At 42.8% G+C, this 54,498-nt stretch carries 71 protein-coding genes, 1 tRNA gene, 1 other RNA gene, 1 pseudogene and 1 riboswitch (1 of these 75 only partly in view); of the genes and pseudogenes, 56 read left to right on the top strand and 18 right to left on the bottom strand.

What is annotated here, in order from left to right:
• The first annotated feature begins 49 nt into the window (after positions 1-49).
• Complete coding sequence (locus VQ00_RS09155) at positions 50-1,213, top strand: MFS transporter (RefSeq protein ID WP_046179835.1); 1,164 nt, start codon at positions 50-52, stop codon at positions 1,211-1,213.
• 60 nt (positions 1,214-1,273) lie between these two features.
• Here the strand turns inward: VQ00_RS09155 and VQ00_RS09150 are convergent, their stop codons facing one another.
• Positions 1,274-1,606 carry an energy-coupled thiamine transporter ThiT gene (locus VQ00_RS09150; RefSeq protein WP_156154031.1) on the bottom strand — a complete coding sequence of 111 codons (333 nt, stop codon included), beginning with the start codon at positions 1,604-1,606 and terminating at the stop codon, positions 1,274-1,276.
• Positions 1,589-1,687, bottom strand: a riboswitch (TPP riboswitch). It overlaps the preceding gene by 18 nt.
• Positions 1,688-1,843: 156 nt before the next feature.
• On the opposite strand from VQ00_RS09150, the gene VQ00_RS09145 reads away from it, so the two are divergent.
• Both VQ00_RS09145 and VQ00_RS18100 read left to right on the top strand, forming a co-directional pair.
• Positions 1,844-2,137 (top strand): HNH endonuclease, encoded by a 294-nt coding sequence (locus tag VQ00_RS09145; RefSeq protein ID WP_046179834.1) that lies wholly within the window; start codon positions 1,844-1,846, stop codon positions 2,135-2,137.
• Between the two features lie 57 nt (positions 2,138-2,194).
• The gene (locus VQ00_RS18100; RefSeq protein ID WP_082091519.1) at positions 2,195-2,347 is read left to right on the top strand and encodes a GyrI-like domain-containing protein; all 153 of its coding nucleotides are present in this window, start codon (positions 2,195-2,197) and stop codon (positions 2,345-2,347) included.
• Here the strand turns inward: VQ00_RS18100 and VQ00_RS18820 are convergent.
• On the bottom strand, positions 2,305-2,505 hold the full coding sequence (locus VQ00_RS18820; RefSeq protein WP_046179833.1) for a hypothetical protein: 201 nt from the start codon (positions 2,503-2,505) through the stop codon (positions 2,305-2,307). The genes VQ00_RS18100 and VQ00_RS18820 overlap by 43 nt on opposite strands.
• A 259-nt stretch (positions 2,506-2,764) precedes the next feature.
• Here VQ00_RS18820 and ltaS point away from each other — a divergent pair, with 259 nt between their 5' ends.
• A complete protein-coding gene (gene ltaS, locus VQ00_RS09135) occupies positions 2,765-4,675 on the top strand; it encodes a lipoteichoic acid synthase (RefSeq protein WP_046179832.1) in 1,911 nt (636 codons plus the stop codon).
• A 145-nt stretch (positions 4,676-4,820) separates the two neighbouring features.
• Here ltaS and VQ00_RS19370 read toward each other — a convergent pair whose 3' ends face one another.
• Positions 4,821-4,952: a hypothetical protein gene (locus tag VQ00_RS19370; RefSeq protein ID WP_281175919.1), complete on the bottom strand. Its 132-nt coding sequence runs from the start codon at positions 4,950-4,952 to the stop codon at positions 4,821-4,823.
• A 235-nt stretch (positions 4,953-5,187) separates the two neighbouring features.
• Between VQ00_RS19370 and VQ00_RS09130 the strand changes: the two genes are divergently transcribed.
• Complete coding sequence (locus VQ00_RS09130) at positions 5,188-6,732, top strand: histidine kinase N-terminal 7TM domain-containing diguanylate cyclase (protein WP_046179831.1); 1,545 nt, start codon at positions 5,188-5,190, stop codon at positions 6,730-6,732.
• 27 nt (positions 6,733-6,759) lie between these two features.
• The gene (locus VQ00_RS09125) at positions 6,760-7,296 is read left to right on the top strand and encodes a hypothetical protein (protein ID WP_046179830.1); all 537 of its coding nucleotides are present in this window, start codon (positions 6,760-6,762) and stop codon (positions 7,294-7,296) included.
• 112 nt (positions 7,297-7,408) lie between these two features.
• On the opposite strand, the gene VQ00_RS09120 is transcribed toward VQ00_RS09125, so the two are convergent.
• On the bottom strand, positions 7,409-8,677 hold the full coding sequence (locus tag VQ00_RS09120) for a M48 family metallopeptidase (RefSeq protein ID WP_046179829.1): 1,269 nt from the start codon (positions 8,675-8,677) through the stop codon (positions 7,409-7,411).
• A 329-nt stretch (positions 8,678-9,006) separates the two neighbouring features.
• Between VQ00_RS09120 and VQ00_RS09115 the strand changes: the two genes are divergently transcribed.
• The 13 genes and pseudogenes from VQ00_RS09115 (at position 9,007) to VQ00_RS18590 (ending at position 16,972) form a co-directional block, all read left to right on the top strand.
• Positions 9,007-9,192 carry a hypothetical protein gene (locus tag VQ00_RS09115; protein ID WP_046179828.1) on the top strand — a complete coding sequence of 62 codons (186 nt, stop codon included), beginning with the start codon at positions 9,007-9,009 and terminating at the stop codon, positions 9,190-9,192.
• Positions 9,193-9,216: 24 nt separating this feature from the next.
• A complete protein-coding gene (locus VQ00_RS09110; RefSeq protein ID WP_082091518.1) occupies positions 9,217-9,801 on the top strand; it encodes a PD-(D/E)XK nuclease family protein in 585 nt (194 codons plus the stop codon).
• Between the two features lie 94 nt (positions 9,802-9,895).
• A complete protein-coding gene (locus VQ00_RS17720) occupies positions 9,896-10,873 on the top strand; it encodes a lysozyme inhibitor LprI family protein (RefSeq protein ID WP_052728439.1) in 978 nt (325 codons plus the stop codon).
• A gap of 6 nt (positions 10,874-10,879) precedes the next feature.
• Positions 10,880-11,404 carry a PD-(D/E)XK nuclease family protein gene (locus tag VQ00_RS17715; protein ID WP_082091516.1) on the top strand — a complete coding sequence of 175 codons (525 nt, stop codon included), beginning with the start codon at positions 10,880-10,882 and terminating at the stop codon, positions 11,402-11,404.
• Positions 11,405-11,440: 36 nt separating this feature from the next.
• Positions 11,441-11,713, top strand: a complete 273-nt coding sequence (locus tag VQ00_RS17710; protein ID WP_052728435.1) for a hypothetical protein — start codon at positions 11,441-11,443, stop codon at positions 11,711-11,713.
• A 255-nt stretch (positions 11,714-11,968) separates the two neighbouring features.
• Entirely contained in the window at positions 11,969-12,631 is a 663-nt protein-coding gene (locus VQ00_RS09095; protein WP_046179826.1) for a hypothetical protein, read from the top strand.
• A 79-nt stretch (positions 12,632-12,710) separates the two neighbouring features.
• On the top strand, positions 12,711-13,685 hold the full coding sequence (locus VQ00_RS09090; protein WP_046179825.1) for a glycine-rich domain-containing protein: 975 nt from the start codon (positions 12,711-12,713) through the stop codon (positions 13,683-13,685).
• 99 nt (positions 13,686-13,784) lie between these two features.
• Positions 13,785-13,991, top strand: a complete 207-nt coding sequence (locus VQ00_RS09085) for a tautomerase family protein (RefSeq protein WP_046179824.1) — start codon at positions 13,785-13,787, stop codon at positions 13,989-13,991.
• A 168-nt stretch (positions 13,992-14,159) separates the two neighbouring features.
• Positions 14,160-14,345, top strand: coding sequence for a hypothetical protein (locus VQ00_RS09080; RefSeq protein ID WP_046179823.1), 186 nt, complete (start codon positions 14,160-14,162; stop codon positions 14,343-14,345).
• A gap of 169 nt (positions 14,346-14,514) precedes the next feature.
• Positions 14,515-14,919 (top strand): hypothetical protein, encoded by a 405-nt coding sequence (locus VQ00_RS09075; protein ID WP_046179822.1) that lies wholly within the window; start codon positions 14,515-14,517, stop codon positions 14,917-14,919.
• A 771-nt stretch (positions 14,920-15,690) separates the two neighbouring features.
• Positions 15,691-15,813, top strand: a pseudogene (locus VQ00_RS18595) (NAD-dependent epimerase/dehydratase family protein); the annotation flags it as partial.
• A 180-nt stretch (positions 15,814-15,993) separates the two neighbouring features.
• Positions 15,994-16,620, top strand: coding sequence for a TVP38/TMEM64 family protein (locus VQ00_RS09065; protein ID WP_046179820.1), 627 nt, complete (start codon positions 15,994-15,996; stop codon positions 16,618-16,620).
• 202 nt (positions 16,621-16,822) lie between these two features.
• Complete coding sequence (locus VQ00_RS18590) at positions 16,823-16,972, top strand: hypothetical protein (protein WP_156154029.1); 150 nt, start codon at positions 16,823-16,825, stop codon at positions 16,970-16,972.
• Between the two features lie 202 nt (positions 16,973-17,174).
• On the opposite strand, the gene VQ00_RS09060 is transcribed toward VQ00_RS18590, so the two are convergent.
• Positions 17,175-17,540, bottom strand: a complete 366-nt coding sequence (locus VQ00_RS09060; protein WP_046179819.1) for a hypothetical protein — start codon at positions 17,538-17,540, stop codon at positions 17,175-17,177.
• 306 nt (positions 17,541-17,846) lie between these two features.
• On the opposite strand from VQ00_RS09060, the gene VQ00_RS09055 reads away from it, so the two are divergent.
• The 3 genes from VQ00_RS09055 to VQ00_RS18585 all read left to right on the top strand — a co-directional run bounded on the left by VQ00_RS09055 (position 17,847) and on the right by VQ00_RS18585 (position 19,404).
• On the top strand, positions 17,847-18,539 hold the full coding sequence (locus VQ00_RS09055; protein WP_052728433.1) for a hypothetical protein: 693 nt from the start codon (positions 17,847-17,849) through the stop codon (positions 18,537-18,539).
• Positions 18,540-18,629: 90 nt separating this feature from the next.
• On the top strand, positions 18,630-19,136 hold the full coding sequence (locus tag VQ00_RS09050; protein ID WP_046179818.1) for a GNAT family N-acetyltransferase: 507 nt from the start codon (positions 18,630-18,632) through the stop codon (positions 19,134-19,136).
• A 130-nt stretch (positions 19,137-19,266) separates the two neighbouring features.
• Entirely contained in the window at positions 19,267-19,404 is a 138-nt protein-coding gene (locus VQ00_RS18585) for a hypothetical protein (protein WP_156154028.1), read from the top strand.
• Positions 19,405-19,579: 175 nt separating this feature from the next.
• Here VQ00_RS18585 and VQ00_RS09045 read toward each other — a convergent pair.
• A tRNA-Cys gene (locus VQ00_RS09045) sits at positions 19,580-19,650 on the bottom strand.
• Positions 19,651-20,014: 364 nt separating this feature from the next.
• Between VQ00_RS09045 and trhO the strand changes: the two genes are divergently transcribed.
• From trhO to VQ00_RS09015, 4 genes are all read left to right on the top strand, one after another.
• The gene (gene trhO / locus VQ00_RS09035; RefSeq protein WP_046179816.1) at positions 20,015-20,968 is read left to right on the top strand and encodes an oxygen-dependent tRNA uridine(34) hydroxylase TrhO; all 954 of its coding nucleotides are present in this window, start codon (positions 20,015-20,017) and stop codon (positions 20,966-20,968) included.
• 127 nt (positions 20,969-21,095) lie between these two features.
• Complete coding sequence (locus VQ00_RS09030; RefSeq protein WP_046179815.1) at positions 21,096-21,521, top strand: SRPBCC family protein; 426 nt, start codon at positions 21,096-21,098, stop codon at positions 21,519-21,521.
• Positions 21,518-21,844 (top strand): ArsR/SmtB family transcription factor, encoded by a 327-nt coding sequence (locus VQ00_RS09025; RefSeq protein ID WP_046179814.1) that lies wholly within the window; start codon positions 21,518-21,520, stop codon positions 21,842-21,844. Before VQ00_RS09030 ends, VQ00_RS09025 begins: the two co-directional genes overlap by 4 nt.
• A 300-nt stretch (positions 21,845-22,144) precedes the next feature.
• On the top strand, positions 22,145-23,704 hold the full coding sequence (locus VQ00_RS09015; RefSeq protein WP_046179812.1) for a Vga family ABC-F type ribosomal protection protein: 1,560 nt from the start codon (positions 22,145-22,147) through the stop codon (positions 23,702-23,704).
• 60 nt (positions 23,705-23,764) lie between these two features.
• On the opposite strand, the gene VQ00_RS09010 is transcribed toward VQ00_RS09015, so the two are convergent.
• From VQ00_RS09010 to sspK, 3 genes are read right to left on the bottom strand one after another with little or no spacing between them, the layout of a single operon-like run.
• Positions 23,765-23,953, bottom strand: a complete 189-nt coding sequence (locus VQ00_RS09010) for an H-type small acid-soluble spore protein (RefSeq protein WP_046179811.1) — start codon at positions 23,951-23,953, stop codon at positions 23,765-23,767.
• Positions 23,954-23,978: 25 nt separating this feature from the next.
• Positions 23,979-24,155, bottom strand: coding sequence for a hypothetical protein (locus VQ00_RS18580; RefSeq protein WP_156154027.1), 177 nt, complete (start codon positions 24,153-24,155; stop codon positions 23,979-23,981).
• Between the two features lie 18 nt (positions 24,156-24,173).
• The gene (gene sspK, locus VQ00_RS09005; RefSeq protein ID WP_046179810.1) at positions 24,174-24,329 is read right to left on the bottom strand and encodes a small, acid-soluble spore protein K; all 156 of its coding nucleotides are present in this window, start codon (positions 24,327-24,329) and stop codon (positions 24,174-24,176) included.
• Between the two features lie 221 nt (positions 24,330-24,550).
• Between sspK and VQ00_RS09000 the strand changes: the two genes are divergently transcribed.
• Complete coding sequence (locus tag VQ00_RS09000) at positions 24,551-24,991, top strand: hypothetical protein (protein WP_046179809.1); 441 nt, start codon at positions 24,551-24,553, stop codon at positions 24,989-24,991.
• A gap of 310 nt (positions 24,992-25,301) precedes the next feature.
• Here VQ00_RS09000 and VQ00_RS08995 read toward each other — a convergent pair whose 3' ends face one another.
• Positions 25,302-26,021, bottom strand: a complete 720-nt coding sequence (locus tag VQ00_RS08995) for a gamma-glutamyl-gamma-aminobutyrate hydrolase family protein (RefSeq protein WP_046179808.1) — start codon at positions 26,019-26,021, stop codon at positions 25,302-25,304.
• 405 nt (positions 26,022-26,426) lie between these two features.
• Here VQ00_RS08995 and VQ00_RS08990 point away from each other — a divergent pair, with 405 nt between their 5' ends.
• From VQ00_RS08990 to VQ00_RS08980, 3 genes are all read left to right on the top strand, one after another.
• A complete protein-coding gene (locus VQ00_RS08990) occupies positions 26,427-26,648 on the top strand; it encodes a hypothetical protein (protein WP_046179807.1) in 222 nt (73 codons plus the stop codon).
• A gap of 19 nt (positions 26,649-26,667) precedes the next feature.
• Positions 26,668-27,003 (top strand): YflT domain-containing protein, encoded by a 336-nt coding sequence (locus tag VQ00_RS08985; protein ID WP_046179806.1) that lies wholly within the window; start codon positions 26,668-26,670, stop codon positions 27,001-27,003.
• A 174-nt stretch (positions 27,004-27,177) separates the two neighbouring features.
• Entirely contained in the window at positions 27,178-27,480 is a 303-nt protein-coding gene (locus VQ00_RS08980; protein ID WP_046179805.1) for a hypothetical protein, read from the top strand.
• A gap of 37 nt (positions 27,481-27,517) precedes the next feature.
• Here the strand turns inward: VQ00_RS08980 and VQ00_RS18955 are convergent, their stop codons facing one another.
• Complete coding sequence (locus tag VQ00_RS18955; protein ID WP_216595827.1) at positions 27,518-27,919, bottom strand: hypothetical protein; 402 nt, start codon at positions 27,917-27,919, stop codon at positions 27,518-27,520.
• A gap of 99 nt (positions 27,920-28,018) precedes the next feature.
• Positions 28,019-28,897 (bottom strand): exonuclease domain-containing protein, encoded by an 879-nt coding sequence (locus tag VQ00_RS18575; RefSeq protein WP_156154026.1) that lies wholly within the window; start codon positions 28,895-28,897, stop codon positions 28,019-28,021.
• 208 nt (positions 28,898-29,105) lie between these two features.
• Here VQ00_RS18575 and VQ00_RS18570 point away from each other — a divergent pair, with 208 nt between their 5' ends.
• From VQ00_RS18570 to VQ00_RS08965, 4 genes are all read left to right on the top strand, one after another.
• A complete protein-coding gene (locus tag VQ00_RS18570; protein WP_156154025.1) occupies positions 29,106-29,312 on the top strand; it encodes a hypothetical protein in 207 nt (68 codons plus the stop codon).
• Positions 29,313-29,358: 46 nt separating this feature from the next.
• Complete coding sequence (locus VQ00_RS18815; RefSeq protein ID WP_172645559.1) at positions 29,359-29,535, top strand: hypothetical protein; 177 nt, start codon at positions 29,359-29,361, stop codon at positions 29,533-29,535.
• Positions 29,536-29,666: 131 nt separating this feature from the next.
• Positions 29,667-29,807 carry a 3-methyladenine DNA glycosylase gene (locus VQ00_RS18565; protein ID WP_156154024.1) on the top strand — a complete coding sequence of 47 codons (141 nt, stop codon included), beginning with the start codon at positions 29,667-29,669 and terminating at the stop codon, positions 29,805-29,807.
• Between the two features lie 171 nt (positions 29,808-29,978).
• Positions 29,979-30,857 carry a TRM11 family SAM-dependent methyltransferase gene (locus tag VQ00_RS08965; protein WP_082091528.1) on the top strand — a complete coding sequence of 293 codons (879 nt, stop codon included), beginning with the start codon at positions 29,979-29,981 and terminating at the stop codon, positions 30,855-30,857.
• Between the two features lie 133 nt (positions 30,858-30,990).
• Here the strand turns inward: VQ00_RS08965 and VQ00_RS18560 are convergent, their stop codons facing one another.
• Positions 30,991-31,257, bottom strand: coding sequence for a hypothetical protein (locus VQ00_RS18560; RefSeq protein WP_156154023.1), 267 nt, complete (start codon positions 31,255-31,257; stop codon positions 30,991-30,993).
• A 229-nt stretch (positions 31,258-31,486) separates the two neighbouring features.
• On the opposite strand from VQ00_RS18560, the gene VQ00_RS08955 reads away from it, so the two are divergent.
• From VQ00_RS08955 to VQ00_RS08885, 16 genes are all read left to right on the top strand, one after another.
• Positions 31,487-33,967 carry a bifunctional 2',3'-cyclic-nucleotide 2'-phosphodiesterase/3'-nucleotidase gene (locus VQ00_RS08955; protein WP_046179802.1) on the top strand — a complete coding sequence of 827 codons (2,481 nt, stop codon included), beginning with the start codon at positions 31,487-31,489 and terminating at the stop codon, positions 33,965-33,967.
• 99 nt (positions 33,968-34,066) lie between these two features.
• Positions 34,067-35,092 (top strand): Delta(5) desaturase DesA, encoded by a 1,026-nt coding sequence (gene desA, locus VQ00_RS08950; protein ID WP_046179801.1) that lies wholly within the window; start codon positions 34,067-34,069, stop codon positions 35,090-35,092.
• Positions 35,093-35,160: 68 nt separating this feature from the next.
• Positions 35,161-36,294 carry a sensor histidine kinase gene (locus tag VQ00_RS08945; protein WP_046179800.1) on the top strand — a complete coding sequence of 378 codons (1,134 nt, stop codon included), beginning with the start codon at positions 35,161-35,163 and terminating at the stop codon, positions 36,292-36,294.
• Positions 36,291-36,890 (top strand): response regulator transcription factor, encoded by a 600-nt coding sequence (locus tag VQ00_RS08940; RefSeq protein WP_046179799.1) that lies wholly within the window; start codon positions 36,291-36,293, stop codon positions 36,888-36,890. Before VQ00_RS08945 ends, VQ00_RS08940 begins: the two co-directional genes overlap by 4 nt.
• Positions 36,891-37,031: 141 nt before the next feature.
• Positions 37,032-37,328 carry a MerR family transcriptional regulator gene (locus tag VQ00_RS08935; RefSeq protein ID WP_046179798.1) on the top strand — a complete coding sequence of 99 codons (297 nt, stop codon included), beginning with the start codon at positions 37,032-37,034 and terminating at the stop codon, positions 37,326-37,328.
• A 97-nt stretch (positions 37,329-37,425) separates the two neighbouring features.
• Positions 37,426-37,821 carry a hypothetical protein gene (locus tag VQ00_RS08930; RefSeq protein WP_046179797.1) on the top strand — a complete coding sequence of 132 codons (396 nt, stop codon included), beginning with the start codon at positions 37,426-37,428 and terminating at the stop codon, positions 37,819-37,821.
• Between the two features lie 239 nt (positions 37,822-38,060).
• Complete coding sequence (locus VQ00_RS08925) at positions 38,061-38,690, top strand: GTP pyrophosphokinase (protein ID WP_046179796.1); 630 nt, start codon at positions 38,061-38,063, stop codon at positions 38,688-38,690.
• Positions 38,691-38,756: 66 nt separating this feature from the next.
• Positions 38,757-39,641 carry a peptidylprolyl isomerase gene (locus tag VQ00_RS08920; protein ID WP_156154022.1) on the top strand — a complete coding sequence of 295 codons (885 nt, stop codon included), beginning with the start codon at positions 38,757-38,759 and terminating at the stop codon, positions 39,639-39,641.
• Between the two features lie 154 nt (positions 39,642-39,795).
• The gene (locus VQ00_RS19365) at positions 39,796-39,930 is read left to right on the top strand and encodes a hypothetical protein (RefSeq protein ID WP_281175918.1); all 135 of its coding nucleotides are present in this window, start codon (positions 39,796-39,798) and stop codon (positions 39,928-39,930) included.
• A 116-nt stretch (positions 39,931-40,046) separates the two neighbouring features.
• Complete coding sequence (locus VQ00_RS08915) at positions 40,047-40,850, top strand: GDSL-type esterase/lipase family protein (RefSeq protein WP_046179795.1); 804 nt, start codon at positions 40,047-40,049, stop codon at positions 40,848-40,850.
• A 69-nt stretch (positions 40,851-40,919) separates the two neighbouring features.
• Complete coding sequence (locus VQ00_RS08910) at positions 40,920-41,516, top strand: TerD family protein (protein WP_172645558.1); 597 nt, start codon at positions 40,920-40,922, stop codon at positions 41,514-41,516.
• Positions 41,517-41,604: 88 nt separating this feature from the next.
• On the top strand, positions 41,605-42,024 hold the full coding sequence (locus VQ00_RS08905) for an organic hydroperoxide resistance protein (RefSeq protein WP_046179794.1): 420 nt from the start codon (positions 41,605-41,607) through the stop codon (positions 42,022-42,024).
• Between the two features lie 12 nt (positions 42,025-42,036).
• Positions 42,037-42,516, top strand: coding sequence for a glutathione peroxidase (locus VQ00_RS08900; RefSeq protein ID WP_046179793.1), 480 nt, complete (start codon positions 42,037-42,039; stop codon positions 42,514-42,516).
• On the top strand, positions 42,513-42,962 hold the full coding sequence (locus VQ00_RS08895) for a MarR family winged helix-turn-helix transcriptional regulator (protein ID WP_046179792.1): 450 nt from the start codon (positions 42,513-42,515) through the stop codon (positions 42,960-42,962). The genes VQ00_RS08900 and VQ00_RS08895 overlap by 4 nt, the downstream gene beginning before the upstream one ends.
• Before the next feature lie 72 nt (positions 42,963-43,034).
• Positions 43,035-44,852 (top strand): asparagine synthase (glutamine-hydrolyzing), encoded by a 1,818-nt coding sequence (gene asnB, locus VQ00_RS08890; protein ID WP_046179791.1) that lies wholly within the window; start codon positions 43,035-43,037, stop codon positions 44,850-44,852.
• Positions 44,853-44,912: 60 nt separating this feature from the next.
• A complete protein-coding gene (locus tag VQ00_RS08885) occupies positions 44,913-45,212 on the top strand; it encodes a hypothetical protein (RefSeq protein WP_046179790.1) in 300 nt (99 codons plus the stop codon).
• A gap of 83 nt (positions 45,213-45,295) precedes the next feature.
• On the opposite strand, the gene VQ00_RS08880 is transcribed toward VQ00_RS08885, so the two are convergent.
• Complete coding sequence (locus VQ00_RS08880) at positions 45,296-45,682, bottom strand: circularly permuted type 2 ATP-grasp protein (RefSeq protein ID WP_046179789.1); 387 nt, start codon at positions 45,680-45,682, stop codon at positions 45,296-45,298.
• A gap of 278 nt (positions 45,683-45,960) precedes the next feature.
• Between VQ00_RS08880 and ppnP the strand changes: the two genes are divergently transcribed.
• Both ppnP and VQ00_RS08870 read left to right on the top strand, forming a co-directional pair.
• Positions 45,961-46,275, top strand: coding sequence for a pyrimidine/purine nucleoside phosphorylase (gene ppnP, locus VQ00_RS08875; RefSeq protein WP_046179788.1), 315 nt, complete (start codon positions 45,961-45,963; stop codon positions 46,273-46,275).
• Positions 46,276-46,387: 112 nt separating this feature from the next.
• The gene (locus VQ00_RS08870; RefSeq protein ID WP_046179787.1) at positions 46,388-47,992 is read left to right on the top strand and encodes a catalase; all 1,605 of its coding nucleotides are present in this window, start codon (positions 46,388-46,390) and stop codon (positions 47,990-47,992) included.
• Positions 47,993-48,062: 70 nt separating this feature from the next.
• On the opposite strand, the gene VQ00_RS08865 is transcribed toward VQ00_RS08870, so the two are convergent.
• On the bottom strand, positions 48,063-49,040 hold the full coding sequence (locus tag VQ00_RS08865) for an LLM class flavin-dependent oxidoreductase (protein WP_046179786.1): 978 nt from the start codon (positions 49,038-49,040) through the stop codon (positions 48,063-48,065).
• A 115-nt stretch (positions 49,041-49,155) separates the two neighbouring features.
• On the opposite strand from VQ00_RS08865, the gene ssrS reads away from it, so the two are divergent.
• Positions 49,156-49,356, top strand: a non-coding RNA gene (ssrS, locus tag VQ00_RS18090) — 6S RNA.
• Positions 49,357-49,511: 155 nt separating this feature from the next.
• Here the strand turns inward: ssrS and VQ00_RS18085 are convergent.
• Positions 49,512-49,679 carry an aspartyl-phosphate phosphatase Spo0E family protein gene (locus VQ00_RS18085; protein ID WP_082091515.1) on the bottom strand — a complete coding sequence of 56 codons (168 nt, stop codon included), beginning with the start codon at positions 49,677-49,679 and terminating at the stop codon, positions 49,512-49,514.
• Between the two features lie 208 nt (positions 49,680-49,887).
• Here VQ00_RS18085 and VQ00_RS08860 point away from each other — a divergent pair, with 208 nt between their 5' ends.
• Positions 49,888-51,099 carry an ATP-binding protein gene (locus VQ00_RS08860; protein ID WP_046179785.1) on the top strand — a complete coding sequence of 404 codons (1,212 nt, stop codon included), beginning with the start codon at positions 49,888-49,890 and terminating at the stop codon, positions 51,097-51,099.
• Between the two features lie 33 nt (positions 51,100-51,132).
• Here the strand turns inward: VQ00_RS08860 and VQ00_RS08855 are convergent, their stop codons facing one another.
• Positions 51,133-51,510, bottom strand: a complete 378-nt coding sequence (locus VQ00_RS08855) for a nucleotide excision repair endonuclease (RefSeq protein ID WP_046179784.1) — start codon at positions 51,508-51,510, stop codon at positions 51,133-51,135.
• A 68-nt stretch (positions 51,511-51,578) separates the two neighbouring features.
• Here VQ00_RS08855 and VQ00_RS08850 point away from each other — a divergent pair, with 68 nt between their 5' ends.
• Positions 51,579-52,061 (top strand): DUF456 domain-containing protein, encoded by a 483-nt coding sequence (locus tag VQ00_RS08850; RefSeq protein ID WP_046179783.1) that lies wholly within the window; start codon positions 51,579-51,581, stop codon positions 52,059-52,061.
• Between the two features lie 27 nt (positions 52,062-52,088).
• Here VQ00_RS08850 and VQ00_RS08845 read toward each other — a convergent pair whose 3' ends face one another.
• Complete coding sequence (locus VQ00_RS08845; RefSeq protein WP_046179782.1) at positions 52,089-52,319, bottom strand: cold-shock protein; 231 nt, start codon at positions 52,317-52,319, stop codon at positions 52,089-52,091.
• Between the two features lie 413 nt (positions 52,320-52,732).
• Between VQ00_RS08845 and VQ00_RS08840 the strand changes: the two genes are divergently transcribed.
• On the top strand, positions 52,733-54,498 hold the 5' portion of the coding sequence (locus VQ00_RS08840) for a malate synthase G (protein ID WP_046179781.1). The gene runs 391 nt beyond the window's last position; only the first 1,766 of its 2,157 coding nucleotides appear in the window; it begins with the start codon at positions 52,733-52,735; the stop codon falls past the right edge of the window.

The following is a 54,498-nucleotide window of genomic DNA, read 5'->3' as shown; positions in this document are numbered from 1 at the left end:
GTGTTTTAAACATTTTTGTAATATAGCAAATAGAAAGAAGGGAGAATGAATGAAATTCCGATTTTGGATGATTATCGCAGTGGTGGCGGTATCGGGGTTTACGCAAGGGATGCTTATTCCGCTCGTGGCGATTATTTTTGAGCAGGATGGTGTGTCCTCATCGGTGAACGGGCTGCATGCGGCAGCGATGTATGCCGGCATGCTCGTCGCAGCGCCATTTATGGAAGGGCTGCTGAGGAAATTCGGCTATAGGCGGGTGATGATTGCGGGCGGATTCGCAGATGTGGCCTGTCTTGCTCTTTTTGCGGTGTGGAAATCGCTCCTGTTTTGGCTTGTGCTGCGAATTGTAATCGGGATTGGCAACAATATGCTTCATTTCGCTTCCCAAACGTGGCTGACCGCTTTTTCGCCGGAAGACAAGCGTGGGCGCAACATTGCACTTTACGGATTGTCATTTGGGCTCGGCTTTGGCATCGGCCCGGTCATGACGCGCCTGGCTGGTGTGGCTGAACCACTGCCGTTTTTGCTGGCGTCGTTTATGAGCCTGCTTGTTTGGTCCGGATTGTTTTTCCTGAAAAATGATTACCCGGAAGAAGTGGTGGAAAAAACATCATTTATTCATACATTTCATCGGTTCGGCCGCGTTTGGAAATATGGATGGGTGGCGCTTTTGTTCCCATTTGGCTACGGCTTTTTAGAGTCTTCATTGAACGGAAGCTTTCCTGTCTATGCATTGCGGCTCGGTCTGGACGTCAGCGCCTTATCGATTATTTTGCCGGCATTCGCGATCGGCAGCATTGTGTTTCAGCTGCCGCTTGGCATGCTGAGTGACCGGTTTATCCGGAGAAACGTACTGATGACCGTAACGGCTGCCGGTGTCGCCGTCTTTATGCTAGCCGGCTGGCTGGAAGAATCGAAAACCGCTTTATTTGTCTGCTTTTTTATCGCGGGCATGCTCGTCGGATCGATTTTTTCGCTTGGCCTTTCCTACATGGTGGACTTATTGCCGAAAACACTTCTACCAGCGGGAAATATTATGTGCAGCATCTTGTTTAGCATCGGCAGCATTTTTGGACCATTTGTCGGCGGAACGGTTATTCAATACGGGCAGGGATTCAGCTTTTTTTACACAATCAGCATCATGCTGCTTCTGCTTTTTACGGCACTGTTTTTTTCGGGAAAGCAAGCATCAGCTTTTAAACCGTCTTCTTAACAGGAGACGGTTTTTTGAGAACAAAAAAAGACCGGCACAGGACCGGTCTTTCAAAAAACATTATGTTGTTTTAAAAAGCCTTGGGGCTGTTTTCCAAAGCAGAACAAGCACAATGGCACATAAAACAAAGGTTAAAAGTGCCGTTCCGCCGTTGACGATCAATGAATAAAGCGCAGCAGGCATCCCTTCCGGCGCGTATTTGGCAAAATACACCCAACCGGCGATGAAATGCCAGAAGTAGCGGGCGAGACAGCCGAGTAAAACAGCTAATACAATGGAACGCGCCGATAGGGAACGGCTCGCCAATAGTCCCGCTAATCCGACAAATGAAAATGCGATGAAATATTCAATCTTTCTTTGCCGGTACGCTAAGAAAGAGGAAAATATCCACATCCCTGCGCCGGCATGATCCGACAGGTTCCATGGGTCCAGATCGTATCTGTTCTCAGCCTGAAGACTCCCCATGTGGTCTAGTTCATTTTAGCATAAAAGGAACTTAATGGTTGGGGAATTAGCTCTAACAGTCGGCAAAAAGCTAAAATGGTCGAATTTCAGTAGATTCCGACCATCTGCCAAATATTCCGGCGGTCAAAACGATTTTGGTACAATAACAAGAAAAGGAGTGCCTTGATGAAACCATCCACATGTGAATTGTGCGGGCGCTCACCGGTTGAAACTACGGTCCATCATTTGACGCCGCGTGAAGAAGGCGGATCGTACGGCCCAACCGCTAATTTGTGCCGCACGTGCCACAAACAAATTCATGCACTTTATACGAATAAAGAACTGGCTGTGTGCCACGATACGATTGAACGTTTGCGCCATGATGAAAAAATAAGTAAATACATCAAATGGATCCGCAAGCAGCCGGCTGAAACACTGGTGAGGGTGCGAAAGTCGAATGAACGGAAGCGGTCCAAATAAAAAACGAAGACGGTTCCCGCTCAAGGACCGTCTTCGTGTAATGGTTAGTTTGTCGACGTGATCCAAGAGGCATGGAAACAAATTTATGCGGAATGGTTTCCATCGAATGCATATAAACATGCACCAGGTATTCCAGAATTTGAACGGTACCCGGACGAAGACACTTATCAGGAAGAATCATATTCGGAAATTTGGGTTCCGATTGAATAATGAGGAGCAAAAGCGCTCAAACAAGAATGGATTAAAATACCGATCGCGATGGCCAAAAAAAGAAAATGGGCCACCTGCAGCTGTTTTTCATTTTTCGATTTCATAAAAAGAGCGATCCACAAAACCGCCAGCAGATTATTTAATATAAAGGCTGACACTATAAAATCAGCTCCTCTCCTTGTCTTTATTGTGTTAACAAAGAAAAACAATAACAAGCAGCCTGTTAATTTATCTGACAAAAAATAAATTTGGCTGTCCATGATCAGCCTTTTTTTCTTATTTTTCCACGACTGGTCATTTAATACATGGTAAATGAAGGTACTCGACAGATGGAAGCCGCATGATGTATAGTTAATAACTGCGGCTTTTTATAAAAGACGCTGATTTATCATGAACAGTTGGGAGAAGGGATGAAAAATGAATAAATTATTTTCTAAACCGTTGCACTTTTTTGTTTTGGCGGTTATTTTTGTCTGGGTTAAATCATATATCGCCTATCTTACCGAGTTTCAGTTGGGAATTAACAATGTGCTGCAGACGTTTCTCCTGTTCCTTAATCCGCTCAGTTCGGCCATTCTCTTTTTAGGATTCGGTCTGTTTTTAAAAAGGGGAGGCACTTGGATTGTTGCGCTTAGCAGCATCATGACGCTTATTTTATACAGCAATATACTGTACTATCGCTTCTTTAATGATTTTGTTACGCTGCCAACTTTATTTCAAACGAGCAACGCCGGGCATTTGGGTGGGAGCATTGCGGATTTGGCAGAGTGGCATGATGTGATTTATTTTGTGGATCTGATTGTGCTGATGCTGGTCCTTTGGATGAAAAAGCAGAACTTTAAGCAGCACGTACTGCCGAAGAAAAAGGCCGCATCTATTTTAGCGGTCGGAGCCGTTATTTTCGCTGTCAATCTCGGACTGGCCGAAATAGACAGGCCGCAGCTTCTGTCAAGAACATTTGATCGTAGTTATTTGATCAAATATTTGGGCGCTTATAACTATACAGTATATGATGCCGTCCAAACCGTGAACAACGAGAAGCAAAGCGCGTTCGCAAGCAGCGACGACTTAACAAATGTGGAAAACTTCACAAAGTCTCATTACGCAGAACCGAACGAAGAATATTTCGGAAAAGCGGAAGGCATGAATGTCATTAAAATTCACCTTGAGTCATTTCAATCGTTTTTAATTGATTACAAATTAAATGGAGAGGAAGTCACACCGTTTTTAAATTCACTCGCCCATAATGACAATTTTATGTATTTTGATAACTTTTTTCATCAAACCGGGCAAGGGAAGACAGCTGATGCCGAGCTGATGATGGATACCTCCCTGTACGGTCTGCCGCAAGGATCCGCATTTGTGCTGAAAGGGCGCAATACCTATCAGGCGGCGCCAGCGATTTTGAGCCAAAAAGCAGGCTACACGACCGCTGTGTTGCATGGCGATTATAAAACGTTTTGGAACCGAAATGAAATTTACAAACAAATGGGCGTAGATACGTTTTTTGACGCCAGCTACTATAACATGGAAGGAGATCGAAAAGTCAATTACGGCTTAAAAGACAAGCCGTTTTTCGAAGAATCCATGCCGATGCTCGAATCCATGCCGCAGCCGTTTTACACGCATTTGATGACACTGACCAATCATTTTCCTTATGTGATGGATGAAGGAGATGCCTCAATCGCGCCGGCCAATACGGGTGATGGAACCGTGGACCGCTACTTCCAGACAGCGCGTTATATGGATGAAGCACTGGCTTCCTTTTTTGCTGATTTGAAAGAATCGGGTCTTTACGATAATTCTATGATCATGATTTATGGGGATCATTACGGTATTTCTGAAAATCACAATAAAGCAATGGCGCAGATTATGGGAGAAGACATCACAGAGTTTAAAAATGCACAGCTGCAGCGTGTTCCGCTGTTTATCCACGTGCCTGGCGTCAAAGGCGGCGTTCAGCACCAATATGGCGGAGAAATTGATGTACTGCCAACAATGCTGCATTTACTCGGGATCGACAATAAAGAGTTTATCCAATTTGGCACCGACTTATTATCGCCAAAACACGATGAAGTCGTCGCATTCCGCAACGGTGATTATGTATCGCCGAAATACACGTCAATTGACGGAACGTATTACGATACGCAAACCGGCGAAGAAGTAGAGCCGACAGCCGAGATGGAGGCTTTTAAAAAGAAAGTGGCAGCGGAATTATCTTTCTCGGATCAAGTATTGTACGGTGACCTCCTGCGCTTTCATGACGTGAAAGGCATGAAACCGGTCGATCCTTCTCAATATACGTACGGCAAAGAGGAGACCGAGTAAAAAAACCGAAAGACGGACCCGTCAGGCGACCCGTTTTTCGGTTTTTTTCGGTATACATGAAGTCAGAAGAGCAGCTGAATAAGATAGCGAAAAGCCGTTATTCCTTTTTATAAGGGATATGCGGCTTTTTTACTTCTATCATTCGTCAATTGCTAAACACATTTATCTGAATATCATTGGAAAGTTCTTCTTTGACCCACTGAATATCATCCTGTGTGGCTGCTTTTCTTTCTGCTTTTTGCTGTACGTCCAGAAGAGCCTCATCTATTTTATTCAATTTTTCCACCGTCATTTTTTGTGCTTTTCTTAAGAAAAAGGGGACTTTTGTATTTTTAAATTCTTCGATTGCAAGACGGACGCTGGCGATTTCAGTTACAATCTTTTGCTGGTCATTTTCGGATAGCTCCGGGGTACCTGGAAAGAGAACAGAAAAAGATAATCTATAAAAACAAGTATAAGATGATATATTAATAGATACTAATATACTTTTTTTTCTAAGTGAGGAGACGGAAATGCCACATCATATACTGACGTACATACTTGCCTTGATTACAGGTGCCTCAGTAAGTTCTTTTTTAGGAGTCTACGCCTTTATAAAAATTAGAAACGCGCCCGGCGGGAAATATTTTTGCGCGGCTGCTTTCCTGGCCGCTTTTTTCGCCGTGGCTTATGCGTTTGAACTAACGTCTGTATCACTTGAGAGTATTATGTTCTGGGTGGCTGTTGAATATTTGGCCATTCCATTTCTGCCGGTCGCTGTTTTGATGATGTGCATCGATTATGCCGGCCGGAAACTGAAAAAGTGGATGTACGGCGTCCTGTTTGTTCTCCCGGTTACAACCGTTATCGTGCATTATACAAACCCCTACCATCATTTATATTACACAGCCGTCGGTATGCGCAGTGATACTTTACACCCGGTTGTGAAGCTTGAAGGCGGACCGTGGTTTTGGGTTCATTCTTTTTTTCTTTATTTTTGCATGTTGGCCAGCGTGTTTATCCTGCTTTTGCAGCTAAAAAAGGTTTCTTTTCGTTTCCAGATGCAAATTTGCTTGATGGTCATTGGCCTGTTAATCCCGGTCGGTGCGAGCCTTTTTTATCTTAACGGCTGGAGCGGCGGCGTTGACTTAGGACCCGTGTCCATATGTGTATCGTTTTTATTCCAAGGCGTGGCGCTGCTTTGGTTTCAAATGTTTGATGTTGTCCCGATTGCCCGGGAAACGGTATTTGAAAGTTTGGAAGAAGGGGTCATCGTATTGAACAAAAACGACGCGGTCGTCGATTACAACCGAGCAATGAAAATGGTGCTGCCTTTCTTAACAGTTCATACAATTGGTAAGCCGCTAAAAGAAGTGATCGGTCACAATGAGCAGTTGGGAAATATTATCTGCAACGGACAGGAATGCGACTATCAGCTGATCCAAAGTGGAGGCACACTTCATTTTCATATTCGTTTCGCTGTCCTGCAGAGCAAAAAAAGTGAATCGATCGGCAAAATCATTACATTTATTAATGTAACCGAGCGGGTGCAGATGGAGGAAAAACTGCATAAACTCGCGAGCATGGACGGCTTAACTGGTGTGCTTAACCGTACGTTCTTTTTAGAACGCGCGGAAGCAGCCTGCCGGCAAGTAAAAGAAAAAGGCGGCAGCGTATCGATGATTATGTTTGATATCGATCATTTTAAACGGGTGAATGACACGTTTGGCCATGAAGCAGGGGACCTTGTCCTCGAGAATATAGCCTGTACCGTCCAGAAGAAAATGCGGCCCAATGATTTGCTTGCCCGTTATGGCGGGGAGGAATTTATTATTTTTCTCCCGCATGCTTCTTTATTTGAAGCACATGAGCGGGCGGAGGAGATCCGTACGGCCATTGCTGACATGATCACCATTGCAGGGGGAGAGCCTTTGAATGTTACGTCGAGTTTCGGCCTCTCCCATACACAGGTCGAAGCCGATGGCACAGATTCCCCGATTCAAACGCTGATGAGAGAAGCAGACCAGGCACTGTATGCCGCTAAACGAAACGGCCGGAACTGCGTGCAGGCGCTTTAATAAAGGAAAGGAAAGGAGAGAGAAGAAATGATCCAGGAGAATGATGTACCTGAAGGAATGATTCGATTAAGTCGTGATGATTTTTATGGCTGCTTGGATGAAAAGCAAGATGAAAGCTGTTTAGATCAGATGTGTGGACCTCTTTCTCAAATCCAGAAGCGGCTGCGCGAGGAAGGGATGAGGGAGGCTGAACCCGCTTCTTCACTTTCGGTATCCATCGTACAAATGTATAAATTCCAGGGATTTGATGAGGAAGAAGAATTATATGTCATGCTTCATCAAAGCAAACTGGTCGTTGGATTCGGCACTTATTACTGGGATGGACCCAGTAAACCAGTAAAAGCTGTCCAAACAACAAGAGAAAAAAAGCGGACAGAGTGGGAAAAAGAAGACTGTGACAGCCAATCCCAATGGCTGCTCGATGCGCTGGTTGAAGCAAAAGAGACACGCTTAAATCAGTTTAAAATCTGTCAATTCTGCGGAAAACCAACACCGTCTGAACATCGGTTTGACGAGCATACATGCCATGGCTGTGCATCTATGCATTATGGAGTAGTCTACTAAACTGGCTGAAGCATGAAAGGCACATGAATAACTAAAACCTGTTGTGCCTATCCGCAATGCGGGCCACAGCAGGTCGGTTGCTCCCTGGGGAGATTTATGCAGTATTACATTTTCAATCGGTTTTGTCAGAATTGCTTACGTCGTATTTGTCGAGAAAATCAATCCGTTCCGTCATGCGTGGATGTGATCCCATAATGAAATGAATAATTGCCGGTTCATAGCCGGTTGATTTTACATTTTTCGTTAGTTTTTGGAAAGCGGTAATGGCTGCTTCTCTATCTGCTGTCACCTCAATTGCATAGCGGTCTGCCTCCACTTCATAAAGGCGGCTTTGAAATTGGCCGATTGGTGAAGCCAGGAAGGAAATGATGCTGAACGAGATCATAAGAAGCGGCAGGACCGCGATATCATGCTGATCCTTAATTCCCCATCGATGCCCCCACTTTTTGCGCATCCAATTAAACAAACAGAAGGTCGCGAATGCGGTAAAGAAACCAACGATAACTTGCAATACCAGTCCTTTGTAAATATGGTCCATTTTGTAATGGGCAATCTCGTGCGCCATAACAAATTTGATTTCATCGACGGTCAGCTCGTTAATCGCCGTATCACCGAGCACAATCTGCATATTGCTTCCGAAGCCATTGACAAATGCATTAATAGTGTTTGTTTGCTTCGACATATTCATTTCCAAAATTTTCGCATCTGAAATGCCGGCTTCATCGGCCAATTGTTGAATTTCGGCTTTGGCTTTTTCATTTTCAAGCGGTTTATAGTCATTGAACAATGGAGCAATAAATACTGGCGCAATGAACATCAGAAGGATGGTCAATGGCAGTGACGCCGCCCAAGCGGCAAGCCACCATTTTTTTGGGAATTTTTTTATCGCGAAAAAAAGCAGCCAGATAAGCAGAATGCCCATAACAAGGTCTAAGCCAAAGCCGATGCCCATATCGCCAAGCCACGAAGCGGACGATTGATTTGAAAGGCCATAGTCGCGCGACAGCTTATAAAAAAAGAATTCAAGCGGCAAATACAATAGCGTGAGGGCCGTACTGAAAAAGAAATAATAATAGCTGACCTGCCAAAACGATTTGCGGAAGCGCCCAGTGGCCCGGTTGCGCAATTTAACCGAGATCATCATGAAAAACAGCACTAATATCACATCAAGCGGAGTTTGCAAAAAGAACCTAAAATAATGGATTAAATCTAAATGGTGGGCTTCCTCTATTTCCTTTTCCGTCATAAACTGTTTTGGATCTGCACTCGTTCCGGCATATTCTGCCGGAACATAGCCTGGCTCAAGATTCAGTAAATAAACACTGATGCCTGCCGCATAGAAAAGATAAAAAATGAGAAAGCCAAGTAAAAATTTTTTCAATAAGCTCTTCCTTTCAGCATTAAAATAAATAACAACCTATAACAATTTGATGATCAGGATAAAAATACCGAGTCTTTATGCCTTCATCGCTTTAAATAATCCATTACGCCCAGTCAAGGGTTTATATCATGCGCCCTTCATTATATTCGGCCGCTTTCACTTTAGATGTCACCAGTAAAGAACGTTCAAAAAATAATCGCTCTACCCGACTTGTTTTCATAAAATTAAATAGGAGAAAGTGGTAATATAACAGCAGATCAAAAGACTTATAACTTTTTATTAATAAAGAAAATAAAATTGATTCTATTAAGAAAAGAGAGATGTCTATCATGTCTTCTGCATTTAACCGAATCTATCGTTTATTAAAACAAACGGAGAGAGCCGCGCTTGAAGATTATTTAACGGAAATTGTTGCTCCTATTTTTGAACAGGATGAGATACTTGCCCGCTTTTTGGAACGGTTTGCAGGATTAAAGATTTCTCGCTTATCTCATATAAAAGTACATACGCAGTGAACGTATCACAAGCTTGAATACCACCTGAGTGACAGCCGTCCGGACTTAGTTATCACATTTAACCATGGAAGTGCAAGCCATGTTGTATTTATTGAGAACAAGCTTGGAAGCGGTGAAGGCTACTTGCAGTTAGAGCGTTATCGGGATCATTTAACACTCCATAAATTAAGCGGCTTTGCTGTCCATCTTTTTTATATCACACAATATTACGATCCTAAAAATATGGACAGTGTGAAAGATCATTTTCAGCAGCTGCAATGGTTTGAAGTGTTTCATTGGCTTCAAGAAGAATACCGGGAAGATTTGTACTGCAAACAAATTTTAAAGTACATGGAGGAAATCGGATTGGATAAAACAAGAACATTTTTGCCGCAGGATATTTATGCGGTTCAAAACTTATGGAAAACTCTTTCGATGCTGGATGAATATTTGGATGGAAAAACGGCACATTGCTTTACCAATTTGTTCGGCAAGCCGAAGCAATTGGGCACGCGGGTGACTCAGCTTCGCTACTGGAACCGCTATGTGATACACAATGACCAAAGTGACTGGAAATTTGTCGGCTGCGGTTTTTGGATGGAACACGAAAATTATCCGGAAGCTTTTTAATGAAAATGTCATCCTTTTTCATTAAGTCAATGGTAATATAAATATAGAAATTTTTGAAAAAAAGAGTTCTTGTGAACAGTAATGGAGGATGGAAATGAAGAGAAAAGCAGCAGCGCTGCTAGCCGCTTTAATGCTGGCGGGATGCGGAAACAAACTATATGAAGAATCCATGAGTCAGGGGAAATTAGCACTCGCTTCGGGTGAATTTGATAAAGCGCGGGCATCATTTGAATTGGCGCTTGAAGAAGAGCCAGGAGATGCGGATGCTTCTATTATGTATGAACAGCTGAAAAAGTTTGGCGAGATAGGGAGCGCTCTTGAAAATGCAGAGTGGGAAGAGGCGGAGAAGCAGGCAGATGTTCTTTTGAAAAATAAGGATTTGCACAGCAGCTTGAAAGAACCGCTTGCACAGTATAAGCAATCAGCGGCAGACGGGAAAGAACAGGAGCAGGCTGTAGTTGAAAAAGTGAAAAGCATTCAATCGTTAACGAGTGAAAAAAAGTACAGTGAAGCGAAATCACTGCTGGATGAAGTGAATGACGATGACGCAATGAAAACGGCGGCTGTAAGCTTTTCTGATGAATTAGATGGAGTGGAGAAAGAGATTCAGGCAGGCTTAGAACAGGAAGCAGAGGCGGAAAAAGCCGCGGCTGTTCAGCAGGCGGAAGAAGCTGCCATCCAGAAAGCGGAGGAAGCGGCTGCCGCAAAAGTGAATCAGAAAACAGAATATTATCAAAAGCTGGACCGGATCGAACGGAGCCAGGCGGATTTGGCCTACATATATGAAAATGGAACAACTGTTGAAATGAGAGAGGCGGAAACAGAACGGTACAAGCGCTGGGACGATGCACTTAATGAGATTTACGGGGTGTTAAAAGAACAGCTTCCGGCATCTGAAATGGATCAATTGCGTCAGGCGCAGCGTGAATGGATTACGTATCGTGATGAAACGGCTGAAGAAACGGCATCAGGATTCGCCGGCGGTTCGTGGGAGTCTGTTCAATATGTAAGCACACAAGCCAGTATTACACAAGAGCGGTGCTATGAGCTTGTGGACCGATATATGGATTAAGCGCATCTGCAGAATTTCCTTTTTTGGTATAGGTTATTTCATAATATTGAATCTATTGAAATTATTCAGCAATTTAAAGGCTTGGATATTTTAATCTTATTAAACGGCAATACGGTTATTCTTATTGAAGACAAAACGTACACAAAAGATCATTCGGACCAGCTGATTCGGTATCGCAAAGTGGTCGAGAAAGATTATCCTAACCACCTTCAACTGCCGATTTATTATAAATCAGGAAGTCAGAGCCATTACCGCTTTTGTAAAATAGCAGGTTATCAGCCGTTTTTGCGTGAAGACATGATTGACATTATGAATGAAGGAAAAAGCATGGGCTTGCGAAATCATATTTTCCTTGATTACTTAAAGCGGCTTGAACAGATTGAAGCCGGTTATCAATCGTACCGCTGGCTCCCGATTGATGCCTGGACTTCTTTATCCTGGCAGGGGTTTTACCGGCTGCTTCAAAAGGAGCTGAAGAATGGAGGTTGGGGATACGTCGCAAATGCAAGGGGTGGATTTCAAGGGTTTTAGTGGTCAAAAAAACCAGAAAACGTGTGCTATTTTCAATTGGAAGAGAAGCGCCTCTGCATTAAAATAGTAGAACGCGACAAGCTTCAACAGCGTGATTCTCGTCTGAAAGCGTCAGCGCATCTGCTGAAACAACCATCTATTGAAGCCCTATCTTTTCAAAAGCCGGCCCGATCCAAAAATGGACAGACCATGACAGTTATGGTGAAAAGCGATTATATGCAGCTCAATCAAGACGGGATACTGGATGTTCAGGCAACCGTGGAGATGCTGAAAGAGATTGAAAAGCACGTGGATCTTTCGAAAAAATAAGCAGAAAGAGGCAGCGCATTCCCAAATGGTGTGCTGCCTCTTTATTTATTTCGTTTTAGATTTTGATATGACAACTAAATATAGCAGCAGTCGATATGCTTAATTGGTTCGATTTATGAAAATGAAACTAAGAAGAGACTACTTTAAAGAAAAAAGAATAGAAAAGCAATAGGAACGCATTTCCTTTTTTGGTAAAATGAAAAGAAAGAGATGCGAAACAGCAGCTGGCTGGGAGCAAAGAAAAGGAATAAATTTATGAGAATCGTAAATAAAATCAAGATACAAACAGCTTCCATTCAAGTGAGCAAAGCACTTCATAAAAAAGCTGAAACAAAAGGAATGACCAGGGAAAAGTTAACCAGCAAAGTTCGGCATGTGATTCAAACGGGCCGGTATGCGGGCATTTACCGCGATCAGCAAGTAACAGGGCAATCGTTCGTGCAAGACGGGCTGAATGTAGTGCTTGATGAGCCAATGAGAAAAGTAGTAAAGATTTTGCGTGTGGAAAAAAAGGAAGCTGAGCAAAAACAGCTTGTTCCGTTAGGTGAATTTGAGCAGATGATTGGAGAAATGAAGGCTCTGCTGAAAAAAACAGCGCAGTTTGAAAAGGCAATTAGCAGTGAGATTAGCAGCCTGGATAAACAAATTAGCAGCATTTATCATGACATGGAAACGAATTCATTTAACGCCTCGCAAGGGTACCAGTTTGCGAAAAAATTACAGATGCTGCTTCGGAAAAGGCGTATAGTTAAAGGAGAGTTTCAAAAGTTTACATCATCCCGCCAGGAACTGCAGATGATTGAAAAGAATGTCGCCTCTATTTTACAGAAAACGGCGGACATTCAAGCAAAGCAAAATGAATATGTTAGCGGATGGGACCACTCTGCTGATGAAAATTTTTCTCGGGAAACCGTCTGATATGGTCCAGTGAAATAAGGAGGAATCGGTAGTCTGTCAATGGCTGCAATGGCAGAAAATACAGCGAGGAGGTGTTTGAATGTTCTTTATGACGAATTATTTTAACAAAAGAAATCGAGCGAAAGAAAAGGAGAGTCTTCCTGGTCTGCCGGCTGAGTTGAGTCAGACGTTGGGGATGCGTCTTGAGGAAGGGTATCCGCTTGTAAACAGGCTCAATGATGCGTGGAATGATGCACCAGCAGCGGCGGTGAAGGATCGTTTGTCTGGAAAAGGTGTCATTTCTAACGAAGAATATGATTGGTACGAGCTTGAACTAAAGCGGTTTTTCTGTTTGTCTGCCATTATGAAAAATGTGCCGATGTACAACGAAAAAGCCGATGCGATTTGGCACGACATGATTCTTTTTACGAAAGATTATGCCGATTTTTGCGAGCAGTTTAACGGCGCCATGATTCATCATACACCGACAGATAAAGCCTTTAAAACCAAGGCTTCTGCCAGCCATGAACGTGCTGTTTATGAGTTAGTGTACAGCATTTTATTCGATCCTCATTCAGCTTCAGAGCTGATTCAGGGACCGTTTGGATATTGCCTGCTGGATAAGCAGTTCATGCTCCAATGTGAAGGGCTGAAAGGACAGGAGCTGGAACGTTATATTCAGGACGCACTTTTCAAGCATAATTTCTCTCAGCATGACCGTTTGATTCGCGCTGCTTCTAAAAAAATAGCCCATCATGTAACCGCAGCAAAAGAAAGGGTTGAACGCAAAGGAGCAGCAGCAGACATTCGTAAGCCAAAGAGCAGCTCGTCTGGCGATGATCAAGCGGTCTATTTACTTCTATATACGTCTATGGGAGCAGTCCATGAGCCTGAAAAGGAAAAGGATTCAGCGGCCAGCCCCGCCTCCTCTTGTAATGGATCCGATGGCCGCCGGTATGACCACGACCGAAATGACTCTCATCACGATTCAGATTCCTCAGGGGGTTCAGATTCCTCAGGAGACTCATCATCAAGCAGCTGCAGCAGTTGCGGTGGCGGCGGCTGCAGCAGCTAGAAACGATCCGCCTGTGAGAACACCGCTTGTTCGAATTGATCAGTCATACGTCATGCGGCCAATGTAAGGGGAAAATGAAAAAGAAAGAAGGAACCGATCATGCCCTATGTAAATATTAAAATTACCAATGAAGGCGTCACGCCGGAGCAAAAAGCCCAGCTCATTCAAGGAGCCACGCAGCTATTAGTCGACGTGCTCGGCAAAAATCCGAATACAACGGTTGTCGTAATTGATGAAGTGGAAACGGACAACTGGGGAATTGGCGGGGAAACCATCACTGTCCGCAGACAGCAGGAGAAAAAGTAAAGGTACCGCCGGACCGGTTCCGGCGGGATTTTTTTGTCTGCAGCACAATCCCGCTATTAAACCTTCTATTCAATCTTCTGCTGACGCGCCATCCCTGCTACAATCGGAATCACCGTCCTGGCATTGATCTTTTTCCATGTATGCTGATAAAAAGGGTTCGGCATTTGATTGATTTTTGACTCCACGTTTCACGTTCCATTTACAGAAAAGAATATGTTTGATGAAATCAACGCGGCACTCCGGGATGAAGTGGACCCACAGACAGAAGTGTATGTCTCTTCTGAATTTCGGAAAGGCGATTATGCTGATTTTCAGCCCATTCAAACGGCCGAGGATATTATGGCCTGCATTTAAAAAGCTGATCCATGCAACGAATTGATGTTCAAGCCATCCAGAAAAAACTGCCCGGACTGCGCAAAGCAGCAGGAGAATGGTATAATAGTAAAGTTGTGAAAAAGTAAGACAAGATAATAACAGCACAGTCATAAAAGCTGAGTACGTACATTCAGGGAGGAACGATGAAATGAAAAAAATATTGGCAGCTATGCTTGCGGCAGTGGTAGTTTTTTCGCCTGTTGGAAACTTTGTTTCTCAAGATCAGGCCACGACTGTAGAAGCAAGAGGCAAGAAAAGCATAAACAGCAACAGCAACAATACAATCAACAATTCGAGTGTCCAAAACAAAAAATCTGACTCCGCTGCGACGACCGCAAAGAAAAAGGGCGGATTTCTATCAAGCGGTTTAATGAAAGGGTTAATGCTGGGCGGGCTTGCCGGTTTGCTGTTTGGCAGCTTGTTCGCGAACATGGGCATGCTCGGTTCATTACTGGGCTTGCTCGTTAACGTTGTCGCCGTGGTGATCTTAATCGTAGTCATTCGCAAACTATTCGTTTTCTTTAAAAATCAAAAAGAAAAAAGAGTATACTAATCCAAGGAAAGCTCTGTCCGCCTCTCGTTTTGCGGACAGGGTTTTTTTGCGTGCCTTAATCTTCGAAAAAGAAAAGCACCATTCATTTATGAAAACGAATGGTGCTTTTTTTACTGAAAAAATTAACAGTGTAATGAAAAATAATTTGTAAACTTTATAGCAGGTACTATGAGGGAGGGGAAATCAATTTACATAAAAAGGTATTTAATAAATTGTTTTATTATAAAAGCACGGAGCAAATATATTAGGTTTTTGCAAATCTAATATTTGGAAAATAATAAATAAAGAAAAAATCGTTGACCATTACTTTTTCAGAAAAGTAATCTTGACATGAGTTGTAATAGAAGAAAAGAGTTTTTTGCTGTTGGTAGTAAACGAGGGATGAATAATTATGCAGCTGTGGAGCTATAAAAAACGATTCCCACCAGCGTAAAGAAACACCTAAAGCCATTTTTGTCGAAATAACGCAAAAAAGCAATGCGTTTTGAAAAAAAGAAAAAATATTGTCATTTTTCGCCGGTGAGCAAAAATCAAAAGAAGGCAGCAGCCGGCACATAAAAAAATAGAAAGGATGACGAGCGTATGGTACTATATGGATATCGTGAATGAAGAGAAAAATGGAAGAAAAAATGTAGATTAAACGAACGATTTTCATGATGCTGGAAATCCTTCCATTTTCTTCAGAAGATTATTTTTTTGCTGTTTCCCATGAATCCTTGTTTTTCTTGAATGAAAAAAGAAGCCGACTTTAAAAAGATTGGAGCTTTTCATATGAAAAAAGTTATTTTAGCAGGAGGAACCGGGTTCATTGGCAACTATTTTGAAACGAAATTTAAGGCGCTTGGGTATGAAGTGAAAATCATATCAAGGCAAACACAGCATATCTCATGGGAGCAGACCGGTTAGAGCGTGAAGGATATAGATCACCTTCAAAACACTTGATGAGGCTTTTCAAGACATCCATTCCACATAAGTTAACATCCTGCTATTTGATGTGGCAGATAAAGAGAGGACTTTCCCGCACGTGCTTATGGTAAACTGAGAACAGGAACGTTGGTAAAGAAGAGGTGTTTTATGATAAAAAGAATAATCAGTGTGGCCGTGATTGCCAGCATTCTCGTGCTAGGCATCACCCAAAAAGAACAGTTGTTAGCAATGGTGAACGAAGGTGGGGCTTATTCCATCCTCATCAGCATGCTGCTGGTGGCGATTTGTGTGTTTGTCCCGATTGTTCCGTTTCCTGTGCTGGCCGGGTTGATTGGCGGGATTTTCGGCACCCCGCAAGGCGTCATTATAACGCTTAGCGGCGCCATGATCGGGACTCTTTTGTTTTTTTATATTGCCCGGTACGGCTTTAAAGAGTGGGCGCAAACGAAAATTGAACAGTATCCTCAGGTGAAAGAATACGAGGAAAAGCTGAACAAAAATGCGTTTCTGACGATTCTGCTTGTTCGCTTAGTGCCGATCGTGCCTTCTCCTGTTGTCAATATCGTCTGCGGATTAAGCAAAGTAAATGGGCTCGTCTTTTTTCTCGCATCAGCAATTGGGAAATTGCCGAATATTCTTCTTTTGTCGTTTGCGGGGGCGAGTTTCTCCGAAAACAAGTGGTTTTCTTTTGGGCTGTACGGGATTTATGTGCTCATTATTATGATTGTTAATTACATTATTGTGTACAGAAAAATGAACAAAGTGCCGGAATAATATCGGCACTTTTTTGTGTGGGGGAAAAAATGATAGCTGGAAAATGAAAAAAGAGAAAAACAAAGAAAAAGTAAGCAATCAGAAGAAAAATGACGATGATACACGCTTGCATGACCAATGTTTCCGTTTTCTCCGGCTTTTTCAAAAAGATGCTGATATAGGATAATAAAGGAAAGTTGACCGATAAAGGAGATATAATGAAATGACAAAATATATGAGCAATACATCATTAGTTTTAAAAGAAAAAGGAGGCTTCGGAAAATACATGCAAGCGATCGCTTCGGCTATTAAAACATACCGCCAGTCAATGGATCAGTACGGAGAAGCCATTATTAAAGTAAAAGCACGATAACAATAGGTCTATAATAAAAAAATGATTTAACATGAAGACTGATCTTGAGCAGGAACAGGATCCGCCAGCCAATTCTCAGCCGTAAAAGAGGATTGGCTTTTTTGATAGGGAAAAACGAGGGGTAGTTTGCCATTTTAGAGAGAAAGACAGAAAAAGGAACAAAAAAAGGGCCCATGCGCCCGGTTTGTTTGCAAGCTTTGGTTTACGAAAAAGGCCGTTTTAGTTTCGCGGGCTTCATTCCCCGTTTTGACGCTCGGTCGATCCAAAAGATACATGTGAGAGAAAAGCCGATAAATGAAAATACCCAAAAAACGCCTGTAAGCCCGTTGATTCCAGCAGACAGCAGGGCAATGACGACAAAATAAAGAGTGATCAGGCTTTGAAGGATCGTTTTAAAACCGATTTTTTTCAGGGCCACTGCTTTTCGAACGACACGGATACAGCGGTACACCTGCCAGGCAAAAACGCCAATGGTCACAAAGAAAAACGTATAAGACACAGCTTGTACCACATTTTCCATCGTCAGCCATTCTTTCATTGACACGATCAAGCTGATTATGTCCTCCATCCTCCACCGCTCCTTTCCTTCTTATTTTAAAAGATCTTTTTCCAGACTAAAAGTGTATAAAGCCTATCATGCCCCGGAAAAGATTATTTAAAACCCAGTATTTGTACAAAAAATCCAAATGCTTCATTTTTTTCCTTTTCTACATCCGAAACATGATGGAACTTTCTTTTTTAAAAGCGGTTGATGAGGATAGTTTCTTCTTCAACTGGCGGGACAGGTGAATTGTTGAAGGTATCTTGTTACAGACAGCGAATACTATACATCAAGTATACTTTATAGGTCATTTTATTGAGCAGGAGGGATTTGTTGAGAAAATATGCCTTGCTGGCACTGCTGGTTGTCCTGTTGGCAGGCTGCCGCTCTGGTGTGTCCGAAAGCAGCCACTCAGCCATCGATTGGATTGATTTTGTTAAATGGGATGGAGTGGAGTATCAAGGGATTCATACTGGGATTTTAGCAGACAAAAGCGCGATTGGCCAAAAAATCGGAAACGTAACATTCAAAGTAGCAGATCACATCACCAACCCAGCCTATAAAACAAAAAATGGAGATGCTGCATTCCACGAAAAAGGAACTGGACTTTATGCGGTCAAAGGGCATCCTGATTTGCTTGCCATAAAAGATGAGCAAGCGATCAACGGATACAATCTTTATTTCTCAACAAAAACGACAGAGTACCAATGGCACTTTAAGAATGTGCCGATTGAAAAGGTTACTAGAGTAGTGATTTATCAAGACGGCAGGGAAATGGGCAGAGAGCTGGCCGGTGAAGAGGTAAAGACGTTTCTAAAGCTGTTAACTACAAGTGAAGAAGTGGATAACTTTATTTCGGACACGACAAAAGGAGCTCCTCTCTATTACGAGGTAGTGTTGTATACGAATGAGCCGGTTGCCTACAAATACGGTTTACAGTTTGACGGGACCACGTACTATTGGCATCCGTGGGATACAGCTATTTTATCTAACAAAATAGAACCGTATCTTGTGAAAAATAAGTAAATAGACCAGTAGAACGAAAAAGCAGTTCTGCAGGCTGGTTGATCCTATGTTTGCAGGGATAAAGAAACCAAACTGAAAGAAGGGGACAAGATGATCACCATTCGACAAGCGTTGCAGGCCGAAGTAGAACTGATTCGCGAACAAAGAATAAAAGCGTACGAAGAACATGCAAAACACATTCCAAAAGGGCATTGGGAAGCGCTTAAAAGCGCTATTTCTTCAGATGCGGAGAACCAGGAGGGAGTAGAGCTTTTCGTAGCAGTTGAGAAAAAACAAGTCATTGGCAGTGTAGCGCTGTTTCCGGCAAAATCAAATGCTTACACAGGACTGGTGGATATGCTGGATTATCCGGAAATTAGAATGCTGGCTGTTGCACCGCAGGCACGGAATAAAGGAGCAGCGAAAGCGCTCATAAACGAATGTATTCGGCATACAAAAGAAAGCGGCTTGCCGTACATCGGGCTGCACACTGCTGATTTTATGAAAACAGCCATGCAGCTTTATGAACACATGGGCTTTTTGCGCATGCCGCAATACGATTTTGAGCCGGCGAATGATGGCATTATAGTAAAAGCATACCGGCTGCCTATCGAATAAATGCCTGTTGCTTGTGTAAACAAATGGCTTGAATTGTTCGCCGCATAGTGAGGGAGATTAATCCCGGCAGTTTACCTTTATTGACCGAGTTGAATCGATTAATAAACAAAAAAGAATTGGCATCGAAGGAATGACGGTAAGCCCGGACGGCCGCTATCTTGCACTTGATCTGTTTGCTGGAAATGCTCCTTACACCACTGTGCTCATATATGATCTGGAAAAAGGAAAACGATTAGCGCAGCTGGATCAGGCGCATTTACTGTTTTAGCAGGAAGACCGTTTTCTGTTTAAGCGGTTCAGCGGCCAGCAGGTGATGCTGTCTTCAAAAAGCTTTTAAACTAGGGTGTCTCAAGCTTGAGGCACCCTTTTTTGGCAGAAAATTATCTCATGAAAAAAGAGCGGGACAACAATTTGAATGTTGTCCCGCTCTTTTTTACATTTGAAGGTAGTACTCGGAATTGAACCGAGGATCAAGGTTTTGCAGACCTTTGCCTTGCCGCTTGGCCATACTACCATGTTTATCTCATATTCTACGAGAAGCTTCTTGATACTTTTATTATACTTATTATTACATAAAAGTCAAATATTATTTTTTAGAGAGATTCACTTTTATTCTTTCTCGATAGGATTTTTCTCAATGAAACGATTCCGCTTGAAAATAATTCTATTCATCTACTTAAAGGATTATTCCTCTCAAAAGAAAAATCAGGAGAAATTTATTGAAAAAGGATCAAAAATTGAGAAACACCAAATAAGCAGACAACGTGCACATAAAATGGACTCACATTCGGCTGAATGAATATAAAGCAGATTATCCCCATCCCGCCGTCAAACGTGATATGATACCATAAGAAAAAAGTGAATAGGTGGAGGAAAAGATGTACAGAGTATTGCTTTATTACCAATATGTACCAATGGATGACCCGGAAACGTTCGCGTCGGAGCATAAGTTGTTTTGCCAGGAGCTTGAGTTAAAAGGGCGTATTTTAGTCGCAAAAGAAGGAATTAACGGCACGGTTTCGGGAACAGTGGAACAGACAGAACGCTATATGCAGGCGATGAAGGAAGATGCCCGGTTTAAAGATATGGTGTTTAAAATAGATGAAGCAGAGGGGCACGTGTTTCAAAAATTAAAGGTCCGCCCGCGCGAAGAATTGGTGACGCTTCGTCTTGAAGAAGATGTGAATCCGCTTGAACTCACCGGAGACTATGCGGAACCGAAAGAATTTTTGGCGGCAATGAAGGAAGATAATACCGTGGTGCTCGATGCGCGTAATACGTATGAGCATGATCTCGGCCATTTCAAAGGTGCAATCCGGCCGGATGTGGAGAATTTCCGTGAGCTGCCGCAGTGGATCCGGGATCACCGGGATGAACTGGAAGGCAAGAAAATTTTAACGTACTGCACAGGCGGCATACGCTGTGAAAAATTTTCCGGTTTCCTGAAGCAGGAAGGATTTGAAGATGTCATGCAGCTGCACGGTGGTATTGTCTCTTATGGAAAAGATCCAGAAGTGCAGGGGGAAAATTGGGATGGTCAATGCTTCGTATTCGATGACCGGCTTAGTGTACCGGTTAACAGCGTCAACCCAACGATCGTCGGGAAAGACTTTTTTACCGGCGAGCCGTGCGAGCGGTATGTCAGCTGTGCGAATCCGGAATGCAATAAAAAGATTTTAGCGTCAGAAGAGTCAGAACACCGCTTTTTGCGCAGCTGCTCGGATCATTGCCGGACACATCCACGCAACCGTTATATCGAGGAACACGGCTTAACGCCGGAAGAAGTGGAAGAACGGCTGGAAAAGCTTACACAGCCGGCTGAAGCACACTAAATAAGCTTGGAAAACGCCTGGATTCATCCGGCGTTTTTTCTTTCAGTTGAAATAAAACCAAAAGGTGTTATATAATTTTATATGTAATCAAAAGGTTTTATTTTAAATAGAAATGAGGAAGCAGCAGATGGGACAAAAAGTGGAAGACATTCAGCAAACAGTCATATTGGATGCGCCGATTGAAAAAGTGTGGGCAAAAACTGCAACGGCAGAAGGGCTGGAAGAGTGGTTTATGCCAAACAATTTCAGGCCTGAAGCAGGACAGGAATTTCATTTACAGTCCCCATTCGGTCCTTCACCGTGTAAAGTACTCGAAATAGATCCGCCAAACCGGCTGTCTTTTTCATGGGATACAGAAGGTTGGATCGTTACATTTTTACTAAAAGAGATAGAAGAAAAAACAGAGTTTACAGTCATTCATAGCGGATGGGGAGAAGCGGGTGAAACAATGCCAAAAGCTAATGCGCCTGTTTCGGCTGTTCGTGACCGGATGAATGGTGGATGGAGCAGTCTTGTGAATGAGAAGCTTCGGAAGGCTGTTGAATCCACATGACCGAACCGGCGGGAAAACATGATGTATTTCAAGCTATCGCCGATCCGACACGCCGTGAAATACTGCGGCTTCTAGCGGAAAAAGACCGGCCGATTTCAGAAATCGCGTCGTATTTTCCGATCAGCCGTACCGCTGTCACGAAGCATCTTCATTTGTTGTCTGAATCAAAATTAGTGGAGGGACGAAAAGAAGGCCGCCAGAAAATGTACCATTTGAATACTGAACCGTTAATGGAGCTGAAGGAGTGGCTTCACTACTATGAGCGGTTCTGGAACAACAAGCTTACACGTCTTCAGTTCATTGTAGAGCAGGAACCAGAATGAAATGTTTTGATGACCAAGCAGTTGACAAAACAAAAGATTTCCATTAATTTAGCTGTAATAAACAAACGGAAGGGTGACCCAATCGAATGAAGTTCTAATCCTATTTTTTGAACGCAGTCTAATTGAAATGTTTTTCAAAAAAGCAATTCAGCGCTTTTTTGTGATGCTTTCAATGGATGTTTTCAGAATAGGATTAGGCTTAAGCGAACAGGGGAGATCCCTGCTTTTTCCTATGCCTCCTATTCTGAAAATGAGTGGGGGGCTTTTTTTGTCCCTATTTAAACAAAAGGGGATGAGAAGATGAATGTGTTAGAAGCAAATACGATTTACTTAGAGGTGCAGGACCGGTTATTGTTGTCAATTGATCATTTAGTCATCCAGGAAAAAGACCGGATTGGCCTGGTCGGCAAAAATGGCAGCGGGAAAACAACATTGCTGCATGTGCTGGCCGGAAAAACTGAACCAGATAATGGAACTATTAGTCGAAATGGGACCATTCAGCTTTTGCCGCAACTGAAACAGATTGATCCAAATAAAAGCGGCGGGGAAATCACGCAGTGTTATGTGAATGAAGCACTGAGCAAAAGTCCAAAGCTGCTTTTAGCCGATGAACCAACAACCCATCTTGATACGGGTCACGTTGAGTGGCTGGAAAAAAAGCTGTCCAAATGGCAGGGTGCGTATGTCGTTGTCTCTCATGATCGCACCTTTTTAGACGCTGTTTGTACCGTTATATGGGAAATAGGCAATGGGGAAATTCATATATACAAAGGAAACTACTCAGCTTATGCTGCTCAAAAAGAAGCGGATCGGCAGCGGCAGGAGTTGGAACATGAACAGTATGAACAAACGAAAAAGCAGCTGGAGCAGGCGATTGCAGCGAAACAGAAAAAAGCGGAACGGGCAGTGAAAAAGCCAAAATCGGTCAGCCTTTCTGAAGCGCGAAACGTCAAGCTGTATTTTGCCAAAAAACAAAAGAAACTGCAAACGACAGCAAAAGCATTGGAAACACGGCTCGAAAAGCTTGAAAAAGTGGAAAAGCAAAAGAAACTGCCTCCGATTCGCATGAATGTACAAGAACAGGAAAGCTTGAAGGGCCGAGTGCTCATTCGGGTGGAGCAGGTTAAAGGAATGATCGGAACTCAGCTCCTTTGGAAGCCGGCTGACTTTTTTATTCGCGGCGGTGATAAAGCAGCACTCATTGGACCAAATGGCAGCGGAAAAACGACGCTTTTGAAAAAAATCATTCACAACGATACCGGCATTTCCGTTGCACCGTCTGTAAATATCGGGTACTTCAGCCAGCATATCACGATTTTGAATGCGGACCGAACTATTTTAGAAAACGTAAAAGAGACGTCCCATCAAGATGAAACACTGATTCGCACTGTACTCGCGCGCCTCGGCTTTTGGCGGGAAGATGTGTTTAAAAGAGTGAATGTATTAAGCGGAGGAGAGCGGGTGAAAACGGCGCTTGCGAAATTGCTTGTCAGCGAAATGAACGTCCTCGTTTTGGATGAACCGACCAATTTTCTGGATATTGAAGCTGTCGAAGCGTTAGAGTCCCTTTTAATCGATTATGAAGGCACGGTCCTTTTTACGTCGCATGACAGACGTTTTGCGGAAAAAATCGCCACAAAAGTGCTGGTGATTCATGAAACGAAGCTAAACGTTTTTGATGGAACTTTGAAGAAATACACGGAAAGACAAAGAAAATCTGGGCGTGATGAAACAGAAGAACAGCTGCTGTTAATCGAAACGAAAATCGCCGAAGTACTCGGCAAAATGAGTATAGAGCCATCGGATGGACTGGAAAAAGAATTTCAGCGACTGCTGGCAGAAAAGCGGATGTTGAAATAAATGGAAACTGTAGAATTAAAAACGATCGGCTGTCCCCTTACTGAAGGAGACAGCCTTTTTTTAATGAGTGACTTCTTTTAGGTCTTCTATTCCAACTTCTGTCCGTTCTTCCCCGGGACCGCGCAGGTGAACCGTTGCCGTTTTTCCGTCTTCATGGACTTGATCAATCCAGACGGACACCCCATTAAATTGAACCTCCACATCTGATGATGGAGTAGAAACAATTTGTTTCGCTCGTTGAACGTCCATTTGATTACCTCCAGAAAAATCGGAATTAATTTTTTTTAGATGCCTCGCCTTGGTTCAGTCTTTTTCGTCTTAAGCTGGTCAGTTCTGCCAGCTCCCGGGCATATTCTTCGTTCACCGTATCCGCCGGTATTTTTAAATTTTTAGGGGTCTGAGAAAGTCCCCGACTGCCGCGGCTGCCTGTTTTATGCTCATCTTTCCCCATTATGCCCGTCTCCCTCCATTAATCTGTTCGATCTGTTGATGCTTTCATTCGTTCCTGCGGATGGGTGTTGATGGTGCCATCTGCACGTTTAGATGCGTATTCTGCTTTCGCCCGTGCTTTTCCAGCTTCGCCTTTCATGGATGAAACGGAGAAATCTTTTGCTTTGTTCCTCATTTCTTCCCCTCCAGTTGTAGATGAAATATGCGTTTCCGCCTATATAGTATGAAGCATTGGATGAAAATTATCAGTTCGTTTTGTATGAAAAGGATGGATGTATGATTTTGAGGATTCAGGTAAAGCTGTGAATAAAACGTTTTGGCCTGCCAAATCATGCTATAATGGCTGTTGAACATTATTTTGTCAAATTATTTTGGCATCGAAGGAGATTGGACTGTTTGACTAACAAAGAAGTAAAAAGCGAAGTGCCTCCGAATTTTAAAGAATTGAAAAAATCAGCTGATCGCAAGTCGAATTGGCGGGGACGTCTGGATGCAGTTGAAGAACTCGGACAGTCGAAGAGCGAACCAACGATCAAGTTATTAAAACGGATTATGGCCATAGACACGGTCACTAAAGTACAGGATGCTGCTTATCGCGAGCTTAAAAAGTGGGGCGAAGATGTACAGTCGCCAAAGAAAAAAGGCGAGGCGATTAAAGACGTTTCGAAAATTTTGCTGCGCATTAAAAAAAGCCTGCCGAAAGACCATACATTTGACGAGTTTGAAGAAAAGCTTAAAAAAATGCGCCTTGACGTATACGATACGTACGAAGGCGAAAAAGGCGCCGAATTTGACCATTGGCTGAAAGAAACATGGGAAAGTCTTCTAACTAAATAACCGTCGTCCTATTTCTGTCAAGCAGATAAAGGTAGAAACCAAGCTTTCATTCCAGCGCGCTTTGATCGTCAATCGGAGCGCTCTCGTTTTATTTTTTTGGGGAAATACCTTATTTTTCGATTCGTTTGTTCAATTGTTTAGGCATGTACCGGAACCTTGATCCGAAGGGATTAAGACTCCGGTATATGTCTTTTTTTCTATTAAGAAAAGGCATCCAGAATAGCCTGGTCATTTTTTCTTCTTGTTTATCTTTCTTTAGATATCGTTAAAGAACCTAAAGGCGGTTTAAGCATTTTGTTGATCTAGATTGTCAAAAAACGGGGACGGAATGAATAAAGTGAGAAAAGAGCCTGCGCATCTCGATGCTCTCTGGTACCATTGACTCGGGATGCCACTGCACCCCGACTACGAATACATCGCCTTCCATTTCCACCGCTTCAATCAAATCATCCGGGCTGTGGCCAACGGCTGTCAACCCTTTCCCTAATGTCTCGATTCCTTGGTGGTGCAGACTGTTGACGTTTACCGTGGTTTCCTGAATGATTTTCGCTAAACGTGAATGGCCGACGAGGGTCACCTGATGGGTGGGAACGGAACGCTGGCTGCTTTGTGAGTGCAGAATACTGCTGTTTGCTTGGCTTGGCAGGTCCTGCCAGAGTGTACCGCCAAGCGCCACATTGATAAGCTGCAAGCCGCGGCAGATGGCAAGAAGCGGTTTTTTTTGCTCTAAAATTGAAGCGGTCAGTCTCAGTTCAAATTCATCCCGTTCAGGAAACACAGGACCTAGTTTTTCATGGGGAGATTGCCCATAGTGCATCGGGTCTATGTCTTCCCCGCCGCTTAAGATAAAACCGTCGCACATTTCAAGGTAGGAAGGAATAACATGTAAGGGGGCGGGCGGCAGTATGATGGGGATGCCTCCGGCTGTGAGTATCGCACGGTGGTAGTCGCGATGAACATAAACCCCTTCTGTATTTAACGTTTGACGGACAAACGAACTTGTAATGCCAATGACAGGTTCTTTTTTCACATTGTTCCTCCTTTCGCTATTCAGCTGTATTTAGTTTCCTCGCAGTCTTTTAAATACGAAAGTACATATTATTTTAAAAATGGGTTTTCTTCCTTTTTAGATAAATAGAAAAGGAGCATTGTGAGATTAGGTCTTGAAAAAATTCAAGATTAAGAAGTGCAGAGGGGCTCTATTGCTTTATTTTATTCAGAACCTGATTTCCTTGTGAGAAGAAAAGGGCTTCAGCCTGGGGACATTTCAACAAAATGTGAACAAAAAAATAGAAGATCAAAAACTGAGGAACAAGCGCACTCCGTCTTTTTTATAAAACGGTGGCGCGAAGGGATGATAGGGAGTGTATAAAAGAAAAGCAGCGGTTAGTCGAAATAAAAATCGCTGAACGACGCAATCAAAGATGTTTCGAAAATGTTGATGCGCATTTTTAAAAAAAGTCTGTCAAAAGATCGTAAATTTGATGAGTTTGACCAGTTGCCAAAAGAAATATGGATGGTGTTTCCAACTAAACAAAAATGCAGAGGACCACATTCAGCAGAAACCTGTCAAAAGTCTCAACTTCTCCTTTCTAAGTTTATTTTATTTCAAATCGTGAAAACTACTATTGAAGATATGATAGAAACTAAGCGCTAAAAAGGAGAGAAATATTTTTATGACACTTGTAAAAGAGTACTCTACTGTTGAAGAAGCCGTACAAGGAGCTAATCTGCTTTATTCTAAAGGGGTAACGGACGAAGAAGTATACGTTCTTGCTCATGAAAAAGATGTAACCAATGAAGTAGCGGATCGTTCAAAAGCGGAGAAAATCGGCATCGATGAAACGGGTGTCGGCACGACGATGAAAAACTTATTCCGCAGCACAGGCGATAAACTTCGAGCGAAGATGGAAGAAGTCGGATTAACCCCTGCGGAAGCACAAAAATATGAGGAACGTCTCGACGAAGGCAAAATCCTGCTGCTTTCTAAAAACGACCAAGTCATTTTATAAACAGCAAAGAGCTTCCTGACATGTCAGGAAGCTCTTTTTTCAGCTAAAGCTTCTTATTTAAGGTGCTTTTTAGACAAAATAATGGACTAAAAGCAGGATTTTCGCCTTTTCATTAAGAAACAGATAAAATACAGTTGAGAACGTTTTGATCAGCAATTGAAAGGAGCAGCGAACATGAAATGTAAAGTGAATCAAAAAGCAGCCAAAGAATTGAGAAGAATGCTTGAAACACCGGAAGCAGAAGGCAAAATGATTCGTGTTGAAGTAACGGAGCACCATGGGAATCACGCTCATTATGCCATTTTGCTCGACACCCAAAAAGAGCATGATGTAGTCGTTCATACGGATAAAGATATCGATATATTGCTCGACAGCCGCGAAGAGTTTTTAGATGGCATTTTCGTACAATATTTCTACGTTCCAAAAGAAGGGTTTGTCGTCACTAACTCATCAAAAGGCGGGCACCATCACCACTGACATGAAAAAAGACGCCAGCTAGGCGTCTTTTTTCATGTCATCTTCTATTTTGTAAAGCGTCCAGCTCTTTGCGAAGCGATGAGGTGTCTACATCATCCTCTACAACAATTTGAAGTGGCTCGTTGAATGGAAGCGTGTATAGAGCCAAAAGCGTTTTCGCATCAAACATGCGGCTGTCGCTTTGCACCCATACATCGTATGAATGTCCTTGCGCAATTTTATTTAATTTTTGTACATCATCTTTATCTTTTAATTGAAAATCAATAATCAAATTAACCCCTTCTTTTTCCTTATTATAAAACAATTTCAAAAAATGCACGACAAAATAAATATCATTTTCACTTTCTTCATTATAAGGGATCAATTCGAGCAAAATGCGGATGCTGATCTGCCCTGGAGTCCCGTTCGACTGTAAAATGGTGTCGATTCGCTTTGACACGTTTTCTTTTACAAGGCATTGACCTTGTTATTACGGCCAGCTATTTTATTTGGCCGAAAAAAGCAAAAAAGAACGCGCTGAAATAAAAAGCGCGTTTTTTCATTTAGATAATGCGTCAAAAAATTTGCGTTCCGAGACGATTTTGACCGGTCCGCCTTTAGCCTGCCACTCTTTTGCTTTTTGAATTTGGGCAGAAATGCGGCCATCCCGGTATTTTTTCGCATCTGATTCGCCGACGATTAAATAATCAGTGTCTTTTTTTACAATGGCGTGCACGTTTGCGCCAAGGTTTGTCACGATGTCGATGGCTTCCTGTCTTTTCATCGACGTAAGTGTACCGGTGAAGGCGATCGACTTTTGCGAAAAGGGATGCGCTGCAGCCTTTGGTTTTGGCTTCGGCTTGCGAACAGGCTTTTTTTTCTTGAATGAGTCTCCATGTATATAACCAAACGAATAATTTACTTCTTCCAAAAACTCATTAAGCGATATATGGTGTTTCATCATATTGTTGACAATGACCGCACAAGCGACCGCGTCCTCAAGGGCATTGTGATGATCAAAGGTAAAGTCAAAATGGCTGGCTACTACATTTAATTTATTAGACGGAAGAGTTAAAACCGATTTAGCCAGCATGCAGGAGCAAAAATACGGATTGTTTGGCAGCGCCAGCCGGTGTTTGGCGGCTGTGCCCCGCAAAACATTGATATCGAACTGGGCAAAATGGGCAACAATTGGATCATCGCCGATAAACGCCATCACTTCATCAAAAATATGGGCAAATGAAGGCGCATCCTCTACATCTTTCGGACGAATTCCATGCACAGCAATGTTTCGTGCATCAAACCGTTCACCCGGATTTACTAATGAATAATAGGTTTTGTCTATCTCCCCATTGACGACCTTTGCCAGTCCGATCGAACAAACACTGCTCCGGCTGGCGTTCGCCGTTTCAAAATCAAGTGCAGTGAAATTTTTCAAGGGCTGATCATTCCTTTGCGTTAAGAGTAGTAGAATAAGTGTACTGTTTTTTGGAATGAAAAACAATCGAGCGTACCGTGTGTTTAAAGTGGGTAGTAGGAAAAGAAAGAGGAAAGGATGCGATACGATGAATATTTATTTAGCCCAGGATATCCGGATTAAACATAGTTTAAACACCTGCAAATAAACATATAAAGAATATGAATCCATGCTTATTCCCCATAAAGGGGACTTTATTAATGATTCGGCTTTTCGTGATGCGCAGGAGGTCGAGATGGTTGTGCTCGACTTGGAAAGAAATGCATGCCACGTCCACTTGAAGGCAGTAGAACTGGCGAATCACGATGAAAAAGCGATAGAAGATTATATTGATTTGTATAAATTGCATGGTTGGAAAAGCTATCCCGATTGCTGAACTATGATAAACTAACAGAAAGAACGTATATCAGGCAGGTGCTTATATGATTAAACTCGGCTGGGTCCTTACATCAATTGGCTTTATCACCCTTATTTGCGGGCTTCTTTATCCGTTTGGCATGATTACAAAAGAGTCATTTCTTGTGATGTTAATCGGAGGCGCACTCGTCATGTTCATCGGTTCTATGGTGCGCACGTTTGCTGTTTTAAAAAAGAAGTAATGAATCCCGCTGTCAGCCGGCAGTGGGGTTTTTTCGCGTCTGTGATAAGCAGCTAAAAAGGAAATGAACGTTTATTTTCTGTGGAATGTGGAAATAACGTAAAAGAAGCAGCATAAAGGAGGCAATATTGTATGTCGGAAAAAGGCAAACAGTCAAACGAATCTGTAGAACAGCAAAAGAAAAAAGAACGTGGCGAGGATATAGAACCACAGCGGGCACAAGATAAAAAAGACCCTCGTCCCGAAGATAAAAACCCTGACGATTTTGAATAAATCGTCAGGGTTTTTTTTATGTCTTGCCACATTCGCTGAAAAAAGATTCTGCCCAATCGTTAAAAGTATGTCAAAATAAAATAGGCAGGAAGACAAAATGAAAAGAGGATCAATGTGAACGAATTTATTTATACAGTGAATTACAGCGCTGAAGATCAGGAGCTGGCAGGTATGGAACTGCGTGCTTTTTTTGGACCGGATGCATCTGGACCGGTCATAAAAAGCAAGGTTGATCTTGATCTGAATCGGAGCCCATTTATACGGGAAAAAATAGACGTGCTGCTTGACGGTGACACGGCAGCCGACATTACAAAAAAGGCAGGCAGCATCGACCTTGGGGAAAAAACATTTAAAGTCATTTTTGTGAAAATCAATGACTTGCTGCCTCATGAAAAAGTTGAATATGGTGAACGAATGGCAATTGAAAGGGCGATTGGATGGGAAATCGTTGGCGAAGCTGATTTGAAAAATCCAGACTATCTTTTTGGTATCGTTGCGTACGGGGGCCGCTGGTATTTAGGTCGCTATCAAAAAAATGAGCGGGTATGGACGAAACATGTGAAAAAGCCGCGCGAATATTCAACGGCACTCAGCGCACGGGATGCGCGTGCGATTGCGAACATTGCCGTGCCAAATCCGGCGGGCATCAGAGCGGTTGACCCATGCTGCGGAATCGGCACGGTTCTCGTTGAAGCGCTGTCGATGGGCATTCACATCGAAGGACGTGACATCAATCCGCTCGTCGTAGACGGCTCACGTGAAAATATTGCTTATTTCGGCCTGGAAGGAAATGTGACACTTGGCTCCATTGAAGACACGAAGGCGCATTATGACGTCGCGATTATCGATATGCCGTACAATTTATACACCCATTCGACACCGGCGGAGCAGCAGTCCATTTTGATAAACGCCCGTCGCATTGCCGATCGATTAGTTGTCGTTTCAGTGGACCCGATAGAAGAAATGGTCCAGAAAGCTGGGTTTACGATTCAAGACCACTGCATAGCAAAAAAAGGAACCTTTTCAAGGCGAATTTTAGTATGTAACTAACGGAAAAGACACTTTGCACAAAGTCGCCAGTCTTTTTTTTTGAAAGAGCCGATAGGTGAAGTAAAAAGGACTTCGCTTTCCGCAGGCAGTGCGTGAGCCTCCTCGTCGCTCCCGCTCCTGCGGGGTCTCACGTTCACCGCTGTTCCCGCAGGAGTCTGCGTTCTTTTTGCTTCACCCCGTTTTTTGGAAGAGCAGCGAATGTTCGTGCCGTTTTTTGCCGGGCTTTTATTCGCGAAAAACGAGTGGGCACCGTAACGGTCCCGTTTCGGCGCCGCCAGCGGAGCATGTCCATGTGAACCGGCACTTTCATGCGATGCTCGTATCGAAACAGCGGCGGCGGGCTTGCGACAAAGACTCCCGCGGAACGCGAAGTCGCGACCCTGCCGCATTTCGGCTCCAATCAGAAAGCCCTAAACCGCCATCACCCAAGAACAATGATGAATAAGAAAACAAATGTGCTGACAAAGGATTTTATTTGTCTACACTCTGAAGACATTTTGCAAAAAAGTGTCTTTTTTTGCATGCGAATATAGTGTAAACTTTTGTCGATAGAATTGTAAATTTTCAGATTTTATTAAAGCAGCCGTGCTATACTTTTTATATTAAAAACAATTTAGGGGGGCAGTTGTATGAAAAAAGCATGGACAGTAAGTGCTGCGATCGCAGCGGGTTTAATTGTACCGCATATGGCGGAGGCAGCGGATGATACTGTCAATTTACGTATCGTCGAGACATCAGACATTCATTCCAACGTGATGAATTACGATTATTACAAAGGAGCGTCCACAAATGCGTATGGACTGTCCAAAGCAGCTACACTGATTAAACAAACGCGCGACGAAGCAGACAATAGTCTTTTATTCGATAACGGCGATTTAATTCAAGGAAGTCCGCTTGGTGATTACGCGTACAATAACGGGGTGATGAAAGAAGGCTACATTCATCCAGTCTATAAAGCAATGAATCAGCTTGGTTATGACGGGGCGACAGTTGGAAACCACGAGTTCAACTATGGACTTGACTTTATGGATACGGCTCTTGAAGGAGCGAATTTTCCATATGTGAACGCCAATGTTTACGATACGAATGGAAATCCCTATTTTACGCCTTTTGAAATTTTAGAAAGAGACGTAACGGATACAGATGGCGATATACATAAAATAAAAGTCGGCGTAACAGGGTTTGTGCCGCAGGGCGTCATGAATTGGGATGCCAAGCACTTAACAGGAAAACTGGTTGTAGAAGATATCGTGAAATCGGCGGAAAAAGTTGTACCCGAAATGAAAGCAGCCGGGGCAGATGTCATCGTGGTTTTGTCACATTCCGGCATTGCGGAATATGACCAGAATGGCAATATGAAAGCTTATACAGAAGGCATTGAAAACGCCTCTTATTATTTGAGCAAAATTTCGGATGTAGATGCGATTTTAACAGGTCACCAGCATTTAAGCTTCCCAAATGCGGCTAAGCCGTCGTTCCCAGATGGAAATGGTATTGACAATACGAATGGAACGATTAACGGTGTAGCCACAGTGATGCCGGGCTCATGGGGAAATAACATTGGCTTAATTGACCTCCAAGTAGAAAAAGTAGACGGCAAATGGAGTGTTACAAATGGGACATCTGCACTGAAGCCGATCACGGCAGGAGAGGTGACGGCAGACGCAGATCCCGCCATCACAGATTCGGTAAAAGAAGAGCATGAAGCGACCATTACGTATATGGATACGCCTGTTGGTGAGCTTAAAGGAGACTTAAATACGTATTTCGGCCTCGTTCAAGACAACGCTGCGATGGAAATTTTAAACCGCGCGCAAACATGGTATGTGGAAAACGCGTTGAAAGGCACTCAATATGAAGAACTGCCTATTCTTTCTGCAGCAGCGCCGTTTAAAGCGGGGCGCGGCGGTGTGGAAGATTATACGGATGTAAAGTCAGGCACGATTGTGCTGAAAAATATTGCGGATTTATATTTGTATGATAATAACGTTGTGAACGCCGTAAAAGTAAACGGCGCAACGCTAAAAGAATGGCTGGAGTGGTCAGCAGGACAATTTAATACGATTGATCCAGCAAAAGGAGAACCCCAATCGTTAATCAATTCGGACTTTCCAACATACAATTTCGACGTGATCGACGGTGTTACATATGAAATCGATGTAACATCACTGCCAAAATACGATAAAGGCCAAAATGTGATTAACGCAAATGCGAATCGGATTAAAAATGTAAAATACAATGGTAAAGCTGTCACAGACGATATGGAATTTATCGTTGCAACAAATGATTATCGGGCAGCCGGCAGCAAGCTGATGAACCCAGGAGGCGTGAATACAGTACTAAAAGCTCCGGATTCCAACCGCCAGGCGATGATGAACTATGTTATGGAATTTAAAGAAATTGATGCAGCAGTTAACAACAATTGGACGTTTGCTAAAACAAATGCGACCGTTACTTTTATATCGAATCCGAAAGCGGAGGCGCTCGCGAAAGAAACAAATAATATCACCTATACAGGTGAAACGGATGAAAAAGGTTTTGGCCTTTTTGAGCTTGATTTAAGAAAAGGATTATCAAGCGGCAATCCATTTGCAGACGTGCCTGCAGATCATTGGTCGTCCCAATATATTACATCCTTAGCGAAATATGGTATCATTAAAGGCAAAACCGATACTACATTTGATCCGGAAGGCAGCGTAACACGCGGTCAATTCGCCAGCTTGCTCGTTCGTTCAATGAAGTGGACAGCTGAAAAAGAATCTCCTTTTGTTGACGTGAAAGGGCGTCTGAAACAAGACGTCGCTGCTGCTTATGAAGCAGGCATCACGGCTGGAACAACAGCAAAAACATTTGAACCGGCAAAGTCAATCACCCGTGCAGAAATGGCTGCAATGCTTGTTCGTGCGTATGAAAAAGAACATGGCCGTGTAACCGTAAGCGGGTCAATGCCGTTTACAGATGTGGCACAATACCGTGGATCTATTCAAGAATCCATTCACAAAGCGTATCAACTTGGATTGATGGAAGGAACAGGCAAGATTTTTAAACCAGGTGACACAGCAACACGCGCTCAAGCAGCAAAAGTCCTTTATTTGCTTAATGAGAAATAAATATGACACTTGTCATATAATATGCATGACGGGTGCTACTGCACAAGATACTTTCCCTCCGCTATACTAGGTCTATAACTGAGCGGAGGAAACGTAAACATGAGCAAAGAAAACACAAAAATTTTACGAAAACAAGTAGCTCCCTATGAAAAATCCAATACACAAAAAAGCATTTTTCAATTAATCAACACGGTTGGACCGTTTTTATTGGTCTGGTATCTGGCTTATGAAAGCTTATCTATTTCTTATTTCTTAACACTTGGACTTGCGGTCGTCGGTGCTGGATTTATTACGCGCATCTTCATTATTTTTCATGACTGCTGCCACCATTCGTTTTTCAAAAACCGGAAATTAAATCGCATTGTCGGTACATTGACAGGTGTTTTGACGCTTTTCCCGTATGACCAATGGCAGCATAGCCATAATGTCCATCATGCGACGAGTTCAAACTTAGATAAGCGCGGTACAGGTGACATGTGGATGATGACTGTGAATGAGTATTACGAAGCATCGTTGAAAACGCGTATTGCGTACCGTTTGTACCGCAACCCGTTTGTCATGTTTGTGATTGGCCCGATTTGGGTGTTTTTAATTAAAAATCGATTTAATATAAAAGGTGCCCGCAAAAAAGAGCGCATGAATACGTATTTAACGAACGCGATTATTCTCGGCACCGCACTTCTCATGAGCTGGCTTGTCGGCTGGCAGGCATTTTTGCTTGTACATGGTCCAATGTTCTGGATCGCCGGCGCAATGGGGATTTGGTTGTTTTATGTACAGCATACATTCGAAGATTCGTACTTTGAAGAAGATGAAAACTGGAGTTACGTGAAAGCGGCCGTTGAAGGAAGTTCGTTCTATAAGCTGCCAAAACCGCTCCAATGGATTACCGGCAACATCGGTTTCCACCATGTGCATCATTTAAGCCCGCGCGTACCGAACTACCAGCTTGAAGAAGCGCATTCCAATTCAGAGCCGCTTCAAAATGTCCCGACGATTACACTCTGGACGAGTATCCAGTCCGTGAAATTCCGTTTGTGGGATGAAGCACAGAATAAATTTATTACGTTTAAAGACGCAAAGAAAACGTACGGTGCGCTTAACAAACGAAGTGCAGTCAATTAACTGAAAAGCTGTCCTCACTCGATGAGGACAGCTTTTTTATGTTAAAATAAGGTCAAAAAAGGTGTTATATGAAAAAACGACTCGCATCGCTTCAAAGAAGCTCTGGACTGTCTCCATACATATGGAGTATTTTAAGTTTTTTACCATTTTATTTTATTTTCCAATCCTCCTCGACCATTGAAATTGTGCTCGGCATCACATTAACTATTTTATTTTTTATTAGTTTTCGGTTTGCTTTTTTATCATCCAAGTGGCCGGTTTATTTATGGATTTGCATTCTTGTTGCTATTTCTGTAACAATGACGATTTTGTTTCAATTTATTTATTTTTCGTTTTATATAGCGTATTACAATGGCAATATCCGCAACCGTGCGGCGTTTGTCACTGCTTATGTGATTCATTTAGTCAGCACAATCGCATCCATCAACTACAATCTTGTCGTCCAGGACCCGCTGTTCATTCGGCAGCTGCCCATTATTATTGTTGTTTTTATTAGCGTTATTTTATTGCCGTTTACATTGTACAACCGAAAAAATCAGGACAAGCTCGAAGCAGAGCTGCAAATGGCTAATAACCGGATTTCGGATTTGGTTAAGCAGGAGGAACGGCAGCGGATTGCCCGCGACTTGCATGATACGCTTGGCCAGAAGCTGTCATTAATTGGGCTGAAAAGTGATTTGGCACGCAAGCTGATTGAAAAAGATCCGAAAAAAGCAAAAAGTGAACTGTTAGACATACAGCAGACAGCACGGACAGCGCTGAACGAAGTGAGAAATCTTGTTTCCTCAATGCGTGGTATCCGGGTGAATGATGAAATTATCCTTGTTCAGCAAATGTTAAAAGCGGCGCAAATTGAATACACAGGCACTTCGTCATTTCAGCTCGAAAATGGGTCGCTGTTCGTAGAAAACGTGTTAAGCATGTGTATGAAAGAAGCTGTCACGAATATTGTAAAACACAGCCAGGCGTTTTCGTGCCATATTCAAATTGAACAGCTTGAAGACGCGGTTCGGATGACGATAAAAGATGACGGGGTTGGTCTCGGCCGGCATGACATTGGGAAAGGAAGCGGGCTGCCTGGCATGCGTGAACGGCTTGAATTTGTCAACGGCAGTTTGGACGTCCGATGTGAAAATGGCACGATACTTGTGATGACGGTGCCGAATAACGTAACACAACATGATGAGGAGGCAAGAACATGATTCGAATTGTTATTGCGGAAGATCAGCGTATGCTGCTTGGTGCACTTGGATCGCTGCTCAGCTTAGAAGACGATATGGAGGTCATCGGCCAGGCGGCAAACGGAGAAGAAGCCGTAGCGCTTGTTCGTGAATTACAGCCGGACATTTGCATTATGGACATTGAAATGCCGCTCAAGACCGGGCTTGAAGCCGCTGAAGAGTTGAAAGGCGACCCGTGCAAAGTGATTATTTTAACGACATTTGCCCGAACCGGCTATTTTCAACGCGCATTAAAAGCGAAAGTGAGCGGCTATTTATTAAAAGACAGCCCGAGCGAAGAACTCGCAAGCTCGATCCGCAGCATTATGAACGGGCGTAAAGTATATGCACCGGAGCTGATGGACGACTTTTACAGCGAAGAGAATCCACTCACTGAACGGGAAAAAGATGTACTCTCACTTGTAGCAGAAGGGAAAAATACGGGCGAGATTGCGAAAAAGCTTAATTTAAAAAACGGTACAGTCCGCAACTACATCTCCACCATCTTTGATAAATTAGAAGTGAAAAATCGAATCGAAGCGATTTCCCAGTCGAAAGAAAAGGGCTGGTTTAAATAATCAGCTGATTAAAAGCTTTACTAATTTTTGAAATGACCAAACGTGCTTAGGCACGTTTTTTTATTTTAAAAGAGGAAATGATTTTTGGCGTTTGTTCATAGGATAGGAAAGTGGATAAAGAATGAGAAGGAGGGACAAGCCATGAGTTTGTTTTTAGGAGTGGGAATTGCCATAGCGGGCTATTTTATTGGGGATGGGCTGAAAAACTGGAAAAATCCGTCCGAAAAAAATTTTATCGATCATTTTAAAAAAAATGATCGGCCTGAATTAATTGAAGCAGGCGAGGTGCACCGTTTTATCGGTACCCCAAAAGGAGATACAAAAGCACTGCTTGAGGAAAACCGGGATATCCCTTCTATAAAGATAAACGGAAAAATGTATTTTTCCCGAACCAGTTTACGTGCATGGCTGGAGGCACACAAACTTCATTCAAATTGAGCGCCGCTTAAAGTCAAACAGAGCGGGGAAATTTGAAAAAAGCAAGCTGTATAAATTGGGTTTATCTGCTTAAGATAAAGAAAAAGGAGGGAATAAGGTGGATAAAGACTTGACATTGACCTTAGGGAAAGTACTGGGTGAATTATATGAAATTCAAAAACAACAAGGAATCAGCAAGGTAGATAACGGTCATATCTACGGCTTGTTAAACGGGTTTGAAGAAGCTTTAATGAAAGAATTTGGAAACTTGAATTTTATAAACAAAGAAGAAGTGGACGTGGTTTTTCGATATTTTTCTCCTTATATAGAGGCGGGAACGGAAACAGACGAACTCCCTCCGTTCGATAATATGCGCGCGCAGATGGAAAAGCACGGCATGGATCAAGACCAGTTTATTACAATATTACGCTATTTAAATGCGTCCGACAGGCTGAATGTAGATGTAAATCAACTCGGAAACTTTGAATTAACAAGCGGCAATGGAAACGGCTGAGCATCTTAAAAGGGTGCTTTTTTTTTAAGATGAAAATTAAATAACCGATTTCTTTTTGCGGCAGCGGGCAGCTGAAGTAGGCGGGATGACAAAAGAAGACATGAAAAAAGACATTAATTGCTCCGTCAAAGGAAAAAGGCTGGATCGCGGTCCTGTGTAAACGGGACTGCTTTTTTCACTTAATTTTCACTATTACCGTTACGCTCAATAGGTAACGAACGATAAAAGACGTGTAAATAATGAATCAAGAGATGGAAAAGTGGAAAAAGCTCATGCTCATTCATAAGTTTGCGATGGATGAAGTGAACACAAAGCTGCAAATTTTAAATGAAGAATTTCAGCATATTCATCAATACAATCCAATTGAACATATTAAATCCCGCCTGAAACACCAGCAGGGCATTATTCAAAAGCTTGAGCGGAAAGGATACGCGCTCACACCGGAAAATGCGCGCCGTTATGTTCACGACATGGCAGGCATCCGCATTACGTGTTCCTTTACATCGGATATCTATCACGTACTGCGTATGATTAAGCATCAGCGGGATATTACCGTCGTTAATTTAAAAGACTACATACAAAAACCGAAGCCAAACGGTTATCAAAGCCTGCACCTTATCGTGAAAATCCCGGTGTTTCTTGCCGCTTCGACGGAAAAAACATTAGTGGAAATCCAAATGCGCACCGTTGCGATGGACTTTTGGGCAAGTCTTGAACACAAGCTGTTTTACAAATTCGACCAGGAAATCCCCCATGCGCTCCGCAAAGAACTTAAAAGCGCAGCGGATACGATGAAAGTACTTGATGAAAAAATGGAATCAATCAAGTGCGAAATAGATTTTGTGAAGAGTGGACACACTTTTATGTAGTTTTCACCGTTCTTTCACTTTTCTTTTTTATACTAACCATAGATCATAAATGTTGGGAGCGAGAAGATGAAGTTTTTGAAAAGTGGTAGGACGTATTTATGGACAAGTGTGATTGCCGTGATTGCGGCAGCTGGTTTCTTTTTTGCGACGGCGGACAGCAGCGCGGAAACGATAGCTGAAGTAGGCGGCACGAAAATTACAAAAGATGAATTGTACGATTCGCTCGTTGAGACGTACGGGGCTGATACGGCGGCATCCCTCATTGCAGATAAAATTGTCGAAAAAGAAGCAGCAAAGGAAAAGGTTAAAGTCACAGACGAAGAAATTCAGGAAGAACTCGATGCAACGATTGAATCATATGGCGGTGAAGAAGCGTATACGGCAGCGCTGGAATCTGGCGGTATGACAGAAGAAGACATGAAAAAAGACATTAAAATTTATTTGCAGACGGTAAAACTGCTCGAGCCGCGCATCGAAATTACAGATGAAGAAATCAGCACATATTTTGATGAAAATAAAGAGACGTTTGCGACATCTGAGCAAGTGGAAGCGAGTCATATTTTGGTGGGTGATGAAGAAAAAGTAAATGAAGTAGCGGCGAAACTAGCGGCCGGCGGCGACTTTGCCGAGCTGGCGAAAGAATATTCTACTGACACAACGAGTGGGAAAAACGGAGGGGAGCTTGGCTTTTTTGGCACTGGGGAAATGGCAGCGGAATTTGAAACCGCCGCATTTGCGATGGAAGTCGGAGAAACAAGTGATCCGGTAAAAACCGATTATGGCTATCATATTATTAAAGTAACTGATAAGCAGGAAGCGAAAGAAGCGAATTTAAAAGACAGTACAGCAGAAATAAAAGAAGCACTGATGCAGGAAAAGCTGTCAACTGAATACACAACTTGGCTTGAAGAAAAACAGGAGGAATATGATATCTACAATTCGTTTGAATGAGCATGAACCCTGTCGAAATAGACAGGGGTTTTTTCATAAATACAACTAAATTTAAGAGGAAGAAAGGAACAGCGTAAACTAAAGAAAAATAAAAGAAAAGGATGTGTAAGATTTTCTGTTTTTTTCGACGGCACTCCGGGCTTCTTTTCCGGAAATGCGGGTATGGATAAAAGAAAGTCATATTTGGATCGGTTTTCTTTATTGCCTGCCGGTGCTCCGTATTGAGCTGATTGACGAAGAGCATATTGGCTATTGGGAACAGTGTGGCTATGAAAAAGATGCCTGGTGAAATCGATATAAGAAACAGATCAGTTGAGGAAACAATGCGCCCACACGTATAATGAACAATTAATACGGTCATACTGAAAGGTATTTCGATATAAAAGGAGGAACAATGGGCAGAACATGAAAGTGATCGCTACCATTTTTAGTCTTTTAGCAGCTTGTGTGGCAGGGTTTGCGATTTGGATGTATTATCCGCAATATCAAATAGAACAGTTAAAAGAAGGACCTCATACACTTGCGAGCGAGCGGAAAGACACGTATGTTGAGTATTTTCGTAAAAGCGACAAGCAAGTGCTTCGTCATATTGCCATTGGGGATTCAGTTATTACCGGATTTGGTGCGAATCCAAAAGAAAATCTGGTCAAAACATTTTCAGAAAACCTCGAATCATCCATTCAAAAAGAGGTTCAATTTCAAAATGAGGGAATTAATGAAATAACGAGCAGTGAATTGAATGAGCTTGTGCAAAACGGACAGTTTGATGAACAAATTAAGCAGGCAGATATTGTCACCATTAATATTGGCGGAAATGATATTTTGAAGCTTGGATTTGAAGAAGGGTTTTACGAGGCAGTTCAATCAATAGATTCGCTTCAGACAGAATTTAATACTAATTTGACCGATATTATGAACCGGGTACACACATTAAATCCAGACGCAACGGTTTTATTGCTTGAATTGTATAATCCGCTGGAAAAAGAATTTGAATTGTATACACTTGCGGACCGGTTTTTGCCACGATGGAACGTTCAGTTTTATGAGCTGGCGGCGGAACATGATTATGCGGTTGTTGTTGACACAGCAGAGGTCATTAATAGCGAGATGCCGCAAAATTTGTCGGATGATGGTATTCATCCAAGTGAGCTGGGCTACCACGCGATTGCGGATCAAATGTTAAACCAGCTTCAACGGGAAACAAGGTGATTAATGGCGGGCTTTTGCTTTGAAAGAAAGCCCGCAGCTGTTATGATCAAAGAGAAGGGAGGAATTTTTTTGAGACCGAATCGGCTGAAGCAATCGATTAAAATTGCGCTAGGATGGGATGGCAGCGCTTCACTATTTGATCTTGATATGATGGCAATTTTAGTTGATGAAACCGATACAGTCCGTTCATATGAACACATCGTCTTTTATAACCAATTGACGGCTCTTGACGGTGTGCTGCTTTTATCAAATGATAATCAAACAGGTGCGGGCACTGGTGATAATGAAGAATTATACGTTCAGTTGTCCATGCTGCCTGCGTCTGTTAATAAAATTGTCATCGCTGTAGCACTTCATCAATCGGACGATCGCACATTTCGTGATGTCAACGAAGCATTTGTCCGCATGATCAATGGTGAAACAAAAGAAGAATTGGTCCGTTATGAGCTTGGGGAGGACTTTTCTGATGCAGCAGGTCTCGTCATTGGAGATGTGCGCCGGGCAGATAATGGCTGGCGGATTGTCTTGACTGGAAGCGGCGCGACAGGTGACTTTCAGGCTATTTGCAATACATACGGGCTTATAGACTTTCCGGACGGTTTTTTTGATAAGAAAAAATCAATGAATAAATTGTCGCCATTACATATGAAGAAGCCGTTTTTTTAAAGATGGCTTCTTTTTGTTTGCATTATTTATTTGAAACGTGTACGATTTAATCGTAGAAGATTTAATTAACAGAAAAGGAGCTTATTAAATGAAACCACTTTATGAAACAACGATCATTAACACAGGCGGACGTGAGGGAGAAGTGCATTCACCGGATAATATTTTCAATATTGATGTCGCCAAACCGGCGGCACTCGGCGGCAGCGCTACAACGGCTACAAATCCCGAACAACTTTTTGCGGCCGGCTACAGTGCATGCTTTAATAGTGCACTTGAATTATTATTAGAAAAAGGCAATGTGAAGTTTGACAGCAGTGAGGTAACAGCGACTGTGTCACTTTTCCCGGATAAGGCAGATAATGGATTTCAACTTGGGGTGAAGCTTGAAGTGGCAATTGAAGGGGTTGACCGTGAAACTGCGGAAGAATACGTGCATAAAGCGCATGATTTCTGCCCATATTCAAAAGCCATAAAAGGCAATGTCGATGTTGAATTATCCGTTAAGTAAAGGGGAATGGTCATGACCACTGTTTATGATTTTACTGTAAAAAAACCAAATGGCGAAATGCTTTCGCTGAAACAGTATGAAGGAAAGCCCCTCGTTATTGTGAACACGGCGAGCAAATGTGGATTTACGCCACAGTTTGGTGGTCTTCAGTCTCTGTATGAAAAATATAAGGATGATGGATTAATGGTTCTTGGGTTTCCATGCGATCAGTTCAATAACCAGGAATTCGATGATATCGACAAAACGACAGAATTTTGCCAAGTGAATTATGGTGTCACGTTTCCCATATTTGCGAAAATTGATGTAAATGGAGATCATGCGGACCCGCTTTTTAAACATTTAACGACAGAGAAAAAAGGGCTGCTGTCAAAAAAAATCAAGTGGAATTTCACGAAGTTTTTAATTGATAAAAATGGTCAGGTTGTAGAACGGTATGCACCCCAGACAGATCCTGAAAAAATAGAAGAGGACTTGAAAAACGTATTGTCATGAATGATTTTTTATCGCTGAATAAACAGCTTTGCTTTGCCGTGTACGAAACGGCTGGTGAATTTAATAAGCTGTATACAAGTGTGCTTCAGCCTTTTGGATTGACATACCCGCAGTATTTGGTGCTGTTGTCGTTGTGGGAAAAAGATGAAGTAACGATGAAAGAACTTGGTGCGAGGCTTCATCTTGGCACGGGAACACTGACGCCAATGATTTCGCGTATGCAGGAAAATGGCTGGGTGCGAAAAGAGCGCTCGAAAGACGATGAGCGGAAAGTGTTTATTTATCTCCAAGAAAAAGCACGCAGAGAACAGTCTGCCATCACGAAGTGTGTCGCCGAAGAAATACAGCTTTGCAACATTAGCGTAACCGAATATGAGCAGATGATGGGAACTTTAAATGAGCTGCACCGAAAACTGAAGAACCGAACAAAAAACGCCGGTGAGTAACTGCCCGGCGTTTTTTTTGTGGAATGTTTTGTCCAAGCGGTGAATAAAGTAATACAGGAAAGGGTGATGAACATGTGCGGCATAACGGGCCTGGTTCATTTTCAGCGGGAGCTGGTGAATGAAAAAGAAACGGTCAGCAAAATGGCGGCGACGCTGAAAAAGCGGGGTCCGGACGACTTCAATGTGTGGACGTCACGTCATGCGGCATTCGGTCATACCCGGCTTGTCGTTGTCGATCCGGCGGGCGGTATTCAGCCAATGATACGCGGCTCATTTACGATGGTGTACAACGGCGAGCTTTATAATACAGAAGAGGTACGGAAAGAACTGATAAAACGTGGCCATGCATTTCAAGGGCACTCCGATACTGAAGTGCTGTTAACCGCGTTTATCGAATGGCGTGAAAACTGTTTGGAGCAGCTGAACGGGATTTTCGCATTTGGCGTGTGGGATGAGCAGCGCCAGGAATTGTTTATGGCACGTGACAGGCTTGGTGTGAAACCTCTTTTTTATACGGAAAAAAACGGTGCTTTTTTATTTGGTTCAGAATTAAAAGCTCTTCTTGCACATCCGGATGTTGAGGCGGAAATCGAACGATCGGGACTAATGGAATTGTTTGCACTTGGACCGGGGCGCACGCCGGGAAACGGTGTATTCAAGGATATATTCGAATTACGACCGGCGCATGCACTAACAGTAAAGCGGAGCGGGCTGAACGTGTGGCGTTATTGGAATGTGAAAAGTGAGCCGCACCGCCACTCATTGAATGAAACAGCGGAGCACGTGCGTTATTTACTTCGGGATGCAGTTGAGCGGCAGCTGACGGCGGATGTGCCGGTTTGCACTTTTTTGTCGGGCGGTGTTGACTCAAGCGCGATCAGTGCATTTGCGGCGAACTTCTTTGACAAACCGCTTCATACGTATTCCATTGAATACGAAGATAACAGCCGTTTTTTTAAGAAAAATCTGTTTCAGCCTGGAGAAGACAGGCCGTGGATTGAAAAAATGCAGCATCATATCGGATCGGTTCATCATACAAAAGTGATCGATCACGATACGCTCGCGGCGAAATTAAAAGAAGCGATGATCGCGCGGGACTTGCCGGGAATGGCGGATATAGATTCATCATTGCTATGGTTTTGTGATGAAATTAAACAGGATTTCACCGTGGGCTTATCGGGAGAATGTGCGGATGAAGTGTTTGGCGGCTATCCGTGGTTTCACCGGGAACTAAAAGAAAATGGTTTTCCATGGCTAACATCGATCGAGGAAAAGACATTACTGCTGAACGATAAATGGCGAAAAGAACTTTCTTTAGAGGAATATGTCCGGGAAAAAAGCGGCTGGCTCCGAAGCGAAACACCGCAGCTGGACGGAGAAACGGCACTGGAACAAAAGCGCAGAGAGCTGTTTTATATAAACATGGTGTCATTTATGGCGGTGCTGCTTGAGCGCAAGGACCGGATGAGTATGGGAGCCGGGCTTGAAGTGCGTGTGCCGTTTGCGGATCACCGGCTCGTGGAATATGCATGGAATATTCCATGGGAAATGAAGATGGCGGATGGCCGGGAAAAAGGGATTTTGCGAAAGGCGCTTGACGGCGTACTGCCGGCGGATGTGCTGTACCGGAAAAAAAGTCCCTATCCGAAGACACATCATCCCGATTATACAGCGGCTGTATCGGGCATGTTGCGGGAGATTCTATCCGGTGATTCACTGCTGCTTGAATTTTTCTCCCGGGAAAAGCTCGAGGAAATGGCGAATACGGGCGGAGCGTCGTTTCGTGTTCCCTGGTTTGGCCAGCTGATGACGGGTCCGCAGCTTGTCGCCTACTTTATACAATTGCACCTCTGGTTTGATGAATATGGTGTGAGATTTTATAACAAATAAGAGGTTTTTTTAAAGAAAATCAGGGAATATAGTAATCAAATAGGGAAGGAGTGCTGAACAATGAAAACAAACAAAGTGAAATGTGTATACCGAAATGGACATGGTGAGTGGAAACAGCCTAAATTGTTCGAAGAAGAGCTGAAAATCGGCGAAGGCACTCACTTTCATATTAAGTGCGAAGAGTCATCAGCATTGTATGATATGATATCCGACCGTTATCTAAATGACAGAAAAGACCGCAAAAAAACATACTATAAATTTGAAACACCGGATGCAACGACACCAGACAACCGCATGTTCAGTGTTGCATTTATTGACCACCGAAATCAAGACATTACATTTGACATACACAGTGAATAAATAGATTTGTTTAAAAGAGACTGCTTCTTCGGAAGAAGTCTTTTTTGTTTTTACATTATATAAGTTGACCTTATTATTTTTCCTTATGCCACACGGTGACCGATCAGCTCTCTCGGAATAATGCCATCTTTTAAAATGTTTTGTTCATGATAAATATCATCCAAAAATAAATTTAATGCCTCCACACGCTGAATCATTCCTTTTTCGATCTCTCTCCATTTTTCAGCAGGAATGATAATTGGAATAAAATCAAATGGCATCGTTCGTTCAGTGCCGCCATCATTTCCATAGACAGTAAACGTGATGCCTTGCCTTAAAAAATTTAAGTTTGCTGTCTCCTGCTTTTCTTTTAGCTCTTCGTCAGTTAAATCCTGAAGAACGTTATAAAAAGATTGATAATGTTTTTTGGGATTTCCGTTTTGATCCAGCATTTCATCAAAATAGGGGCCGATTTCATAAGGTTTAAACATGCCAGTACCCTCCTTGGTGTAAAAGTATTACTTAAAAGAATACGACAAAGGCTGGCAAATCCCTTTAATGAAAAAATAAAATATGACATTAATATGATAGAAAATATAACAAATTAGTTTAGCGTTTATTTTTGAACGTGATTATTAACTGGAAATGTCCGAAAAATGCAGGTTTTATGACATAAAAATAAAAATAAGTCATTAATAGTGAAAAAATTCTGTTTAATTTGACATATTTCTATGATAAATTAAGGGGATAAGTCGAAAGGGTGAATAACATGACACAACTGAAAAATGTAAACATTATTAAAAAAGCAAATATTTATTTTGATGGAAAAGTGACGAGCCGAACGGTTTTACTTCAAGATGGAACGAAAAAAACACTCGGCATCATGATGCCAGGGGAGTATGAATTTTCAACGGAATTAAAAGAAGAAATGGATATTGCAGCAGGCAAGCTTGAATATAAACTTGCGGGTGGCGAATGGGAAACGATTGAGGAAAGCGGTGTGTTTTATGTGCCGGCAAATGAATCGTTCCAGCTGAAAGTACATACAGTTGTGGATTACTGCTGTTCGTATCTAGGTGAATAATAAGAAAAATGTCTGTACAAAGCACTTATTTTTTTAGGTGCTTTTTTTGTGTTTATTTTTTCTCAAAAAAGGATATAAATAGTAGAGGTTTGAATAAAAAAGTCAGGGAGGAATGGAAGTGGAAAACGAGGAGAAGAAAAAAATGGGTACCGGTGAAGCGGAAGGAACACTAACCAACCGCCAGGGACATCCAGTTACTGACAACCAAAATATCAGAACAGTCGGAAATCGCGGGCCTTCCACATTAGAAAATTACGATTTTATTGAAAAAATTTCTCATTTTGATCGTGAGCGTATACCGGAGCGGGTTGTGCATGCACGCGGCGCCGGAGCACACGGTTATTTTGAGACGTATGGAAAAGTAGGAGATGAAGACGTTTCAAAATATACGCGGGCGAAAGTATTTCATGGAGCTGGCAAGCAGACACCAGTTTTTGTTCGATTTTCAACTGTAGCAGGAGCGAAGGAATCTCCTGAAACAGCACGTGATCCACGCGGATTTGCCGTGAAATTTTACACCGAAGATGGAAACTGGGATCTTGTCGGCAACAACTTAAAAATATTCTTTATCCGTGACCCATTAAAATTCCCTGATATGATTCACGCATTTAAGCCGGATCCTGTCACAAATATTCAAAATCCGGAGCGGATGTTTGATTTTGTTTCACAGTCACCGGAAGCGATTCACATGATTACCTTCTTGTTTTCACCATGGGGCATTCCAGCGAACTACCGGCAGATGCAGGGCTCAGGGGTTAACACATACAAATGGGTGAACCAGGAAGGAGAAGCGATCCTGGTAAAATACCATTGGGAACCGATAAAGCAGGGCATTAAAAACTTAACGCAAAAAGAAGCGAATGAAATTCAAGGAATGAACACGAGTCATGCCACACAAGACCTTTATGAAGCGATCGACAAAGGGGATTACCCGGAATGGGAGCTTTGCATTCAAATGATGAGTGACGAGGAGCATCCGGAACTTGATTTTGATCCGCTGGATGATACGAAATTGTGGCCAGCAGATCAATTCCCGTTCCTTCCAGTAGGGAAAATGGTGCTGAATAAAAATCCGGAAAACTTTTTCGCGGAAGTGGAGCAGGCAGCGTTTGGGACAGGTGTCCTTGTGGACGGACTGGATTTCTCAGATGATAAGATGCTGCAGGGCCGCACGTTTTCTTACTCTGATACGCAGCGTTATCGTGTAGGGGCAAACTATTTACAGGTGCCGATTAACAAGCCGAAAAAACGGGTGGCAACGAATCAGCGCGATGGCCAGAATGCTCATTATGTGGATTCGGGTCAAAATCCACATGTGAATTACGAGCCGTCCATTCTTGGCGGCTTGAAAGAATCCGAACAGGTTGGAAAAGTGCATGAGCCTGCCTACAACGGGAAATTGGTCAGAGAAGCAATTGAGCGCAAAAATGAATATGGACAGGCGGGAGATACGTACCGCAGCTTTGAAGATTGGGAAAGAGATGAATTAATCAGCAATCTAGTGGACGCGCTTAAAGTATCTCATCCGGAAATTCAAAAACAGATGATTGAGCATTTCACGAAAGCAGATGAAGAATATGGCCGCCGTGTAGCAGAAGGGCTTGAAAAAGCAAACAAGGAAATGGACAGTGAATCAAAACACAATACAGGATCTGCAGCGGCCGATGAAGCTGCTGGGAATGCGAAAGAAAAAGGACACGAGGCTGATCCATATTAAAAGCAAAATCCCCTTCATTGCGATGAAGGGGATTTTTTACGTGATGGTACCTTAATAGTAAAATGACTTTTTATTTTAGAATGTCGGCAACAATTTCAAATGACCGCAGTCTTGCATCGTGGTCAAAAATTTGTGCATTGATCATTAACTCGTCAGCAGCAGTGTCTTCGATAAAAGCAGAGAGTTTTTCTTTTACTGTTTCTGGTCCGCCAATAATAGACGAGCCGAGCTGCTGCTGAAGAGCCGCTTTTTCAAATTCACTCCAAATGCCGTCCATACTGTCAACAGGCGGCTGAAGCGGTACTGCGTTGTTTCGAATTAAGTTTAAAAACTGCTGCTGCATCGATGTGGCAAGGCGTTCCGCTTCTGCGTCCGTATCAGCGGCAATAACATTAACCCCAAGCATTGCATGTGGTTTTTTAAGAACGTCAGATGGTGTGAAATGCCGGCGATAAAGCGCCAATGCCGGCATTGTATTATCCGGTGAGAAATGGCTCGCAAATGAAAACGGCAAACCGAGATCACCGGCAAGCCGGGCGCTAAAGCCGCTTGAACCAAGAAGCCAGATCGGAATGTTCAGTCCTTCACCCGGCACAGCATGAATATGATTTCTTCCTTCAAAATAGCCGCGAAGTTCTTCCAGCTGTTCAGGGAAATCATGGCCGTCGCTCATGTTTTGACGGCGCAGCGCACGCATCGTCATTTGATCCGTTCCTGGTGCACGGCCAAGTCCGAGATCAATGCGTCCAGGGAAAAGAGACTCTAGTGTGCCAAATTGTTCGGCGATAACGAGCGGTGCATGGTTAGGAAGCATAATGCCTCCGGAACCAACGCGGATTGTTTTCGTTGCTGAAGCGATGTGCCCAATAACAACAGATGTTGCCGAGCTTGCAATGCCCGGCATATTATGATGTTCTGCCAGCCAATAGCGGTTATAGCCCCATTCCTCCGCGTGACGGGCGAGATCAGCGGAATTTCGAAAAGAATCCGCCGGGGTACCGCCGGCTGTAATGGGCGCAAGGTCAAGGACTGAATAAAGAATAGACATTGTATAAGTACACTTCTTTCTATGTGATGGTTTTGATGTGCTTAGTGTAGCAGGAATATTTCGTGGGGCAAAATAAAATGACTTGCCTTCCGGATGAAAAAAGGGTAAGATACAAATACAGCTGCGTTGTACGTGTTTCAATAATTAAGTTTTAACCTTTAAGCTGTAATAGGGAGTTTAACATCGAGACGGGATTGACGGGCCTCTGCCGATTCGGCAAGGAGGACAGACATGAACGTTTTTGCGAACACCCACTTTGAGGAGTGGTGGTTTAAAACTTTCTTATACTTTATAATACGGCAAAGGCGGCAAAAAAATCAGTTCCTATCCGGAGCTGATTTTTTTTGTTTCATTTACTTTTTATGATACTCGGAAATTTTTGCTTATCTGCAGGAACTGGTCAACAAAGTCAAAATGTACAAAGAGAGGCCACCGCATATTTACGCGAGGCCTCTCTTTTACGATTGAGTGTTAAAACTTGCTGGAAGATTGAAACTGGTTCATGAGCTGGTCCAGCATTTGGCTGTATTGAATTGTTTCTATATGATTCAGCCCTTTTGCTGTGCCCGTGGCAATCATTTCACGGCGAACGGTTTTAATTTTTTTCATTAATTCATCGCTGGTTGTTATATTATTCATGGCTATTCCTCCATAAAAAAGCTCTTTTCCTATATTAAAAAGGAACAGCATTTAGTATACGAAAAAGCCGCCATCAATTATACTTGTTCGACAAAACTTCTGAAAACCTTACAAACATGTCGAGATTTAACGAACGAAAACGGTAGGTTTTTGACTGGTTATCGCGTAAAATCATTCTTTGATCAAATCCTATTAAAAGGGGCTAAATATGATTTACTTAGGACGAATTGTGATGGTAGCTGCCTCCGTCGTATTAACACTCATTCATCTTCTCATTTTCAAAGAACGCGTTGAAAAAGAACTGGTTGATTTTATCGTAGTGACTAGTCTCGCTTATTTATTAGGCTGGAAATACGATCTGGTCAAGCTGGAGGGAAAGCGTCGAGAAGAAAGTGCGGAAAGCTACCGGCAATTGGTGGAACTGCTTCCGGAAGCGGTGTTTATTCATGAAGGCGAAACGATTTTGTACGTCAACAAAGCGGGAGAGGGACTGCTGGCTGCTTCCGGAAAAAAAGAATTAATCGGGAAATCGATTTACGCATTTATCAAATCGGATGATCAAAAGCTGTCGATACAGCATATTGAACAAATATATAAAGAAAAAACGCCGGTAATGAATACAGAAAAAGAATTAACATGTCTTGATGGACGCGTCATGCCATGTGGCGTTTCTTCGTTATTTATGACTTTTCAAGGAAAAAAAGCTGTCTTGTCGATCGTAAAAGATTTAACATCTCAAAAAGCGCAAACAGCCCAGCTCGTGCAAAAATCTGAGAAGCTGGCGTTAGTAGGCCAGCTTGCGGCAGGGATTGCCCATGAAATTCGAAATCCGCTCACATCGATTAAAGGGTTTCTTCAATTGTCGCGCATGCAAGGTGAACATAGGGATGATTATTATGAAATTATGATGACTGAGCTGGACCGAATCAATCTTATCGTGAGTGAGCTTTTAGGCATTTCAAAACCAGTAGATGTTGTATATAAAAAGCAGGCTGTCACAGCGATCCTGGAAGATGTCGTCGCTTTAATTCAATCACAGGCATCAATGGAAAATGTTCGAATCAATTTGGAGATTGAACCGGACTTGCCGCCTCTTTATTGTGAAGAAAACCAGTTGAAGCAGGTTTTTCTCAATGTGCTGAAAAATGCAATTGAAGCAATGCCGGCCGGCGGGGTGATCAGTGTGGAAATGAGGCGGAGAAGCCGCTTTATTACGATTCGCGTTATTGACGAAGGAGTTGGTATTCCGGCCGAGCATATACCGAAGCTTGGTGAGCCTTTTTATACAACGAAAGAAAATGGAACCGGTCTCGGTCTCATGACGTGCATGAAAATTATTGAAAGCCATGGCGGCGAATTGAACATTTCAAGTGAAGCAGAGAAAGGGACAACGATTGAAATCCAATTGCCTATTACATAAAAAAAGACCGGCTTTAAGCAGCCGGCTACATCATTATGAACGAAAAAATGCTTTATCTGTATTGTATTTCGCTTCCAGCGTATTAATGATGTACGTTTCGTAAATATCCCGTTCCATTGGATCGTCGACTACGAGTACCACAATTTTGTGCACATCATCGCGATGGTTTTTAATGTCGGATACGTTGTCTTCGAAATGCTTGCGGATCCGCATGCGCAGCTTGCGTGCTTTCCCGACGAATAAAAGACGGTCCTGTGCATCGTAAAACATAAACACGCCCGCTTTATCGCGTGGGATTTTATGATAATCAGTAAATCCGTATTCCCGGGCAATCGCCGCTTCGCTCGTATCTTCCGGGTTTCGTTTTCTTGTCAAAATGTAGTCAGCCTGTGGCAGCTCAATATTGATCAATGTGAATCACTTCCTATTCTTTTGCATAATGGTACAATGCTATCATAACAGAGAAGAGGGGATTGTGTATGTCTATTTTCATTTGGATCGTCATTATTTTATTGTTTATTGCAAGCTTTGTTGGCTTCATTTTTCCGATTGTACCGTCCGTGCTTGTTTTATGGGCAGGGTTCGGTCTTTATTATGTTGGCATTAGCCGCGAAGAATTATCCATCGTTTTTTGGATTGGAATGCTTTTTTTAACCATTCTTATGTTTTTAGCCGATTTTTTTTCTAATAGTTATTTTGTGAAAAAATACGGCGGATCAAAATGGGGCGAGTGGACGGCGGTGATCGCGCTTATTGCCGGTTCGTTTATTATTCCGCCGTTTGGCATTATCGTCGTCCCATTCATTGCGGTCCTCGTCGTAGAACTGATCATTTTGAAAAACGTAAAGCAGGCATTTCTCGTAGCGTATGCGACACTGGTTGCTTTTTTAAGCGGAACATTCGCCAAAATTGTCATTCAGTTGATCATGATTGGCTGGTTTTTTATTGAAGCGCTCGTCTAAAAAGAAAAAGCGGATTCCCATGTGGAATCACGCTTTTTTTTGTTCGGCATCTGCCGGTTTACGAAACGTATTGTTTTGCAGCGAGTTCGTGAGCCGGGTTCCGTTCTCCATTTCACTTCCACAAAATGGGCACGACGGTGAATCATCTTCTGAAAAGTTTTTTCTCATCCAGCCTTTGCAGCCATCCGACGTGCATTCCCACGTCGCGATATCAACGTTTGGCAATGGCTCCGTACGGTTTTTGCTGTAATAAGACATTAACGTCACCCCCGGGTTTGTTGGTCAATCCTATCTATTATCTCACACTTTGGGTGTTTCTGATACAATTACTTGTTCATTTTAACTTAAATTGAAGGACAGACCGCTGAAATTCGTCCGCCAAATAGGCAAGTGACTAGCCTGGACCTTCACATGTTAAAATATGTCGGATTTTTTGTTATACTAAATAACAAAGGAGAATGTGGACATGAACAATCTTGTTTTTCAAATCATTGTATGGTTGATTGTGTTTTTTGCGATGGTGAAGCTGTATCCGATTGTTATGAAAATGTGGAAAAAATGAAAAAAGGGCTTTCAGAAATTAGTTGAAATTTTCTGAAAGCCATGCTACTCTTTTTTTATAACATTTTTGAAACGATGTTGCGTAATACGAAACAAAGGGGATGTTTTACATGGGGAATTATGTGAAGGCAGGTTCATTACAAGTGGATTCACGGTTGTTTGATTTTGTGAATAGCAGTGTGATTCCTGCGGCAGGGGTGGAGCAGGAAGCATTTTGGAAAGGGTTTAGCAGCCTTGTATCAGACTTATCACCGAAAAACCGTGCGTTGCTTAAGCGGCGGGACGAGTTTCAGTCGAAAATAAACGACTGGCATAAAGAGCGGTCATTTGACTTTAAAGCATACAAAACATATTTAGAGGAAATTGGTTATTTAGAACCAGAAGTGGATGATTTTAAAATTGCGACTGAAAATGTAGATGAAGAGATTGCCATCCAAGCCGGACCTCAGCTCGTTGTACCAGTTAATAATGCCCGTTATGCGATAAATGCGGCGAATGCAAGATGGGGCAGTCTTTATGACGCGTTATACGGAACGGATGCGATTTCTGAGGCGGATGGTGCGGAGAAATCTGCAAGCTATAATCCGGTTCGTGGTGAAAAAGTTATCGCTTTTGCGCGCCGCTTCTTAGATCAGGCCGCTCCGCTTTCGAATGGATCGCATCAGGATGCAACAGGCTATCGTGTGGAAGATGGGCGGTTGACCATTTCGTTTGAAAATGGCCAGACGACACTTAAAGATCCAAGTCAGTTAAAAGGAATGGCGGAAACAGGTATTTTGCTCCAAAATAATGGTCTTCATTTTGAAATACAGGTGGATCCGAACCATCCGATTGGTGCATCAGACCCGGCTGGCGTGAAAGATATTTTAATGGAAGCGGCCGTGACAACCATTATGGACTGTGAAGATTCCGTTACAGCGGTAGATGCGGAAGATAAAGTGCTTGTCTATAAAAATTGGTTCGGCCTCATGCAGGGAAATTTATCTGCAACATTCACAAAAGGCGGCAAAAGTTTAAGCCGGACGCTTAATCCGGATCGCATCTATACATCAGCAGATGGGGAAACGTTTACATTGCATGGACGTTCCATGATGTTTGTGCGAAATGTCGGTCATTTGATGACGAACAATGCTATTTTAGACGAAAATGGCGATGAAATTTTTGAAGGCATTTTGGACGGTGTCATCACCAGTGCGATTGCGAAACAAGCTGCACTTGGCACGCCTGCGCTATCTAACTCAAGAAAAGGTTCCATTTATATCGTAAAACCAAAGATGCATGGTTCTGAGGAAGTGGCGTATGCCAATGAATTGTTTGACCGCGTGGAGGATTTGCTCGAAATGCCGCGCTATACGCTGAAAATCGGTGTTATGGATGAAGAGCGGCGCACCTCGCTTAATTTGAAAAATTGCATCGCTGCGGTTAAAAATCGAATTGTTTTCATCAATACGGGCTTCCTGGACCGGACAGGGGATGAAATGCACACCTCAATGGAAGCTGGCCCAATGATGAAAAAAGGCGACATGAAAACATCAACATGGCTGACAGCCTATGAAAAATCGAACGTTGCAAACGGTCTTGCCGCAGGATTCCAGCACCGCGCGCAAATCGGCAAAGGAATGTGGGCGATGCCTGATTTGATGGCGGATATGATTGAACAAAAAATCGGCCACCTGAAAGCTGGCGCCAATACAGCGTGGGTGCCGTCACCGACAGCGGCGGTTTTACACGCGCTTCATTATCATGATGTCCATGTGTTTAACGTGCAAAAGGAGTTAAACCAAAATCCGTCCAGCTTCCGAGATGATATTTTGAACATTCCGATTGTGGCAGAGCCGAACTGGAGCCGGGAAGAGATTCAGCAGGAGCTTGATAA

The organism is Domibacillus tundrae, from assembly GCF_000970675.1.
Lineage (GTDB): Bacteria > Bacillota > Bacilli > Bacillales > Domibacillaceae > Domibacillus > Domibacillus tundrae.
The sequence above is the reverse complement of the archived record's forward strand: the minus strand, read 5'-3'. Positions and strand labels throughout refer to the sequence as shown.

Coding starts and splice junctions, on each gene's coding strand:
- VQ00_RS08935 (WP_046179798.1), top strand. CDS start 37,032: ATGAGTTTGTTTTTAGGAGTGGGAATTGCCATAGCGGGCTATTTTATT.
- VQ00_RS09150 (WP_156154031.1), bottom strand. CDS start 1,606: ATGTGGATATTTTCCTCTTTCTTAGCGTACCGGCAAAGAAAGATTGAA.
- VQ00_RS08860 (WP_046179785.1), top strand. CDS start 49,888: ATGATTTACTTAGGACGAATTGTGATGGTAGCTGCCTCCGTCGTATTA.
- VQ00_RS18585 (WP_156154028.1), top strand. CDS start 19,267: ATGACGGTAAGCCCGGACGGCCGCTATCTTGCACTTGATCTGTTTGCT.
- VQ00_RS18570 (WP_156154025.1), top strand. CDS start 29,106: ATGCTTATTCCCCATAAAGGGGACTTTATTAATGATTCGGCTTTTCGT.
- VQ00_RS09130 (WP_046179831.1), top strand. CDS start 5,188: ATGCCACATCATATACTGACGTACATACTTGCCTTGATTACAGGTGCC.
- VQ00_RS09010 (WP_046179811.1), bottom strand. CDS start 23,953: ATGGACGTTCAACGAGCGAAACAAATTGTTTCTACTCCATCATCAGAT.
- VQ00_RS08985 (WP_046179806.1), top strand. CDS start 26,668: ATGACACTTGTAAAAGAGTACTCTACTGTTGAAGAAGCCGTACAAGGA.
- VQ00_RS18815 (WP_172645559.1), top strand. CDS start 29,359: ATGATTAAACTCGGCTGGGTCCTTACATCAATTGGCTTTATCACCCTT.
- VQ00_RS08845 (WP_046179782.1), bottom strand. CDS start 52,319: ATGTCTTATTACAGCAAAAACCGTACGGAGCCATTGCCAAACGTTGAT.
- VQ00_RS18565 (WP_156154024.1), top strand. CDS start 29,667: ATGTCGGAAAAAGGCAAACAGTCAAACGAATCTGTAGAACAGCAAAAG.
- VQ00_RS09015 (WP_046179812.1), top strand. CDS start 22,145: ATGAATGTGTTAGAAGCAAATACGATTTACTTAGAGGTGCAGGACCGG.
- VQ00_RS18085 (WP_082091515.1), bottom strand. CDS start 49,679: ATGAATAATATAACAACCAGCGATGAATTAATGAAAAAAATTAAAACC.
- VQ00_RS08895 (WP_046179792.1), top strand. CDS start 42,513: ATGAATGATTTTTTATCGCTGAATAAACAGCTTTGCTTTGCCGTGTAC.
- VQ00_RS09125 (WP_046179830.1), top strand. CDS start 6,760: ATGATCCAGGAGAATGATGTACCTGAAGGAATGATTCGATTAAGTCGT.
- VQ00_RS09085 (WP_046179824.1), top strand. CDS start 13,785: ATGCCCTATGTAAATATTAAAATTACCAATGAAGGCGTCACGCCGGAG.
- VQ00_RS09095 (WP_046179826.1), top strand. CDS start 11,969: ATGAGAATCGTAAATAAAATCAAGATACAAACAGCTTCCATTCAAGTG.
- VQ00_RS08940 (WP_046179799.1), top strand. CDS start 36,291: ATGATTCGAATTGTTATTGCGGAAGATCAGCGTATGCTGCTTGGTGCA.
- VQ00_RS09030 (WP_046179815.1), top strand. CDS start 21,096: ATGGGACAAAAAGTGGAAGACATTCAGCAAACAGTCATATTGGATGCG.
- VQ00_RS08885 (WP_046179790.1), top strand. CDS start 44,913: ATGAAAACAAACAAAGTGAAATGTGTATACCGAAATGGACATGGTGAG.
- VQ00_RS08955 (WP_046179802.1), top strand. CDS start 31,487: ATGAAAAAAGCATGGACAGTAAGTGCTGCGATCGCAGCGGGTTTAATT.
- VQ00_RS08900 (WP_046179793.1), top strand. CDS start 42,037: ATGACCACTGTTTATGATTTTACTGTAAAAAAACCAAATGGCGAAATG.
- VQ00_RS08965 (WP_082091528.1), top strand. CDS start 29,979: ATGGAACTGCGTGCTTTTTTTGGACCGGATGCATCTGGACCGGTCATA.
- desA (WP_046179801.1), top strand. CDS start 34,067: ATGAGCAAAGAAAACACAAAAATTTTACGAAAACAAGTAGCTCCCTAT.
- VQ00_RS08850 (WP_046179783.1), top strand. CDS start 51,579: ATGTCTATTTTCATTTGGATCGTCATTATTTTATTGTTTATTGCAAGC.
- VQ00_RS08990 (WP_046179807.1), top strand. CDS start 26,427: ATGTTGATGCGCATTTTTAAAAAAAGTCTGTCAAAAGATCGTAAATTT.
- VQ00_RS09075 (WP_046179822.1), top strand. CDS start 14,515: ATGAAAAAAATATTGGCAGCTATGCTTGCGGCAGTGGTAGTTTTTTCG.
- VQ00_RS08925 (WP_046179796.1), top strand. CDS start 38,061: ATGAATCAAGAGATGGAAAAGTGGAAAAAGCTCATGCTCATTCATAAG.
- ppnP (WP_046179788.1), top strand. CDS start 45,961: ATGACACAACTGAAAAATGTAAACATTATTAAAAAAGCAAATATTTAT.
- VQ00_RS19365 (WP_281175918.1), top strand. CDS start 39,796: ATGCGGGTATGGATAAAAGAAAGTCATATTTGGATCGGTTTTCTTTAT.
- VQ00_RS08945 (WP_046179800.1), top strand. CDS start 35,161: ATGAAAAAACGACTCGCATCGCTTCAAAGAAGCTCTGGACTGTCTCCA.
- VQ00_RS08865 (WP_046179786.1), bottom strand. CDS start 49,040: ATGTCTATTCTTTATTCAGTCCTTGACCTTGCGCCCATTACAGCCGGC.
- VQ00_RS17720 (WP_052728439.1), top strand. CDS start 9,896: ATGAAGAGAAAAGCAGCAGCGCTGCTAGCCGCTTTAATGCTGGCGGGA.
- VQ00_RS08980 (WP_046179805.1), top strand. CDS start 27,178: ATGAAATGTAAAGTGAATCAAAAAGCAGCCAAAGAATTGAGAAGAATG.
- VQ00_RS08905 (WP_046179794.1), top strand. CDS start 41,605: ATGAAACCACTTTATGAAACAACGATCATTAACACAGGCGGACGTGAG.
- VQ00_RS09060 (WP_046179819.1), bottom strand. CDS start 17,540: ATGGAGGACATAATCAGCTTGATCGTGTCAATGAAAGAATGGCTGACG.
- trhO (WP_046179816.1), top strand. CDS start 20,015: ATGTACAGAGTATTGCTTTATTACCAATATGTACCAATGGATGACCCG.
- VQ00_RS09050 (WP_046179818.1), top strand. CDS start 18,630: ATGATCACCATTCGACAAGCGTTGCAGGCCGAAGTAGAACTGATTCGC.
- ltaS (WP_046179832.1), top strand. CDS start 2,765: ATGAATAAATTATTTTCTAAACCGTTGCACTTTTTTGTTTTGGCGGTT.
- VQ00_RS08870 (WP_046179787.1), top strand. CDS start 46,388: ATGGAAGTGGAAAACGAGGAGAAGAAAAAAATGGGTACCGGTGAAGCG.
- VQ00_RS09115 (WP_046179828.1), top strand. CDS start 9,007: ATGTCTTCTGCATTTAACCGAATCTATCGTTTATTAAAACAAACGGAG.
- VQ00_RS09090 (WP_046179825.1), top strand. CDS start 12,711: ATGTTCTTTATGACGAATTATTTTAACAAAAGAAATCGAGCGAAAGAA.
- VQ00_RS09025 (WP_046179814.1), top strand. CDS start 21,518: ATGACCGAACCGGCGGGAAAACATGATGTATTTCAAGCTATCGCCGAT.
- VQ00_RS09145 (WP_046179834.1), top strand. CDS start 1,844: ATGAAACCATCCACATGTGAATTGTGCGGGCGCTCACCGGTTGAAACT.
- VQ00_RS08920 (WP_156154022.1), top strand. CDS start 38,757: ATGAAGTTTTTGAAAAGTGGTAGGACGTATTTATGGACAAGTGTGATT.
- VQ00_RS08880 (WP_046179789.1), bottom strand. CDS start 45,682: ATGTTTAAACCTTATGAAATCGGCCCCTATTTTGATGAAATGCTGGAT.
- sspK (WP_046179810.1), bottom strand. CDS start 24,329: ATGAGGAACAAAGCAAAAGATTTCTCCGTTTCATCCATGAAAGGCGAA.
- VQ00_RS09155 (WP_046179835.1), top strand. CDS start 50: ATGAAATTCCGATTTTGGATGATTATCGCAGTGGTGGCGGTATCGGGG.
- VQ00_RS18590 (WP_156154029.1), top strand. CDS start 16,823: ATGACAAAATATATGAGCAATACATCATTAGTTTTAAAAGAAAAAGGA.
- VQ00_RS09065 (WP_046179820.1), top strand. CDS start 15,994: ATGATAAAAAGAATAATCAGTGTGGCCGTGATTGCCAGCATTCTCGTG.
- asnB (WP_046179791.1), top strand. CDS start 43,035: ATGTGCGGCATAACGGGCCTGGTTCATTTTCAGCGGGAGCTGGTGAAT.
- VQ00_RS18580 (WP_156154027.1), bottom strand. CDS start 24,155: ATGGGGAAAGATGAGCATAAAACAGGCAGCCGCGGCAGTCGGGGACTT.
- VQ00_RS08915 (WP_046179795.1), top strand. CDS start 40,047: ATGAAAGTGATCGCTACCATTTTTAGTCTTTTAGCAGCTTGTGTGGCA.